Source organism: Streptosporangium nondiastaticum, assembly GCF_003011965.1.
Lineage (GTDB): Bacteria > Actinomycetota > Actinomycetes > Streptomycetales > Streptomycetaceae > Streptomyces > Streptomyces nondiastaticus.
Map to the genome: position 1 here is coordinate 1 of NZ_PXWG01000024.1, position 57,671 is coordinate 57,671.

General features: G+C 74.9%; 35 protein-coding genes (1 of these 35 running past the window's edge). 28 read left to right on the forward strand and 7 right to left on the reverse strand.

Features of this window, described 5'->3' with window-relative positions; genetic code table 11:
* From B7P34_RS12660 to B7P34_RS12675, 4 genes are all read right to left on the reverse strand, one after another.
* The gene (locus B7P34_RS12660) at positions 1–1,884 is read right to left on the reverse strand and encodes an ABC transporter ATP-binding protein (protein ID WP_106675959.1); all 1,884 of its coding nucleotides are present in this window, start codon (positions 1,882–1,884) and stop codon (positions 1–3) included.
* Positions 1,881–2,435, reverse strand: coding sequence for a TlpA family protein disulfide reductase (locus B7P34_RS12665; RefSeq protein WP_106675960.1), 555 nt, complete (start codon positions 2,433–2,435; stop codon positions 1,881–1,883). Before B7P34_RS12665 ends, B7P34_RS12660 begins: the two co-directional genes overlap by 4 nt.
* Before the next feature lie 122 nt (positions 2,436–2,557).
* Positions 2,558–3,172, reverse strand: coding sequence for a MauE/DoxX family redox-associated membrane protein (locus tag B7P34_RS12670; RefSeq protein ID WP_223267787.1), 615 nt, complete (start codon positions 3,170–3,172; stop codon positions 2,558–2,560).
* A gap of 72 nt (positions 3,173–3,244) precedes the next feature.
* On the reverse strand, positions 3,245–3,442 hold the full coding sequence (locus tag B7P34_RS12675) for a hypothetical protein (RefSeq protein ID WP_106675962.1): 198 nt from the start codon (positions 3,440–3,442) through the stop codon (positions 3,245–3,247).
* 940 nt (positions 3,443–4,382) lie between these two features.
* Between B7P34_RS12675 and B7P34_RS12680 the strand changes: the two genes are divergently transcribed.
* The 16 genes from B7P34_RS12680 (at position 4,383) to B7P34_RS12755 (ending at position 43,086) form a co-directional block, all read left to right on the forward strand.
* On the forward strand, positions 4,383–5,075 hold the full coding sequence (locus tag B7P34_RS12680; RefSeq protein WP_106675963.1) for a glycoside hydrolase: 693 nt from the start codon (positions 4,383–4,385) through the stop codon (positions 5,073–5,075).
* Positions 5,076–5,361: 286 nt separating this feature from the next.
* The gene (gene argC, locus B7P34_RS12685) at positions 5,362–6,387 is read left to right on the forward strand and encodes an N-acetyl-gamma-glutamyl-phosphate reductase (protein ID WP_106675964.1); all 1,026 of its coding nucleotides are present in this window, start codon (positions 5,362–5,364) and stop codon (positions 6,385–6,387) included.
* A 94-nt stretch (positions 6,388–6,481) separates the two neighbouring features.
* Positions 6,482–7,633, forward strand: a complete 1,152-nt coding sequence (gene argJ, locus B7P34_RS12690) for a bifunctional glutamate N-acetyltransferase/amino-acid acetyltransferase ArgJ (RefSeq protein WP_106675965.1) — start codon at positions 6,482–6,484, stop codon at positions 7,631–7,633.
* Complete coding sequence (argB, locus tag B7P34_RS12695) at positions 7,630–8,583, forward strand: acetylglutamate kinase (protein WP_106675966.1); 954 nt, start codon at positions 7,630–7,632, stop codon at positions 8,581–8,583. The genes argJ and argB overlap by 4 nt, the downstream gene beginning before the upstream one ends.
* On the forward strand, positions 8,580–9,797 hold the full coding sequence (locus tag B7P34_RS12700) for an acetylornithine transaminase (protein WP_106675967.1): 1,218 nt from the start codon (positions 8,580–8,582) through the stop codon (positions 9,795–9,797). Before argB ends, B7P34_RS12700 begins: the two co-directional genes overlap by 4 nt.
* 82 nt (positions 9,798–9,879) lie before the next feature.
* A complete protein-coding gene (locus tag B7P34_RS12705) occupies positions 9,880–11,301 on the forward strand; it encodes a lysine N(6)-hydroxylase/L-ornithine N(5)-oxygenase family protein (protein WP_106675968.1) in 1,422 nt (473 codons plus the stop codon).
* 597 nt (positions 11,302–11,898) lie between these two features.
* Complete coding sequence (locus tag B7P34_RS12710; protein ID WP_106675969.1) at positions 11,899–12,141, forward strand: phosphopantetheine-binding protein; 243 nt, start codon at positions 11,899–11,901, stop codon at positions 12,139–12,141.
* Between the two features lie 49 nt (positions 12,142–12,190).
* Entirely contained in the window at positions 12,191–13,177 is a 987-nt protein-coding gene (locus B7P34_RS12715; RefSeq protein WP_106675970.1) for an ABC transporter substrate-binding protein, read from the forward strand.
* Between the two features lie 75 nt (positions 13,178–13,252).
* Positions 13,253–25,780 carry a non-ribosomal peptide synthetase gene (locus B7P34_RS12720; RefSeq protein ID WP_189382723.1) on the forward strand — a complete coding sequence of 4,176 codons (12,528 nt, stop codon included), beginning with the start codon at positions 13,253–13,255 and terminating at the stop codon, positions 25,778–25,780.
* Between the two features lie 99 nt (positions 25,781–25,879).
* Positions 25,880–35,575 (forward strand): non-ribosomal peptide synthetase, encoded by a 9,696-nt coding sequence (locus B7P34_RS12725; protein ID WP_106675972.1) that lies wholly within the window; start codon positions 25,880–25,882, stop codon positions 35,573–35,575.
* A 19-nt stretch (positions 35,576–35,594) separates the two neighbouring features.
* A complete protein-coding gene (locus B7P34_RS12730; RefSeq protein ID WP_106675973.1) occupies positions 35,595–35,807 on the forward strand; it encodes an MbtH family protein in 213 nt (70 codons plus the stop codon).
* Between the two features lie 100 nt (positions 35,808–35,907).
* Positions 35,908–38,175, forward strand: coding sequence for an ATP-binding cassette domain-containing protein (locus B7P34_RS12735; protein ID WP_223267789.1), 2,268 nt, complete (start codon positions 35,908–35,910; stop codon positions 38,173–38,175).
* Positions 38,168–39,904, forward strand: coding sequence for an ABC transporter ATP-binding protein (locus B7P34_RS12740; RefSeq protein WP_106675974.1), 1,737 nt, complete (start codon positions 38,168–38,170; stop codon positions 39,902–39,904). The genes B7P34_RS12735 and B7P34_RS12740 overlap by 8 nt, the downstream gene beginning before the upstream one ends.
* Positions 39,905–40,049: 145 nt before the next feature.
* Positions 40,050–40,883, forward strand: coding sequence for a siderophore-interacting protein (locus B7P34_RS12745; RefSeq protein ID WP_189382726.1), 834 nt, complete (start codon positions 40,050–40,052; stop codon positions 40,881–40,883).
* On the forward strand, positions 40,880–41,968 hold the full coding sequence (locus tag B7P34_RS12750; RefSeq protein ID WP_106675976.1) for a FecCD family ABC transporter permease: 1,089 nt from the start codon (positions 40,880–40,882) through the stop codon (positions 41,966–41,968). The genes B7P34_RS12745 and B7P34_RS12750 overlap by 4 nt, the downstream gene beginning before the upstream one ends.
* Positions 41,965–43,086 carry a FecCD family ABC transporter permease gene (locus tag B7P34_RS12755; RefSeq protein WP_223267790.1) on the forward strand — a complete coding sequence of 374 codons (1,122 nt, stop codon included), beginning with the start codon at positions 41,965–41,967 and terminating at the stop codon, positions 43,084–43,086. The genes B7P34_RS12750 and B7P34_RS12755 overlap by 4 nt, the downstream gene beginning before the upstream one ends.
* Here B7P34_RS12755 and B7P34_RS12760 read toward each other — a convergent pair.
* Entirely contained in the window at positions 43,038–43,643 is a 606-nt protein-coding gene (locus tag B7P34_RS12760; protein WP_106675977.1) for a GNAT family N-acetyltransferase, read from the reverse strand. The two genes, B7P34_RS12755 and B7P34_RS12760, sit on opposite strands and share 49 nt — an antisense overlap.
* Before the next feature lie 155 nt (positions 43,644–43,798).
* On the opposite strand from B7P34_RS12760, the gene B7P34_RS12765 reads away from it, so the two are divergent.
* The 4 genes from B7P34_RS12765 to B7P34_RS12780 all read left to right on the forward strand — a co-directional run bounded on the left by B7P34_RS12765 (position 43,799) and on the right by B7P34_RS12780 (position 46,000).
* On the forward strand, positions 43,799–43,978 hold the full coding sequence (locus B7P34_RS12765; protein WP_106675978.1) for a hypothetical protein: 180 nt from the start codon (positions 43,799–43,801) through the stop codon (positions 43,976–43,978).
* 44 nt (positions 43,979–44,022) lie between these two features.
* A complete protein-coding gene (locus tag B7P34_RS12770) occupies positions 44,023–44,907 on the forward strand; it encodes a DUF2127 domain-containing protein (protein WP_106675979.1) in 885 nt (294 codons plus the stop codon).
* A complete protein-coding gene (locus B7P34_RS12775; RefSeq protein WP_106675980.1) occupies positions 44,904–45,713 on the forward strand; it encodes a maleylpyruvate isomerase family mycothiol-dependent enzyme in 810 nt (269 codons plus the stop codon). The genes B7P34_RS12770 and B7P34_RS12775 overlap by 4 nt, the downstream gene beginning before the upstream one ends.
* Before the next feature lie 119 nt (positions 45,714–45,832).
* Complete coding sequence (locus tag B7P34_RS12780; RefSeq protein ID WP_106675981.1) at positions 45,833–46,000, forward strand: CsbD family protein; 168 nt, start codon at positions 45,833–45,835, stop codon at positions 45,998–46,000.
* 336 nt (positions 46,001–46,336) lie between these two features.
* Here the strand turns inward: B7P34_RS12780 and B7P34_RS12785 are convergent, their stop codons facing one another.
* Positions 46,337–48,937: a SpoIIE family protein phosphatase gene (locus B7P34_RS12785; protein ID WP_223267791.1), complete on the reverse strand. Its 2,601-nt coding sequence runs from the start codon at positions 48,935–48,937 to the stop codon at positions 46,337–46,339.
* Positions 48,938–49,298: 361 nt separating this feature from the next.
* Between B7P34_RS12785 and B7P34_RS12790 the strand changes: the two genes are divergently transcribed.
* On the forward strand, positions 49,299–50,756 hold the full coding sequence (locus tag B7P34_RS12790) for an MFS transporter (protein WP_189382728.1): 1,458 nt from the start codon (positions 49,299–49,301) through the stop codon (positions 50,754–50,756).
* On the opposite strand, the gene B7P34_RS12795 is transcribed toward B7P34_RS12790, so the two are convergent.
* Positions 50,710–51,489 carry an enoyl-CoA hydratase/isomerase family protein gene (locus tag B7P34_RS12795; protein WP_223267792.1) on the reverse strand — a complete coding sequence of 260 codons (780 nt, stop codon included), beginning with the start codon at positions 51,487–51,489 and terminating at the stop codon, positions 50,710–50,712. The genes B7P34_RS12790 and B7P34_RS12795 overlap by 47 nt on opposite strands.
* A gap of 214 nt (positions 51,490–51,703) precedes the next feature.
* Here B7P34_RS12795 and fabG point away from each other — a divergent pair, with 214 nt between their 5' ends.
* The 7 genes from fabG to B7P34_RS12830 all read left to right on the forward strand — a co-directional run.
* On the forward strand, positions 51,704–52,525 hold the full coding sequence (gene fabG, locus B7P34_RS12800) for a 3-oxoacyl-ACP reductase FabG (protein WP_106675985.1): 822 nt from the start codon (positions 51,704–51,706) through the stop codon (positions 52,523–52,525).
* 102 nt (positions 52,526–52,627) lie between these two features.
* Complete coding sequence (locus B7P34_RS12805; protein WP_223267793.1) at positions 52,628–52,879, forward strand: acyl carrier protein; 252 nt, start codon at positions 52,628–52,630, stop codon at positions 52,877–52,879.
* Positions 52,879–54,102, forward strand: coding sequence for a beta-ketoacyl-[acyl-carrier-protein] synthase family protein (locus B7P34_RS12810; RefSeq protein WP_106675986.1), 1,224 nt, complete (start codon positions 52,879–52,881; stop codon positions 54,100–54,102). The genes B7P34_RS12805 and B7P34_RS12810 overlap by 1 nt, the downstream gene beginning before the upstream one ends.
* The gene (locus B7P34_RS12815; RefSeq protein WP_106675987.1) at positions 54,099–54,911 is read left to right on the forward strand and encodes an SDR family oxidoreductase; all 813 of its coding nucleotides are present in this window, start codon (positions 54,099–54,101) and stop codon (positions 54,909–54,911) included. Before B7P34_RS12810 ends, B7P34_RS12815 begins: the two co-directional genes overlap by 4 nt.
* The gene (locus tag B7P34_RS12820; RefSeq protein ID WP_106675988.1) at positions 54,908–55,954 is read left to right on the forward strand and encodes an AfsA-related hotdog domain-containing protein; all 1,047 of its coding nucleotides are present in this window, start codon (positions 54,908–54,910) and stop codon (positions 55,952–55,954) included. The genes B7P34_RS12815 and B7P34_RS12820 overlap by 4 nt, the downstream gene beginning before the upstream one ends.
* Positions 55,951–56,952 (forward strand): 3-oxoacyl-ACP synthase III family protein, encoded by a 1,002-nt coding sequence (locus B7P34_RS12825; RefSeq protein ID WP_106675989.1) that lies wholly within the window; start codon positions 55,951–55,953, stop codon positions 56,950–56,952. The genes B7P34_RS12820 and B7P34_RS12825 overlap by 4 nt, the downstream gene beginning before the upstream one ends.
* Positions 56,940–57,671: the beginning of a coproporphyrinogen-III oxidase family protein gene (locus B7P34_RS12830; RefSeq protein WP_106675990.1), read on the forward strand. The gene runs 774 nt beyond the window's last position; only the first 732 of its 1,506 coding nucleotides appear in the window; the start codon lies at positions 56,940–56,942; its stop codon lies beyond the right edge, outside the window. Before B7P34_RS12825 ends, B7P34_RS12830 begins: the two co-directional genes overlap by 13 nt.

Consider the following 57,671-nt stretch of genomic DNA (forward strand, 5'->3'; position numbering starts at 1 on the left):
TCACCGGGGCTCTCCCGTGAACGCGGGCGCGTCCGCGGGCCCGCCGGCGGGGCCGGCCGTGCCGGCCTCCCCGCCGGCCCGGTAGCCGGTGGCCTGGAGGGCGAACAGGCGGGCGTAGCGGCCGCCGGAGCCGATGAGCTCGGCGTGCGGGCCCTGTTCGACGACGCGGCCGTCCTCCAGGACGGCGATGACGTCCGCGTCGCGCACCGCTCCGAGCCGGTGGGAGATGAGGAGGCTGGTCCGCTCGCCGCGGTGCTGCCGCAGCGCGGTGTGGATCTCGTGTTCCGCCTCGGCGTCGAGCCCGGCCGAGGGCTCGTCGAGGATCATCAGGTCGCGCCGGTCCCGGAGGAAGGCGCGGGCGAGCGCGAGCCGCTGCCGCTGGCCGCCGGAGAGGACCACCCCGGTCTCCGGGTTGTCCTTGTCGGACTCCATGAAGAACCTCCGCGACAGCAGCGTGTCGTACCCGTGGGGCAGGGCGGCGACCTTGGCGTGGATGCCGGCGCGCTCGGCCGCCGCCTCGACGCGCGGGCGGTCGGTGAGCGCGCTGAGGTCGCCGAGGGCGATGTTCTCCGCGGCCGTCATGTCGTAGTGCATGTAGTCCTGGAAGACCGCGCCGATGCGCCGCCGCAGCGCGGCGACGTCGACGGTGCGGATGTCCACGCCGTCCCACAGGATCGCGCCGCGCTCGGGATCGTAGAAGCGGCACAGCAGCTTCACCAGGGTGGACTTGCCGGCGCCGTTCAGCCCGACCAGGGCGAGCGCCTGGCCGTGGTGCAGGCGCAGGCAGGCGCCGCGCAGCACCCACGGGTGCCCGGGGGAATAGCGGAACCACACGTCGCGCAGTTCGATGCCGCGGGCCAGCGGCGGCAGCGCGGCGGGCGCGGCGGGCACGGGCAGGTCCGGCCCGGCGCGCGTGACCGCGAGGTAGTGGTCGAACATCAGCAGGGCCTGGTGGGAGCGGGCCACCTCGCTCGCCAGCGTCGCCAGCGCGCCCTGGATGCCGGCGACCGCGGCCACGAACATGACGACGTCACCGGCCGACAGGGTGCCGGTGTGCGCGGCGCCCACCGCCCACAGCAGGCCGCCGCCCGAGACGAGCGCGGCCAGCAGCCCGAGCCCCGACTGGACGAGGGCCTCCCGCCGGTCGACCGCGCGCTTCGCCGCGTCGGCCGTGCGCCGGTCGGCCAGCATCCGCCCGCGCAGGAACGCGCCGGTGCCGAACAGCCGGATCTCCTTGGCCGCTTCGACGCTCGACAGCAGCTCGCTGTAGAACATCTGCCGCCGCTCCACGGGCCCGATGTCCCAGAGCGTGCGCGCCTTGCGGCGCGCCATGGCGACCTCGGACACCAGGGTCGGCACGGCGGCGCCCAGCACCAGGGCGGTCATCCACGGGCTGAGCAGCGACAGGGAGCCGAGGAAGCCGCCGATGGTGACGGCGCTGCGGGCGATGCCGACGGCGCCGTCGACGGCCTGGTTGGGCATGCCGCCGCCGGAGCTCTGCGCGAGCCGGAGCCGGTCCAGGAAGCGCGGGTCCTCGAAGCGCCCCAGGCCGTTGAAGCCCTCCACGGCCGTGAACAGCCGGTCGTCGGCGAGGAGCCCGACCCTGCGGTCGAGTTCGCGCCGCAGGTACTGGCTGCCCTGCGGCGCCACGGCGATGACGACCCCGGCCGCGGCGAGCCCGGCGCCCGGGCCGGCGAGCGCCCCGAAAGAGGCGCCCGAGCCCAGCCCGTCGAGCAGCAGCTTGGTCAGCCAGGCGGTGACCACGGGCAGGGCGCCGGCCACCAGGGTCAGTGCCAGGTAGCACCCGAGTGCCGCGGGCGCCGCGCTCGCGACCAGCGCCGCGGCCGCGGCGGTGCGCCGGGCGGTGGCCGGGAGCCCGCTCATGCCGCCACGACGGGCGCGTCCAGGTTCACGCTGTTGCGCGCGATCACGGGCCTGCCCGCGCCGTCCGTCGTGACCTGCAGCAGCGTTGGGAAGCCGAAGACCTGGAAGGCGTCGGTCAGGGCCAGGTCGGCGTCCTGCACCACGACGCGGGCGACGGAAGTCAGCCCCGCCACCTGACCCTTGGCCCGGTCGGGAGTGCCGACCACCACGGCCAGCACCTGCTTCCGGCCGCCGGGCACCGTCCGCGCGTATTCCGCGAACTTCGGCAGCATCTCGTGGCACGGGCCGCAGCTGGGGGAGAAGAACGCCACCAGGGTGTCGCCGGACAGCGACGCGCGGGTCAGCACCTCGCCGTCGACGGAGACGGCGCTGAACTCGCCGACCTCCTCGCCCACCTTGATGACGGGCGGTCTGCCGGGCGGCGAGCCCTCGGCCGCCTTGGCCAGCAGTGCGGTGTGGTCCCGCAACCGCTTGATCACCCCCAGGGTGAGGATCAGGTCCAGCGTGCAGAGCAGTCCCACCAGGACCACCGCCGCGATCAGGACGGGCATGGGAGTCGTCTCCTCCGGGTTTCGCTCGGGTTCACTGGGATTCGCTCGGATTTCACTCGGTTTCGTCCAGGTTTACTGGGATTAGCTGGCGTTCACTCGGGTTTGCTCGGGTCCGCGTTCGCTCAGGTTCCGTACGGGCGCGTGCCCGTCTCGACCGGCCGGAACAGGTCGAGGATGTCGTCGAGCGCGGCGACCAGCGCGCCCAGGAGCAGGCCGCCGAGCACGGCGACGGCCACCCCGCCCGGGGTGGCCGTGCCGCCGGCGGACACGGCCGCGGCGCCGGTGACCGCCGCGGCCGTGAGCACCAGGTTGCGGACGATGTGCCTCGGGCCGAGAGGGGCCTGCGAGGCGCCGAAACACCGGCACGGCGTCCGCACGCCGCGCCGCACGGAGAGCGCGATGCCGGCGGTGAAGACCGCCAGCAGGCCAGCCGCGATCGCCAGCCCGACGACCGTGGCGGCCGGCACGGGCACGGCGAGGCAGACGCACACCGCGCCTTCGGCCGCCACCACGGTCCGCGCCACCGACCGGGCCGAGCGGAAGGGCACGACCTGCATGCCCGCCACCGAGGACACGAACCGGTCGAAGGCTCTTCGCCCGGTCACCTTCCCGGCCGACGAGGCGAGGAACACCGCGCCGATCAGGCACTGGATTCCGATGGCCAGACAGCCCATCCGGTTCTCCTCCTCCAGCGGTCGCGTGACGTCCGGTGGTTGCGTGACGTCCGGCGGTTGCATGACGCGCCCGGTCGGGGCGTTCTTACGGGGTCGCTAGCTGGTGCGCTCAGTTCTCGTGATCACTGATGGTCACTAGCACTGGCAGACGATGGTCGGGCAGCCGTTGGAGTTGCAGCAGGCCCAACAGGGGGCGTTGTAGCCGCACTTACCGCTGCACTGCCAGCAGGCGGGGTAGTTGCCGCAGGACAGGAGCTCCGCGGCGGCCGCGTCGATCTCGGGCACGAACTTCCCGAGAAGGCGGCTGCCCAGCTCCGTGAACTTCGCGTACATCGGCACGCTCCTCACGTGGTCGGAACGGGTGGATCTGGTGAATCCGGTGAACCGGGCCGGCATCCGGTGCTCACGCCGGTCGAGTCTCACGGCGCCGCGGCGGCCCGGATAGCGCGGTTTCCGGTCGAGAGGGCGGACAGGAGGGGGCGCGGGGGCCGGTCCGCGGGTGGCGGGAAGCGGCCCTTGCGGGGTGCGGCGGGCGAGGGGTGCGGGAGTGCGGCCGTGGGGCGGGCGGCGGTGCGGGTCCCCGCCCGGCACTGCGCGGACCGGCGGATTCCTCAGCCGAAGGTGAACCCGTGCCTCCGTACGGTCGCGAGGCCCGCGCACTGGCCAGGCCGGGGGCCGTCGTGCTTCTCGCCACCGCTGCAGAACGGGTGGAGGAACGATGGAGGTGCTTTCCGGCCGGTGGTTCCCCGGCCGCGCGCAAGGGGCCGACGGCATGGTTCCGTTTCGGGGCGGAGCATGGTAAAGCCCTGCGCCCAGAGGCCGTTCAGGACTTCGTGGCCGCCCTCGTCGTGCGCGGGGCGTCCGGCGGCGGGCGGCATGTCGACGTCCGGCAGCCGTTCCTCGTAGGCCGTGCGGGTTTGTTGCGAGCATGTGGCGGCTGCGTTACGGACGCACGTGCCGTTGTCATGCCCTGGTGCGACGACTTCCGCCCGCGGGGCCGGATGCGCGTCGGCCGGTTCTGACCGCACCGCCGTAGCGGAGATCCACGTGCCGCGACACTGCAGTGCCGTATGGGCGAGAGGCGCACTCGTGTGTGAACCGGCTCGGCCGGGGTAGGAGTTGGCTCATGGGGAGAGCCTTCCGGAGAGTCACTCGTGCTGCTGCCGCACTCGCCCTCGCCTGCGCGGGAACCTTCGCTGCCGCATCGCCGGCGCCCGCAGCCCCGAGCGCGGTGACCGCCGCTCCGAGCGCGGTGGCCGCGGGCAGTTGCAGCATGGACACCGCCGCCCGTGGCGTCGCCACCGCCGCGGCGGGAAGCCCGGTCTCCGTGCCGCGCGCGGACGGCCGGGTCGATCAGTTCCAGGTGTTCTACGACTCCTCCGCGACGCAAGGGCTGCCGTTCGTGTGGCACCGGGCCCAGGCGGCGCCCGGCGGGTCCTACGGCGACTGGGAGCGCGTCAGCGCGGGCACGGTCGGCCCCAAAGCGAGCTTCGTGACCGCCGTGGAGAACGCCGCGGGCGGACTGGAGGTCTTCTGGCTCGACCACGGCGGCTTCTGCCGCTCCGTGCAGGGGCCGGCGGGCGGGGCCTGGTCAGCCCCGGAGGACTTCGGTCTCCAGCCGTCGCCGTACCACGGCTTCCTCGTCCTGTTCAAAAGGTCGAACGGGACCCTCATAGCCATGGCGTCGTCCAGCAAGCCGGACCGTTCCATGGAGTCGCGCACCCAGCTGAGCTCCGACGGCGTCTGGCGCCCCGCGGCCGCCATGGGCAAGGTTCCCGACCCGTACGCGGGCCTGAGTCAGCCGGCCACCGTGACCGAACTGCCCGACCGGCGGCTCAAGGTGACGGCCCGGGAGTGGAACCGCGACCGCTACTGGCAGATCACCGAGGCCGCGCCCGACGACGGCGTGCCGAGCGGCTGGTGGCCCGAGCAGTGGCAGCTGTGCGCGACGCCCCAGTGCGCGTGACGGGCCGGAAGTCTCCGTGACAGGCGGGAAGTGTCCCCGCCGCACCCTTGCGCGATCTCGTCCGGGAGACGAGTCGATCTTCTCACCCGAGGCAGGTTAGGTTAGCCTAAGCTAAGTCCCGCCTCGGGTGTCGTGACGCACTCCCCGTGACCGCCCTGCCCCCTGCAGGGCGGTGGTAGTGCTGCGCGGAATCCGACGCCGGCCTCGGCCTTTCTCCGGCGGACGGACGCGCGCGCTCTCGCGCCGGTCCGGCCTGCCCCGGCACGGAACGACGCAAGGACGGAACATGGTGCGCACAGCAGTGGCAGGCGCGAGTGGATACGCGGGCGGTGAGTTGCTGAGGCTGCTGCTGGGGCATCCCGGCGTCGAGATCGGCGCGGTGACCGCCGCCTCCAACGCCGGCCGGCCGGTGACCGCCCTCCAGCCCCACCTCGCCCCGCTGGCCGGACGGGTCTTCGAAGAGACCACCCCGCAGGTTCTCGCCGGGCATGACGTGGTGTTCCTGGCGTTGCCGCACGGTCAGTCGGCGGCGGTGGCTGCTGAGTTGGGTGAGGGCACGCTGGTGGTGGACTGTGGTGCGGATTTCCGGTTGAAGGACGCGGGGGAGTGGGAGCGGTTCTACGGGTCGGCGCATGCGGGGACGTGGCCGTACGGTCTGCCTGAGTTGCCGGGTGGCCGGGAGGCGTTGAAGGGTGCGCGGCGGATCGCCGTGCCCGGGTGCTATCCGACCGCGGTGTCCCTGGCGCTGGCCCCGGCTTATGGGGCGGGGCTGGCGGAGCCGGAGGCGGTGGTCGTGGCCGCGTCGGGGACGTCGGGCGCGGGCAAGGCGGCCAAGCCGCACCTGCTGGGCTCCGAGGTCATGGGCTCCGCCAGCGCTTACGGCGTGGGCGGCACCCACCGCCACACGCCCGAGATCGCCCAGAACCTCTCGGCCATCGCCGGCCGCCCCGTCAAGGTCTCGTTCACCCCCGTCCTCGTCCCGATGCCGCGCGGCATCCTCGCCACGTGCTCGGCCCCCGCCCTGCCCGGAGTGACCGCCGACGCGCTCCGCTCCGCCTACGAAAAGGCCTACGCGGACGAGCCCTTCGTCCAGCTCCTGCCCGCGGGGCAACAGCCTTCGACCGGCGCCGTGACGGGGTCGAACACTGTCCACGTACAGGTGGCGCTGGATGAGGTGGCCGGGCGGATCGTCGTGGTGAGTGCGATCGACAACCTCACCAAGGGCACGGCCGGTGGTGCGGTGCAGAGCATGAACATCGCCCTCGGGCTCCCAGAGGGCCTGGGGCTGGCGGTCACGGGGGTGGCGCCGTGAGCGTCCGCCGGGTCCTCGCGACCCTCCTGGCACGGCTGGTCCCGTGCGACACGCACGAGAAGACGATGAGTAAGCGGGCGAAGGAAGAGATGCAGTGAGCGTCACGGCAGCAAAAGGGTTCGAAGCGGCGGGAGTTGCTGCGGGAATCAAAGTGAGCGGGAGCGAAGACCTCGCCCTCGTCGTGAACCGCGGGCCGCGTCTGGCCGCTGCGGGCGTCTTCACCGCCAACCGCGTCAAGGCGGCCCCCGTCCAGTGGTCGGAGCAGGTGCTGAGAAGCGGCCGGGTGTCGGCCGTGGTCCTCAACTCCGGTGGTGCCAACGCCTGTACCGGTCCCGAGGGTTTTCAGGACACGCACGCGACCGCGGAGAAGGCGGCGGAGGTGCTGGGGCACAGTGCCGGGGAGATCGCGATCGCTTCTACCGGTCTGATCGGGGTGCGGTTGCCGATGGACAAGCTGCTTCCCGGTATTGAGAAGGCTGCGGCCGGGCTCTCCGCGCACGGGGGTGAGAAGGCGGCCATTGCGATCAAGACGACCGACACCGTTCACAAGACTGCTGTGGTTCAGGGCGACGGGTGGGCGGTGGGCGGGATGGCCAAGGGTGCGGGCATGCTCGCTCCGGGTCTGGCCACCATGCTCGTCGTCCTGACCACTGACGCCGACATCGACACCGCGGGCCTCGACAGCGCACTGCGCGCCGCCACCCGGTCGACGTTCGACCGGGTGGACTCCGACGGCTGCATGTCGACCAATGACACGGTCCTGCTGCTGGCCTCCGGCGCCTCCGGCATCACTCCCGGCCTGGAGGTTTTCGCGGAGGCGGTGCGGGAGGTGTGCGACGACCTGGCGCGTCAGCTGATCGGTGATGCCGAGGGGGCGAGCAAGGACATCCGGATCGAGGTGATCAACGCCGCCAGCGAGGACGACGCGGTGGAGGTCGGGCGCTCCATCGCCCGTAACAACCTCCTCAAGTGCGCCCTGCACGGTGAGGACCCGAACTGGGGCCGTGTGCTGTCGGCCATCGGCACCACGTCCGCGGCCTTCGACCCCGACAGGCTCAATGTGGCCATCAACGGTGTGTGGGTCTGCCGCAACGGCTCCGTCGGCGACGACCGCGACCTCGTCGACATGCGCTACCGCGACGTGCACATCGTCGCCGACCTCGCGGCCGGCACCCGGACGGCGACCGTCCGGACCAACGACCTCACCGCCGACTACGTCCACGAGAACAGCGCGTACTCCTCATGAACATCATGACCAGCAAAGCCCGTACCGTCATCGAAGCGCTGCCCTGGCTCCGGCGCTTCCACGGCAAGACCGTCGTCATCAAGTTCGGCGGCAACGCCATGGTCGACGAGGACCTCAAAGCCGCCTTCGCCCAGGACGTCGTCTCCCTGCGGTACGCGGGGCTGCGCCCCGTGGTCGTGCACGGCGGCGGCCCGCAGATCAGTGCCCAACTCGGCCGGATGGGCATCGCGTCGGAGTTCAAGGCCGGCCTGCGCGTCACCACGCCCGAGGCCATGGACGTCGTCCGCATGGTCCTCGCCGGGCAGGTGCAGCGCGAACTCGTGGGCCTGATCAACCGTCACGGGCCGTTCGCCGTCGGGCTGACGGGTGAGGACGCCCACACCATGACCGCCGTGCGGAGGACGGCCGAGGTGGACGGCGAACCCGTGGACATCGGGCTGGTCGGCGACATCGCGGAGGTGGACCCGGAGACCCTGGAGGCGCTGCTCGGCTGCGGCCGCATCCCCGTCGTCTCGCCCGTCGCGCGCGGCGCCGGCGGCGAGATCTACAACATCAACGCCGACCTGGCCGCGGCGGCCCTCGCCGTGGCCCTGCGCGCCGAGAAGCTGATCGTCCTCACTGACGTCGAGGGCCTCTACGCGGACTGGCCGCACAGCACGGACGTCATCCGCAGCCTGACCACGAGTCAGCTGCAGGCGCTGCTGCCCGGACTGGCGAGCGGCATGGTGCCGAAGATGGAGGGCTGCCTGCGGGCGGTCCGCGCGGGCGTGGGCACGGCGCACGTCCTGGACGGGCGGGTCCCGCACTCCCTGCTGCTGGAGGTCTTCACGGGCGAGGGCGTCGGCACGGCCGTCGTCCCGGACCCCGCTGTCGTCCCGGATCCCGCTGTCGTCCCGGACCCGGCCGGGTTCCCGGATCCGGCCGTCCTCCCCGAGCGGGTGCCCGCATGAGCGCACGACAGGACCCGGGAGCGGCCGGGCGCGGTGGCGCCGCCCTGAGGGAACGCTGGCGGGGCGCGCTGATGGACACGTACGGCACGCCACCGCTGGCGCTGGTGCGCGGCGAAGGGGCGACAGTCCAGGACGCGGACGGCCGCACGTACCTCGACCTCGTCGGCGGGATCGCCGTCAACGCCCTCGGCCACGCCCACCCCGCGGTCGTCCGGGCGGTCTCGGAGCAGGTCGCCACCCTCGGGCACGTGTCCAACCTCTACGCGGCCGAGCCGCCCGTACGGCTGGCCGAGCGGCTGCTGGAACTGTCCGGCCGCGACGGGCGGGTGTTCTTCTCCAACTCGGGCGCGGAGGCCGTCGAAGCGGCCTTCAAGATCGCGCGACGGACCGGGCGCACCCGCATGGTGGCCGCGGCCGGCGGCTTCCACGGCCGCACGATGGGCGCGCTCGCCCTCACCGGCCGGCCCGCCAAGCAGGACCCCTTCCTGCCGCTGCCCGGCGAGGTGACGCACGTGCCGTACGGGGACGTGGCGGCGCTGCGGGCCGCGGTGGACGGGCGGACGGCCGCGGTCGTCCTGGAACCCGTACAGGGCGAGAACGGGGTGGTGCCCGCGCCGCCGGGCTATCTGCGGGCGGCCCGGGAGATCACCGGGGCCGCCGGGGCGCTGCTCGTCCTGGACGAGGTCCAGACGGGCATCGGGCGGACCGGGCACTGGTTCGCCCACGAGGCCGCGGGGGTGGAACCGGACGTCGTGACCCTCGCGAAGGGGCTCGGCGGCGGACTGCCCATCGGGGCGACGGTCGCCTTCGGGCGTGCCGCCGGGCTGCTGACGCCCGGTCAGCACGGCTCCACGTTCGGCGGCAACCCGGTGGCGTGCGCGGCCGCGCTGGCCGTCCTCGCGACGATCGAGGCCGGCGGCCTGCTGGGGCACGTCCGGCGCGTGGGGGAGCGGCTGCGGGCCGGGATCGGCGCCACGGGTCATCCGCTGCTGCGCGAGGTGCGGGGAGCGGGGCTGCTGCTGGGCGTGGTCCTCGCCGCGCCGGTGGCCGCGCGTGCTCAGCAAGCCGCTCTGGAGGCGGGCTTCCTGGTGAACGCGGCGGCTCCGGACGTGCTGCGGCTCGCTCCTCCGCTCGTCCTGCGCGAGGAGCAAGCCGACGCGTTCGTACGGGAGTTGCCGCGGATCCTGGACGCCGCCGGAACTGAGGGAACTTGACAGTCCACCTGGCTGAAAAGTTAGGTTAGGCTAACCTAAGCATTCACGTTCTTGGGCTGTCCGCAGCCACGAAAGGATGAGCATGTCGGTACGGCGCGGGGACTCCGCACACACGGGGTGCGGCCCCATCGAGGACCTGGTCGGCATAGGCTTCGGCCCCGCCAACCTGGCCCTCGCCATCGCGATCGACGACCACAACCGCCGCAACCCCGGCAGCGAGATCCACGCGGGATTCCTGGAGCGCCAGGAGAGCTTCGGCTGGCACCGCGGCATGCTCATCGAGGGCGCCACCATGCAGGTGTCCTTCCTCAAGGACCTCGTCACCATGCGGGACCCCGGCAGCCGCTTCTCCTTCCTGCACTACCTGCAGGAGCACGGCCGGCTCGCCGACTTCATCAACCAGAAGACGTTCTTCCCCACACGGGTCGAGTTCCACGACTACTTCGACTGGTGCGCCGCCGAGTTCGCCTCCGCCGTGGACTACGGCCGGGCCGCCGTCGGCCTGCGGCCCGTACGGGACGACGACGGCGTCACCGAGTACCTGGACGTCGTCTCCCGCTCCGTGCGCGACCCGGCCGGCGAGAGCGTCCGCCGCACGCGCAACGTCGTCCTCGGCACGGGCCTCACCCCGCGCCTCCCCGACGGCGTCACCGCCGGGCCGCACGTGTGGCACAACCGCGACCTGCTCTTCCGCGCGGCCGGCCTCACCGGCACGCCGCACCGCCGCTTCGTCGTCGTCGGCGCCGGCCAGTCCGCCGCCGAGAGCGCCGAATACCTCCACCGCACCTTCCCCGACGCCGAGGTCTGCGCCGTCTTCTCGCGCTACGGCTACAGCCCCGCCGACGACAGCCCCTACGCCAACCGCATCTTCGACCCCGCCGCCGTCGACCACTTCTACGACGCCCCCGAGGACGTCAAGCAGGCCCTCCTCGGCTACCACGCCAACACCAACTACTCCGTGGTCGACGGAGAGCTCATCGAGCAGCTCTACCGCACCGCGTACCAGGAGAAGGTCCAGGGCCGCGAACGGCTGCGCATCCTCAACACCAGCCGGCTCACCGCCGTCGAGGGCGTTCCCGGCGGGGCCCGCGCCGTGATCCGCTCCCTCGCTACGGGCGAGGATCTCACTCTCGACTGCGACGCCGTCGTCCTCGCCACCGGCTACCGGCCCGCCGACCCGGGCGAACTCCTCGGCGACCTCGCCGGAGAATGTCTGACGGATGGTCAGGGGCGGCTCCGCATCGACCGCGACCACCGCGTGCTGACCACCGGGCGCGTCCGCGCCGGCATCTACCTCCAGGGCGGCGGCACCGAGCACACGCACGGCATCACCTCGACCCTGCTCTCCACGCTCGCGGTCCGTTCGGGGGAGATCTGCGACTCGCTGGTCCTCGGGCGCACGGAACGGGACGTCCTCGCGGACGGCGGTGCCGGTGTCCTGGCGGACGAGGGTTCCCGGGCGGCCGGGGCGTCCGCCGGCGAATTGGCGGTCCAACTCGGCTGAGGCGCGGGATCGGTGCGGCCCGTGGAGGCGGTGCGGCCCGGCAGTCGGGGCCGTCCCCTATCCGGCCCCGCCGGCCCGGGCGGCCCGGCCGCGGCATCCGACTCCGCCGCAACGCTGATCAGCCTGCGCTGCGCGGACCGGCGGTGCCGGACCGGCGAGGCCGGACGGCCGGTGCAGGCCGGGCACCGCCGGGATCCGCCGTCGTGGTCGCGCGCCGCTGCGGCGGAGGGAATGCCGGGGTGGCTCCGAATCACCTGTCCGCTCGCTTGCACTCGGGGGCGGCCGGGAGCCCCGGCGTCGACCGCGGCCACCGGGACGACCGCCCAGGGAATGCCGGTGCCGCGCCGAATCACCTGCCCGCCCGCCTGCCTGGGCCCGGGGCGCCCGGGAGTTCCCGGCGCCGACCGCGGCCGCCGGCCGACCGCCCTGCTCCACCCCCGCCGAACCCGTCCGCTCCCCCCACCCGCGCTGAACCGGCTGACGTCGCCCCGACCGCCCCGACCGCCCCGGCCCTCCCCAAGCCGTACCCCCTCCGCGAAGCCGCCCGTACGCCCGCCGTCCCTCCTCCTGCCTTCCTGTCTTCCCGAAGGGATCCCCATGCCGTCCCCCACCTCCTCCCTCACCCTCGACGCCGTCCTGCTGGACGTCGCCGCCGTGCTCGGCGAGGAGCCCGCCGACGTGTCCGTCGACGAGAACCTGCAGGACCTCGGCCTCGACTCCATCCGCGTCATGACCCTCGTCGAGCGGTGGCGCGCCGCCGGCAACCACGTCGAGTTCGCCGAGCTCATCGAGGCCACCCCCACCATCCGCGGCTGGCACGCGCACCTGACCGCCTCCTGAACCGCCCCCTCCCACCCCTTCACCCCCCCGCACCACCCCGAGGAGAGTCATGAACACCCGTGCCGCCCGCGGCCGTACCGCCGCCGCACTCGCCGGCGCCGCCGCCCTGCTGACCCTGACCGCGTGTGGCGGGAGCGGCTCGGGCGGCTCCGAGGCCGGGGGCGGCAAGGACGGGAAGGGCGCCGGGGGGCGGGTGATCGAGGCGAGCAACGGCAAGGTCGACGTGCCCGCCGGCGCCAAGCGCATCGTCAGCATCTCCTACGCCACGGGCGCGCTCCTCGACCTCGGTGTCGAGCCCGTCGGCACCAGCGCCCTCGACGAGAACAACCCCGTCGAGCTGCTGCCCTCGCAGACCGAGCGGGCCAAGAAGATCACCTCGATCGGCTCGGGCATCGAGACCAACATCGAGAAGGTCGCCTCCCTCAAGCCCGACCTGATCGTCGTCGAGGGCGCCGCCGCCTTCGACTGGAACGTCAAGAAGCTCGAAGGCATCGCGCCCACCCTCTACTTCGGCATCAAGACCCCCGCCGACCTGCTCGACGCGCAGGAGAAGATCGCCCGGGCCGTGGGCAAGGAGGACGTCTTCACCAAGCTGAAGACCGACTACCGGCAGAAGGCCGACCGGATCAGGAACACGTACGGCGACAAGCTCAAGAACGTGAACTGGGCCGTCGCCTCCTCCTACGGCAACGGCGAGTTCATCGTCGACACCCGCACCTCGTGGGTCGGCCGCGTCCTCGCCGACGCCGGCGCCAAGTTCGCCAAGGCGTCCGACGACGGCAAGGAGCACGAGGTGACGTACTCCCAGGAGAAGATCGACGCCCTGTCGGACGCCGACGTGATCCTCGTGCCGCGCACCTTCGCCACCGGCGAGGTGCCCAAGGAGGTCAAGGAGCTCCAGGACAAGCCCTCCTGGAAGCTGCTGAAGGCCTCCAAGGACAACCACGTCCTGCCGGTCACCTACGCCACCACCGACCGCTACGGCACGTCCATCGACGTCCTCGGCCAGATCGAGACGATCCTCAAGGGCCTGTAGCCCGGCCGCCCGCAGCCACTCCCCCCGCACTCCCTCCCCGTACCACGAACGACCCGGAAGGCCGGCATGTCAGAGGTGACCAGCGACGCAGGACGGATCCTGGAGCTCACGCGAGCCCAGGAGGGAGTGCTGGCGGCGCAGCGGATCGACCCCGGCAACCCCAGCTACAACGTCGGCCAGTACGTCGAGCTCCGGGGCGCGATCGACGTCGCCGCCCTGGAGGAGGCGCTGCGCCGCACCCTCGCCGAGGCCGACGGCCTGCACGTCCGGCTCGCCGAGCACGACGGGCGCACCGTGCTGCGCCCGGTCCCCTTCGACGCCGCGGCCTGGCACCTGCCCCGCCTCGACACCACCGGCGCCGCGTCGCCGGTCGACGCCGCGGTCGCCCTCGTCCGCGACCAGCTCGCCTGCCCGCCGCGCCTGGAGCCCGCCGACGGCTCCGGCGCGGCCCCGGCCCTGACCGGCTCCCTGCTGGTCACCGTGGCCCCCGGCCACCACCTGTGGTTCCAGTACTTCCACCACCTCGTCGTCGACGGCTACGGCGTCGCCCTCTTCACCCGCCGCGTCGCCGCCGTCTACACCGCCCTCGTCCGCGGCGAGGACGTGCCCGCCTCGCCGTTCGAACCCGCGGCCCGGCTCGCCGACGCCGACGCCGCCTACCTCGCCTCGGACAAGGCCGCCGCCGACCGCGCCTACTGGACCGCGCGGCACGCCGGCCGCCCCCGCGTCGCCGGTCTGACCGAGCAGACCGCGCAGGCCTCCGAGACCTCCTTGCGCCACCGCACGAGCCTCGGCGCCGAGCGCTCCGCCGCCGTCCTGGCCCGCGCGGCCGGCGTCCGCGGCACCTGGGCCGAGGCCGCCACCGCAGCCGTCGCCGGCTACCTGCACCGCATGACCGGCACCACCGACGCCGTCCTCGGCATGCACTTCATGGCCCGCAGCGCGCCCGGCACCATGCGCGTCCCCGGCATGGCCGTCAACGTGCTGCCCGTCCGCCTCTCCGTCCAGGGCACCGACACCTTCCCGGACCTCGTCCGGCGCGCCGCGGGCGAGCTGAAGGACGCCCGCCGCCACCAGCACTACCGCGGCGAGGACATCCGGCGCGACCTCGGCCTCGTCGGCAGCGACGACCGGCTCCACGGGCCGATGCTCAACCTCAAGCCCTTCGACCTCGACCTCGACTTCGCCGGCGTCCCCGGCCGCACCGTCAACCTCGCCTCCGGGCCCGTCGAGGACCTGTCCGTGTCGGTAAGCAAGAGCCCCGACGACGTCCTCCACCTCGAATTCGACGCCAACCCCGCCCTCTACGACGCCGCCGCGCTCGCCGCGCACGCCGAGCGGTGCACCGACCTCATGGGGCGGCTCGCCGCCGACCCGGAGCTCACCCTCGACCGGGCGCAGCTCCTCGCCGACGCCGAGCGCGAGGACGTCCTGCGCACCTGGAACGCCACCGCCCGCGACGTCGCCCCCGCCACCCTCCCCGGCCTCATCGCCGAGCGGGCCGCGGCCACGCCCGGCGCCACCGCCGTCGTCTTCGAGGACGAGCACCTCACCTACCGCGAACTCGACGCGCGGGCCGGGGCGCTGGCCCGTACGCTCACCGCCGCCGGCGCGGGCCGGGACACCGTCGTCGCCGTCGCCGTGCCGCGCTCCGCCGAGCTCATGGTCGCCCTCCTCGGCGTCCTCAAGTCCGGCGCCGCCTACCTGCCGCTGGACACCGGCTACCCGGCCGAGCGGCTCGCCGCCATGGTCGAGGACGCGGCTCCGGTACGGGTCGTCACCGTGCCCGCCGTCCTCGGCCGCCTGCCGCGGGCCGCCCGCGACGTGGCCCTGCTGCTCGACGACGCTACCGGTGACGCCGCCGGCGCCGAGGCCGCCGCCCCCGCCCCCGGCGACCCCGCCTACGTCATCTTCACCTCCGGCTCCACCGGCCGCCCCAAGGGCGTCGTCGTCACCCACCGCGCCATCGTCAACCGCCTCGCCTGGATGCAGCACGCCTACCGGCTGCGCCCCGACGACCGCGTCCTGCAGAAGACGCCCGCCGGCTTCGACGTCTCCGTATGGGAGTTCTTCTGGGCGCTGTGCGAGGGCGCCACCGTCGTCCTCGCCCGCCCCGAAGGCCACAAGGACGCCGCCTATCTGGCCGGGCTCGTCGCCGAACAGCGCATCACCACCCTCCACTTCGTGCCGTCCATGCTCCGCGCCTTCCTGGAGGAGCCCACGGCCGCCGGGGCCTGCGCCGGGCTGCGGCGGGTCTTCTGCTCCGGCGAGGCCCTGCCCGGCGACGTCGCCGACCGCTGGCACGCCGCGCTGCCGGACGTGCCCCTGCACAACCTGTACGGGCCGACCGAGGCCGCCGTCGACGTCACGTACCACCGGACCGAGCCCGGCGCGGGCGTCGTGCCGATCGGGCGGCCGGTGTGGAACACGCGCCTGTACGTGCTGGACGCGGCGCTGCGGCCGGTGCCGGTGGGCGTGCCCGGCGAGCTCTACCTGGCCGGTGACCAGCTCGCCCGCGGCTACCTCGGCCGCCCCGGCCTGACCGCCGCCCGCTTCGTCGCCAGCCCGTACGACGGCGACGGCGCGCGCATGTACCGCACCGGCGACCTCGTCCGGTGGGCACCCGGCGGAGTCCTCGAATACCTCGGCCGCACCGACGACCAGGTCAAGGTCCGCGGCTTCCGCATCGAACTCGGCGAGATCGAGGCCGCGCTGGAGGCCCTGCCCGGCGTCGCGCAGGCCGCCGTCACCGCCCGCGAGACCGCACCCGGCGGGCCGCGCCGCCTCGTCGGCTACGCCGTCCCCGCCGCGGGTGCCGCCCCCGACGCCGAGGCGCTGCGCACCGGGCTGGCCGCGACGCTGCCCGAGCACATGGTCCCGCCCGTGATCGTGCTCCTCGACGCCCTGCCGCTGAGCCTCAACGGCAAGCTCGACCGCAAGGCCCTGCCCGAACCCGCCCCCGCGGCGGCCTCGGCCTCGCGCGCGCCCCGCACGGAGGCCGAGCGGGTGCTCGCCGCGCTCGTCGCCGACGTCCTCGGCCTGGACGCCGCCGGCCCCGACGACAACTTCTTCTCCCTCGGCGGCGACAGCATCTCCGCCATCCAGCTCGGCAGCCGCGCCCGCCGGGCCGGCTGGGGCATCACGCCCCGCGTGGTCTTCGAACGCAAGACGATCGCCGCGGTGGCGGCCGTCGCCGAACGCCTCGGCGACGAGGCCGCCGCCGACCACCGCGAGGACGCGGAGGGCATGCTGCCGCCCACGCCCATCACGGAGTGGCTCCGCGAACGCGGCGGCCCGATCCGCCGCTTCGCCCAGACGACGGCCGTCACGGTCCCGGCGGACCTCGACCCGGAGCGTCTCACGGCGGCTTTCACCGTCCTGACGGAACGTCATGACGCGCTGCGGATGCGGTTGGTGTGGGGAAGTACCGACTCGGGCGGGTACGGCGGTTTCGACGGTGTCCCGGACTGGGCCACCGAGATCCTCCCCGCCGCCTCCGTCCCCGCCGTCACCCTCCACCGCGCCGACCTGACCCGTACGCCCGCCGACCGCATCGCCGCCGCCGTCGACCGCGAGCGCGACGCCGCCGCCGGCCGGCTCGACCCCGCCGCCGGGGCCGTTCTCGCCGCCACTTGGTGCGACCTGGGCCCGGACACCCCCGGCCGCCTCGTGCTGGCCGTGCACCACCTCGCCGTCGACGGCGTCTCGTGGCGCATCCTGCTGCCCGACCTGCGCGCCGCCTACGAAGGCCGCGAGCTCGCCCCCGCGAGCACCCCGCTGCGCCGCTGGGCCCGCGGCCTCCACGCCGCCGCCACCAGCGACGCCGTACGCGCCCAGCTGCCGCTCTGGCGGGAGATCCTCGCCCCGGGGGCCGGGCCCCTGCTCGGGGAGCGGGCCGTCGACCCGGCCCGGGACACCGCCGGCACGAGCCGCACCCTCCGCCTCACCCTGCCCGCCGACCGCACCGCGCCGCTCCTCGACCGCGTGCCCGCCACCCGGCGCGCGGGCGTCGACCACGTCCTGCTCACCGGGCTCGCCCTCGCCTTCGCCGGCCGCCGGCGCGACCTGCTGATCCGCATGGAGGGCCACGGCCGCCAGGACCACCTCGTGCCCGGCGCCGACACCGCCCGCACCGTCGGCTGGCTCACCAGCGAGTTCCCCGTACGCCTGGACCTCGAAGGCATCGACGGCGACCCGGTCGCGGCCCTCGCCCGCGTCAAGGAACAGCTGCGGTCGCTGCCCGACGACGGCACCGGCTACGGCCTGCTGCGCCACCTCGACCCCGAGGCGCGCGCCGAACTCGCGGCCGCCCCCGCCCCGCAGCTGCTCTTCAACTACCTCGGCCGGTTCGCGTCCGACGACAGCCTCTGGAGCGCCGCCGGCGACGCCATCACGGCGACAGCCGACCCCGCGATGCCGGCCCTCCACGCCCTGGAGATCGGCGCGTTCGTCCACGACCGCCCCGCGGGCCCCGAGCTCACCACGGTCCTGACCTGGCCCGAGGGCGTCCTCACCGAAGACGCCGTCCGCGACGTCGCGGACCGCTGGTTCCGCGCCCTCGACGCCCTCACCGCCGCCGCCTCGCGCCCGGACGCCGGCGGGCTCACCCCCTCCGACGTGCCGCTCGCCGGCCTCGGCCAGGACGCCCTCGACCGCCTCCAGGCCGCCCGCCCCGGCACCGAGGACGTCCTGCCGCTCTCCCCGCTCCAGGACGGGCTCCTCTTCCACTCCCTCTACGAGACCGCCGCCGACGACCTGTACACGTCCGTCACCGGCCTGGACCTCACCGGCCCGCTCGACGAGGCCGCCCTGCGCCGCGCCGTCGACGCCGTCGTGGCCCGCCACCCCGCCCTGCGCGCCGGATTCGACCACACGAGCACCGACCGCCCCCTGCAGACCATCGCGGGCCGCGCCACCGTCCCCTGGACCGTCCACGACCTCACCGGCACCCCGGCCGGCGCCGCCCTCGACACGGCCGTCGACGCCGTCGAGACCGCCGAGGCCACCGCGCCCTTCGACCTCACCCGGCCGCCCCTCCTGCGCTGCGCCCTGCTGCGCCTGGGCGACGAACGGCACCGCCTCGTCCTGACGCGCCACCACATCGTGATGGACGGCTGGTCCACGCCCGTCATGCTGCGCGAGATCATCAGCGCGTACGCGGCCGGCGGCGACGCCTCCGCCCTGCCGCCCGCCGCCTCGTACGCCGACCACCTCGCCTGGCTGGCCCGCCAGGACGAGACCGCGCATGCCGACGCCTGGGCCACGGCCCTGGACGGCCTGACGGCGCCCACCCTCCTCGCCGGGACCCTGGCCCACGAGGCCACGGCCGGGACGGGCGCCCGCGCCGGCGAGGTGGACCTGCCGCTGCCCGCGGACACCGCCGCCGCCCTGACCGGGCTCGCCCGCAGCCACGGCCTGACCCTCAACACCCTCGTGCAGGGCGCCTGGGCCGTCCTGCTGAGCCGCCTCACCGGCCGCACGGACGTCGTCTTCGGCGCGACCGTCTCCGGCCGCCCCGCCGACGTCCCCGGCGTCGAATCGATCGTCGGCCTGTTCAGCAACACCGTCCCCGTCCGCTTCGCACTGGACGAGGACGAGACCGTCGCCGCCGCACTGACCCGCCTCCAGGAACAGCAGGCGCGGCTCCTCGACCACCAGTACGCGGGCCTCGCCGGCATCCAGGCCCGGGCCGGGCTCGGCACGCTCTTCGACACGCTCCTCGTCTTCGAGAACTACCCCGTCGACCCCGACGAGCTCACCGCCCCGGACCCCGCGGGCCGCCCCGGCCGCCTGCGCGTCACCGGCATCGGCAACCGCGGCGCCACCCACTACCCGCTGACCGTCCTCACCCTCCCCGGCGACGCGCCCCGCATCACCGTCGAGTACCGCCCCGACACCTTCACCGCCGACCGCGCCGCCGACCTCGGACAGCGCCTCCTGCGCCTGCTCGCCGCCATGGCGGAGCGCCCCGAGGACACCGTCGGCTCCCTCGACGTCCTCGGCCCCGCCGAGCGCCGCACCCTCCTGCACACCTGGAACGCCACCGCACGCGACGTGCCCGACGGCACCGTCGTCGACGCCTTCGAAGCCCAGGCGGCCGCGACCCCCGGCGACACCGCCGTCGTCTGCGGCGCCACGCGCTGGAGCTACGCCGAACTCGACGCCCGCGCCGACGGGTTCGCCCGCCGCCTCGCCGCCCTCGGCGCGGGCCCCGACACCGTCGTCGCCCTGGCCCTGCCCCGCTCGGCCGACCTCGTCGCCGCCGTCCTCGGCACCCTGAAGGCCGGCGCCGCCTACCTGCCCGTGGACCTCGACCACCCGGCCGAGCGCGTCACCCTCATGCTGGAGGACGCCGCCCCCCTCGCCGTCCTGACGACCCGCCCGACCGCCGCACGCCTGCCGGCCCTGACCGGCGGCGGCCTCACCACGCTGTACGCGGAAGACGCGGAGGACGCGGAGGACGGCACGGCGGACGTCACACCGACGCGGCCCGCCCCCGGCGACCTCGCCTACGTCATCCACACCTCCGGCTCCACCGGCCGCCCCAAGGGCGTCCAGGTGCCCCACCGCGGCCTGGTCAACATGCTCGACCACCACCGCTCCACCGTCTTCGCCCGCGCCGTCGAAGCCGCCGGCGGCCGCCGCCTGCGCGCCGCGCACACCGCCTCGTTCTCCTTCGACTCCTCCTGGGAACAGCTCCTGTGGCTCATCTGCGGCCACGAACTCCACGTCTACGACGAGGAACTGCGCCGCGACCCGCAGGCCTTGGCCGCCCGGCTGCGCGCCGACCGCATCGACACCCTCGACGTCACCCCGTCCTTCGGCCGGCAGCTCGTCGAGTGCGGCCTGCTGGACGAGGGCGGCGACGGCCACCGCCCCGTCCTCTTCCTCCTCGGCGGCGAAGCCGTCGACGACGCCCTCTGGACGCGGATCCGCGAGACCGAAGGCGTCATCGGCCACAACTTCTACGGCCCCACCGAGTACACCGTCGACACCCTCGGCGCGGCCCTCGGCGACAGCCCAGCCCCGTCCGTGGGCCGGCCCATCGCCAACACCCGCGTCCACGTCCTCGACGCCCGCCTGCGGCCCGTGCCCGCCGGCGTGCCCGGCGAGCTGTACATCGCCGGCCCCGGCCTGGCCCGCGGCTACGGCAACCGCCCCGGCCTGACCGCCTCCCGCTTCGTCGCCGACCCCTTCTCCGGCAGCGGCGAGCGCATGTACCGCACCGGCGACGTCGTCCGGTGGCGCGCCGACGGCACCCTGGACTACCTCGGCCGCGACGACGACCAGGTCAAGATCCGCGGCTTCCGCGTCGAGACCGGCGAGGTCGAGGCGGCCCTCACCGCCCTGGACACCGTCACCGCCGCCGCCGTCCTGGCCCGCGCCACCGGCACGGGCGTCAAGCGCCTCGTCGCCTACGTCGTCCCCGCGCCCGGTGCCGCCGCCGACCCCGCCGCGCTGCGGGCCGCCCTCGCCGCGCGCCTTCCCGAGTACATGGTCCCGTCCGCCGTCGTCGTCCTCGGCGCCCTGCCCCTCAACGTCAACGGCAAGCTCGACCGGCAGGCCCTCCCCGAGCCCGGCGCCGCCGACTTCGCCGGCACCGGCGGGCGCGCCCCGCGCGACGAGCGCGAAGCCCTGGTGTGCGGCGCCTTCGCCGGCGTCCTCGGCCTGCCCGCCGTCGGCGCCGACGACGACTTCTTCGCCCTCGGCGGCCACTCCCTCCTCGCCACCCGCCTCACCGGCCGCATCCGCACCGCCCTCCAGGCCGACCTCACCGTGCGCGACCTGTTCGAGGCCCGCACCCCGGCCGCCCTCGCCCGACGGCTCCAGCACACCGGCCGCGGCCGCTCCGGCCCCACCGCCCGTCCGCGCCCGCAGCACCCGCAGGAGCTGCCGCTGTCGCCCGCGCAGGCCCGCCTCTGGTTCCTCCACCAGCTCGAAGGCCCCTCCATCGCCTACACCATCCCCTGCTCCCTGCGCATCGACGGCACCCTCGACACCGAGGCCCTGCGCGCCGCGTTCGCCGACGTCGTCGCCCGCCACGAGGCCCTGCGCACGGTCTTCCCCGACACCGACGGCCGCCCGTACCAGAAGATCCTCACTCCCGAGGACGCGCATGTGCCCTTCTCCGTACGGGAGGTGACGCCGGAACAGCTCGACGAGGCCGTCGCCGAGGCCGGTGCGTACGCCTTCGACCTCGCCGCCGAACCACCCGTCCGCGCCACCCTCCTGAGCAGCGGCCCCGCCACCCACGTCCTGTGCGTCGCCCTGCACCACATCGCCGGCGACGAGTGGTCCGAAGGCGTGCTCCTGCGCGACCTCGACACCGCCTACGCGGCCCGCCGCCGCGGCGAGGCACCCGCATGGGCGCCGCTGCCCCTGCAGTTCGCCGACCACACCCTCTGGCAGCGCGACATGCTCGGCGACCCCGCCGCCGGCGACCGCCTCACCGCGTACTGGACCGAACGCCTCGCCGGCCTGCCCGGCGAACTCCGCCTGCCCGCCGACCGGCCCCGCCCGGCCGAGCCGAGCGGCCGCGGCGGCGCCGTCCGCCTGCGCCTGCCCGGCGCCCTGCACGAGGCCCTGCGCGACTACGCCCACCGCACGGGCGCCACCCCCTTCATGGTCACCCAGGCCGCCGGCGCCCTCCTCCTCGGCGCCCTCGCCGGCACGGACGACGTGGCCCTCGGCACGCCGGTCGCCGGCCGCTCCGACGAGGCCGTCGAGAACGTCGTCGGCTTCTTCGTCAACACCCTCGTCCTGCGCCACGACCTGTCCGCGGCCGGCGGGGCCGGCGCACCGACCTTCGACCAGCTCGTGCAGCGCTCGCGGGAGACCGTCCTGGGCGCGCTCGCCCACCAGGACCTGCCGTTCGACCGCCTCGTCGAGATCGCCGCCCCCGAGCGCTCGCTCGGCCGCCACCCGCTGTTCCAGGTGATGGTCCAGCACCGCAAGGAGGCCGCGGGCCTGGACCGCCTCCTCGGCGCCCGCACCGCACTCCTGCCCGACCCGCTGCACGCCGCCCGCTTCGACCTCGCCTTCACCTTCGTGGAGTCCGCCGACGGCACGCACACCGACCTGACGGTCATCCACGCGGTGGACCTGTTCGACCACGGCACCGCCGAGCTGCTCGCCGACCGGCTGCTGCACGTCCTGGACCAGGTCCTCGCCGCGCCCGGCCGGACCGTCGACCGCGTCGACGTCATGAGCCCCGGTGAGAGCCGGGCCCTGGCGAGGGAGTGGAACGCCACGGACCACCCCGTGGCCGGAGGCACGCTCGTCACGCGGTTCGCGGAGCGGCTGGCCGCCGCGCCGGACACCACGGCCGTCGTCTACGAGAACCATGAGCTGACCTATCGTCAACTTGACGAACTTTCAGGAGCTTTGGCCGCCGAGTTGGTTGCGGCCGGTGCCGGGCCGGACCGGATCATTGCCGTGGCCGTGCCGCGGTCGGCCGAGTTGATGGTGTCGTTGCTGGCCGTGCTGAAGTCCGGTGCCGCCTACCTGCCGCTGGACCTCGACTACCCGGCCGAGCGTCTGACGATGATGGCCGAGGACGCATCGCCGGTGTGCGTGGTGACCGTCGAGGGCGAGCGTGGACGGCTCCCGCACCTGGAGGGCCTCCGGGTCGTCCTCGCCGACCGGCCCCGTACGGCGCAGGTCTCCGTACCGGTCGCGGCCGGGCCGCAGCACGCCGCGTACGTCATCTACACCTCCGGGTCCACCGGCCGTCCGAAGGGTGTCGTCGTCACCCATGAGGCGATCGTCAACCGTCTGGACTGGATGCGGGAGGCGTACGGGTTCGGGCCGGCGGACCGGATCCTGCAGAAGACTCCGGCGAGCTTCGACGTGTCGGTCTGGGAGTTCTTCCTGCCGCTGGTCAGCGGTGCGGCTGTTGTTCTCGCCCGGCCGGGCGGGCATCGCGAGCCGGACCACCTTGCCGATCTGGCCGCTCGCTCCGGGGTCACGACCGCGCACTTCGTCCCGTCCATGCTGACCGCCTTCACGGCGGCCGCGGAGGAGGACGAGGAGATCCGTAAGGGCTTCGCCGGCGTCCGTCGTGTCTTCTGCTCCGGCGAGGCGCTCCCCGCCGCGGCCGTGGACCGGTTCGCCGCGCTGTGGCCGGACATCGAGCTCCACAACCTCTACGGTCCGACCGAGGCTGCCGTCGACGTCACGTACCACCGTGCCGAACCCGGTTCCGGTGTCGTGCCGATCGGGCGGCCGGTGTGGAACACGCGCCTGCACGTGCTGGACGCGGCGCTGCGCCCCGTACCGGTAGGCGTGCCCGGCGAGCTGTACCTGGCTGGTGTCCAGCTGGCCCGGGGTTACCTGAACCGCCCGGGCCTGACCGCCGCCCGTTTCGTCGCCGACCCGTTCTCCGGCGGTGGCACGCGCATGTACTGCACCGGCGACCTCGTGCGCCGCCGCCCGGACGGCGCGGTCGAATACCTGGGCCGCACCGACGACCAGGTCAAGGTCCGCGGCTTTCGCATCGAGCTCGGCGAGATCGAGGGCGCGCTGACCGCCCTGACCGGCGTGGCCCAGGCCGCCGTCACCGCCCGTCCGCTCGCGCCCGGCGGTGCCCCGCAGCTCGTCGCCTACGCCGTCCCCGCCCCGGGTGCCGCCCCAGCCGCGCAAGAGCTGCGCGAGGCCCTGGCCGGGCGGCTGCCCGAGCACATGGTGCCCGCCGCCGTCACCCTCCTGGACGCGCTGCCGCTGAGCGTCAACGGCAAGCTCGACCGCAAGGCGCTCCCCGAGCCTGCTCGCCCCGCCGCCCGCCCCGCCGCCCCCGCCCCGGACCGGGGAGACAGCCCGGCCGCCGCCATGGCAGCCGTCTTCGCCGAGATCCTCGGCCTCCCGGACGTCGGCGAGGACGACAACTTCTTCGCCCTGGGCGGCGACAGCATCATCTCCATCCAGCTCGTCAGCACCGCCCGCAGGGCCGGCTTCACCATTGCCGCCAAGGACGTCTTCCAGCACCCCACCCCGGCCGCCCTGGCCGCCGCGGGCCGCCGCGAGGACCAGGAACCGGCCGAGCCCCTGCCTGTTCCCGCGGCCGGTGAGGACGGCGAGCTGCCGTCGCTGCCCGTCGTGCACTGGCTGCGCGAACGCGGGGGCCCGGTCGACCGGTTCAACCAGTCGGTCCTCCTCACCGTCCCCGCCGGACTGCGGCCCGAGCCGCTCCGCGCGGCCCTTGCCGACCTCGCCCGCAACCACCCCGCCCTGCGGCTGCGCCTGGACCGGACCGGCGGCCTGTGGACCCAGGAGATCCTGCCCGCCGCCGAGGCCCCGGCCGTCACCGACCCGGCGACCCTGCGCCGCGCCGACATCACCGGCCTGGACGCGGCCGCCCTGCACGACCTGCTCACCAAGGAGGCCGACGCCTCCGCCGCCGCCCTCGACCCCGGCGACGGCACCGTCCTGCGCGCCCTGTGGTGCGACGCGGGCCCCGGAGCCGACGGAAGGCTGCTCCTGACCGTCCACCACTTGGCCGTCGACGGCGTCTCCTGGCGCATCCTCGTCCCGGAGCTCGCAGAGGCCTACACCGCCCGGGCCGCGGGCCGCGCACCCGCCCTCGAACCCGAGGCGACCGGGCTGCGCGCCTGGGCCGTACAGCTGCTGCAGCACGCCCACACCCGTGCCCGTACCGCCGAAGCCGCCCACTGGCGCACCGCGCTGGCCGGGCCGCAGGCCCCGCTCTCCCGCACCGCCGCCGACCCGCGCCGCGACACCACGGCGACCCTGCGCACCCTGCGGATGACCCTGTCCGCCGACCGCACCGAGCCCCTGCTGACCGCCGTGCCGCAGGCCTTCTCCGCCGGCGTCGACGACGTCCTGCTGGCGGGCCTGGCGCTGGCCGCCGCCGACGTGCGCCGCACCCGGGAACCCGGCCTGCCCGCCGCGCACACCGGCGCCCTGCAGATCGACCTGGAGGGCCACGGGCGCGGCGGCAGCGACGCGGGCGGCCTCGCGCCGGACCTGTCGCGCACCGTCGGCTGGTTCACCACCGTCCACCCCGTCCGCCTGGACGTCAGCGGCGTGGACCTCGCCGACGCCCTGGCCGGCGGCGGGCAGGCCGGGGCGGCCCTCAAGCAGGTCAAGGAACAGCTCCGCGCCGTCCCCGACCGCGGCCTCGGACACGGCCTCCTGCGCCACCTCAACGCGCAGACCGCACCCGCCCTGGCCGCCCTCCCGAGCTCGCAACTGCTGTTCAACTACCGCGGCCGCACCGACCACGGCGCCGCCGCCGGGACCCGCCCCTGGTCCTTCGCCCCGGACGTGGAACGAGCCGCCGTCGCCGAAGGCGCCGCCCCCGACGCCGCCATGCCCGCCCCGTACCCGCTGGAGCTCGACGCCGTCGTCCGCGCGGGCGCCGCCGGGCGGCCCGAGCTGGCCGTCGAATGGAGCTGGCCGCAGGCCCTGTTCACCGAGGAGCAGGTCGCCACCCTGGCCACGCGCTGGTTCGACGCCCTCGATGCCCTCGCCCGGCACGCCGCCGCACCCGACGCGGGCGGCATCACCCCCTCCGACGTACGCCTCGTCACCCTCGACCAAGCCCGCATCGACCGCCTGGAATCCCGTCTGCGCAGGCGCCGATGACGCCCCATCACCCGGCGGCGGACAGCACGGCCGACCGCCGCCCCGCCCCGTCCTTCCCCCTCCCCGACCGAGAGCCGACCGAGAGCCGAGAGCGCCACCATGACTGACGTAACCGCCCTGACCCCGGCAGACGACCCCGGCGCAGGCTCCGCACTCGAGGACGTCTACCCCCTGTCCTCCCTCCAGGAAGGCCTGCTCTTCCACGCCGTCTACGACGACGGTTCCCGCGACGTCTACGTCGTCCAGTCCCACCTCGACCTCGCCGGCCCCCTCGCCACGGCCGACCTCGCCGCCGCGACCGACGCCCTGCTGCGCCGCCACGCCAACCTGCGCGCCGGCTTCTGGTACGACGACGGCGAGGACCCCGTCCAGTTCGTCCAGCGCCACGTGGACACCCCCCTGCGCGAACTCGACCTCACACCGCTCTCCGCCGACCCGGCGGCCCGCGACGAGGCCGTGCGCGCCGCGATGGACGAGGACCGGCACCACCGCTTCGACCTCGCCGAACCCCCGCTGCTCCGCCTGACCCTGCTGCGCCTCGGCCCGGACGCGGCCCGGCTCGTCGTGACCTGCCACCACCTGCTCCTCGACGGCTGGTCCATGCCGATCCTCGTGCGGGAGCTGCTCACCCTCGTCGGCTCCCGCGGCGACCTCGCCGCGCTGCCGCCCGTCCGCCCCTACCGCGACCACCTCGAACTGCTCGCGAGCCGGGACGCCGACGCCGCCCGGCGCGCCTGGGCCGCCGCCCTCGACGGCATCACCGAGGCCCACCCCGTCGCCCCCGGGGCCGCCCTCGGCACCGCGGCCGAACCCGCTGACGCCGAGGCCGAGGCCGGCCCGGAGCTGACCGCGGCCCTCACCGCCGCGGCCCGCGCCCGGGGCCTGACGCTCGGCAACGTCCTGCACACGCTGTGGGGCGTCCTCGTGGGCTCCCTCACCGGCGCCTCCGACGTCGTCAGCGGCACCACCGTCTCGGGCCGCCCCGCGGACCTGCCCGGCGCCGACACCATGGTCGGCCTGTTCATCAACACCCTCCCGGTCCGCGTCCGCCTCGCACCCGGCGCGACGCTCGCCGCCACCGCCTCCGCCGTCCAGGCCGAGCAGGCCGCCCTGATGGACCACCAGCACCTCGGCCTGGGCGCCGTCCAGCGCCTGACCCCCGTCGAAGGCCCCCTCTTCGACACCTTGCTGGTCGTGGAGAACTACGCCGGCAGCGACGACGTCTCCGGAACCCTCGGCGCGGCCGCGGCCACCGGCGGCCTGCGGGTCACCGGCCTCGGCGCCCGCGACGCCACCCACTACCCGCTGACCATGCGCGTCCTGCCCGGCGGCGACACCCTGCGCCTGGAGCTCGGCTACCGCACGGACGTCTTCGACCGCGCGGCCGCCGAGCGCATCACCGACCGCTTCCTGCACCTCCTCGCCCGCTTCGCCGAGGCCCCCGAGACGCCCCTGGCCCGCCTCGGCCTGCTGCTCCCGGACGAGAGCCGGGCGCTGGCGGGGGAGTGGAACGCCACGGACCGCCCCGTGCCCGGGGGCACGCTGGTGACGCGGTTCGCGGAGCGGCTGGCGGAGACGCCGGAGGCTACCGCCGTCGTCTACGAGGGCCGCGAGCTCACCTACCGTCAACTCGACGAACTTTCCGATGGTTTGGCGGCCGAGCTGTCCGCTGCCGGTGCCGGCCCGGACCGGATCGTGGCCGTGGCCGTGCCGCGGTCGGCCGAGTTGATGGTGTCTTTGCTGGCCGTGCTGAAGTCCGGTGCCGCCTACCTGCCGCTGGACCTCGACCACCCCGCCGAACGCCTCTCCGGGATGGTCGACGACGCCGCACCCGTGTGCGTGCTGACCGTGGAGGCCGAGCGCAACCGGCTCACGTGGCTCCCGGACGTGCCCGTCCTCCTCGCCGACGCCCCTCGCGCCGCCACGACGCCCGTACCGGCAGCCGCGGAGCCGCAGCACGCCGCATACGTCATCTACACCTCCGGGTCCACCGGCCGTCCGAAGGGTGTCGTCGTCACCCATGAGGCGATCGTCAACCGCCTCGACTGGATGCGGGAGGTGTACGGGATCGGGCCGGCGGACCGGATCCTGCAGAAGACTCCGGCCAGCTTCGACGTGTCGGTCTGGGAGTTCTTCCTGCCGCTGGTCAGCGGTGCGGCCGTCGTTCTCGCCCGGCCCGGTGGGCACCGTGAGCCGGACCACCTCGCGGACCTGGCCGCTCGCTCCGGGGTCACGACCGCGCACTTCGTCCCGTCCATGCTGACCGCGTTCACGGCGGCCGCGGAGGAGGACGAGGAGATCCGTACGGGCTTCGCCGGCGTCCGTCGTGTCTTCTGCTCCGGCGAGGCGCTCCCCGCCGCGGCCGTGGACCGGTTCGCCGCGCTGTGGCCGGACATCGAGCTCCACAACCTCTACGGTCCGACCGAGGCCGCCGTCGACGTCACGTACCACCACGCCGAGCCCGGTTCCGGTGTCGTGCCGATCGGGCGGCCGGTGTGGAACACGCGCCTGCACGTCCTGGACTCGGCCCTGCGGCCCGTACCGGTGGGCGTGCCCGGCGAGCTGTACCTGGCCGGTGTCCAGCTGGCCCGCGGTTACCTGAACCGCCCGGGCCTCACCGCCGCCCGCTTTGTCGCCGACCCGTACGGTCCCGCCGCCACGCGCATGTACCGCACCGGCGACCTCGTACGCCGTCGTGCCGACGGCACCGTGGAATACCTGGGCCGCACCGACGACCAGGTCAAGGTCCGCGGCTTCCGCATCGAGCTCGGCGAGATCGAGGCCGCCCTCGCCGCCCACCCGGCCGTCGGGCAGACCGCCGTCCTGGTCCGCACCACCCCCGCCGGCGCCCAGCACGTCGTCGCCTACGTCGTCCCCGCCCCCGGAGCCGCCCCGGACCCCCAGGCCCTGCGCGCCGCGTGCGCGGCCCGGCTGCCCGAGTACATGGTCCCGTCCGCCTTCGTGACTCTCGACGCCCTCCCGCTCGGCGTCAACGGCAAGCTCGACCGCAAGGCCCTGCCCGACGGTCTCCCCGACGGCGCCGCGCCCGCCGCCGGCCGCGAACCGGCTACCCCGGAAGAGGCCACGCTGTGCGCCCTCTTCGCCGAGGTCCTCGAACTCCCCGGCGCCGGCGTCCACGACGACTTCTTCCGCCTCGGCGGCGACAGCATCGTCTCCATCCGCCTCGTCGGCGCCGCACGCACCGCGGGCCTCGCCCTCAGCCCGCGCGACGTCTTCGAAGCCCGCACCCCCGCCGCCCTGGCCGAGCGAGCCGCAGGCCGCGCGCCCGCCGGCGACGCCACCGGCCCGGAGACCGCCGCCGAACTGCCCGCGCCCACCGGACAGGACCTGGCGGCCGTCCGCGCCGCAGCCCCCGGCACCACCGACATCTGGCCGCTCTCCCCGCTCCAGCAGGGCCTGCTCTTCGAAGCCCTCTACGACGAGGACGCCCTCGACGTCTACACCTCCCGCGACGTCGTCACCCTGCGCCGCCCCGTACCCCCGGACGTCCTGCGCACCGCGGTGACCGCCGTCCTCGACCGGCACCCCAACCTGCGCGCCGGCTTCCTCCACGAAGGGCTCGACCGCCCCGTCCAGTTCATCCCGGCCACAACGGCGGTTCCCGTCACCGAGACCGACCTGCGCGCCCTCACGCCCGAAGCCGCCGGCGCCGAACTGCGCCGCCTCCAGGACGCCGAGGCCCGCACCCGCTTCGACCTCGCCGCCCCGCCCCTGGTGCGCCTGGCCTCCGTCCTCACCCCCGACGGCCGCCAGCACGTCCTCGTCACCCACCACATGCTGCTGTGGGACGGCTGGTCCACCGGCCTGTTCCTCCAGGAGCTCCTGGCCTGCTGCCACGCCCTGGTGACCACCGGCGCCCTGCCGCAGCCGGGCGCGGACGAGAAGCGGCACCTGGCCTACCGCGACTTCCTGGCCTGGCTCCACACCCAGGACACCGCCGCCGGCGAAGAGGCCTGGCGCTCGGCCCTGGCGGGCGTCGAGGAGCCCACGCTCGTCGCCCCGCAGGCCCGCGAGCGGGCCGCCCTGCTGCCCGAGCAGCACGTCACGGAGCTGACCGCCGGCCTGACCTCCCGCCTCACCGGCTACGCGAGGACCCACGGCCTGACGCTCAACACCGTCCTCTCGGGCGTGTGGAGCCTGCTCCTCGCCGGCCTGACGGGCCGGCAGGACGTCGTCTTCGGCACCACCGTCTCCGGCCGCCCCGCGGAGCTGACGGGCATCGACCGGACCATCGGCATGTTCCTCAACACCGTCCCCGTCCGGGCCCGGCTCGACCGGAACGAGACGGTCGTCGCGTACCTGACCCGCCTCCAGGACGAGCAGGCGGCGCTCCTGCCGCACCACCAGCTCAGCCTGGGCGCCATCCAGCGCGCCGCCGGGGCGGGCCGCCTCTTCGACACGCTCCAGGTCCTGCGCAACACGCCCGTCGACCAGGACGAGCGGGACCGCGTCGGACAGGCCCTCGGCGTGGACGACGTCACCGACGTGGACGCCACCCACTTCCCGCTGATCTTTGCGGCCAACCCCGGCGAGGAGATCTCCTTCGAGTGGAAGTTCCGCCCCGACGCCTTCGACCGCGCGACGGTCGAGGAGCACGCGGGCCGCCTCGTCTCCCTCCTGGAGCAGATCACCGCCGACCCCGGCGTCCTCGTCCGCCGCCTCGACGTGCTGACGGAGCCGGAGCGCGGCGCGGTGCTGGGGGAGTGGGCGGACACGGCGCGCGAGCTGCCGGACGCCTCGGTCGCGGACCTGCTGGCGGAGCGGGCGGCCTCCGTGCCGGACGCGGTGGCGCTGGTGGCGGGCGAGCGCACGTGGACGTTCGCCGAGCTGGACGCCCAGGTGAACCGCCTGGCCCGGCTGTTCCTCGCCCGGGGCGCCGGCCCGGACCGGGTGGTGGCGCTGGGCCTGCCGCGTTCGCTGGAGATGGTGGCGGCGCTGTTCGCGGTCCTGCGGGCCGGGGCCGCCTATCTGCCGCTGGAGCTGGACTACCCGGTGGACCGGCTGGCCTACATGGTGGAGGAGACCGCACCGGTCGTCCTCATCACGGACTCCTCCGTACGTGACCGCATGCCGGACGTCGACGGCGTCCCCCGGGTGGAGCTCGACGACCCCGCGGTCGCCGCCGAGCTGGCCGGCCTGCCCGGCGGGCCGGTGGAGGCGCGGGTCGACCTCGACGCCGCCGCGTACGTCATCTTCACGTCCGGTTCGACCGGTCGCCCCAAGGGTGTCGTCACGCCCTACCGCGGCCTCACGAACATGCAGCTCAATCACCGCGAGGCGATCTTCAACCCCGTGGTGGAATCCGCCGGTGGCCGGCGGCTGCGGATCGCGCACACGGTGTCGTTCTCCTTCGACATGTCGTGGGAGGAACTGCTGTGGCTGGTGGAGGGGCATGAGGTCCACGTTCTGGACGAGGCCCTGCGCCGCGACGCCGAGGGCCTGGCCGCGTACTGCGCCGAGCAGGCCGTGGACGTCATCAACGTGACGCCGTCGTACGCCCAGGCCCTGGTGGAGTGCGGCCTGCTGGACGAGGGACGGCACCGCCCGGTGCTGGTCCTCCTCGGCGGCGAGGCCGTCCCCGAGGCCCTGTGGACGCGCTTGAAGGAGACGCCGGGACTCATCGGCTACAACCTCTACGGTCCCACCGAGTACACCATCAACACCCTCGGCGGCGGCACGCTCGACAGCGACACCGCGACCGTAGGCCGCCCCATCTGGAACACGCGGGCGCACGTCCTGGACGCGTGGCTGCGCCCGGTCCCGGTCGGTGTGCCTGGCGAGCTGTACGTGTCCGGTGTCGGCCTGGCGCGCGGCTATCTGAACCGGCCGGGCCTGTCGGCGGGCCGCTTCGTCGCGGACCCGTTCGGCGAGCCGGGCGGGCGGATGTACCGCACGGGCGACGTCGTGCGGTGGCGCCGGGACGGCCTGCTGGACTTCCTGGGCCGGGCCGACGACCAGGTGAAGATCCGTGGCTACCGCGTCGAGCCGGGTGAGATCGAGGACGCGCTGACGGGGCATCCGGCAGTCGCCCAGGCCGCGGTGATGGTCCGTGAGGACACCCCCGGCGTCAAGCGCCTCGCCGCCTACCTCGTGCCCGCCACCGCCGGAGACGTCGACGCCGCCGCCGTCCGCCGTTCCCTGGCGGAGACCCTGCCCGCATACATGGTCCCGTCGGCGTTCGTGGTGCTCGACGCGCTGCCGCTGACCGTCAACGGCAAGCTCGACCGCAAGGCCCTCCCCGCCCCGGACGCCGCCGGGACGGGAGCGGGCCGCGCGCCCGCGAACCCCCGCGAAGAGCAGCTGTGCGCCCTGTTCGGCGAAGTGCTCGGCACCGGCCCCGTCGGCCCCGACGACCACTTCCTCGACCTCGGCGGGCACTCGCTGCTGGCCACCCGCCTCGTCAGCCGCATCCGCACGGCCCTCGGCACCGGCCTCGCCGTCCGCGACCTCTTCGAGGCGCCGACCCCGGCCGCGCTCGCCGAGCGCACCGCGGGCGACGCGCACGAGCGGCCCACGCTCGAACGCCGCGAGCGCCCCGCCGAGCTGCCCCTCTCGCACGCCCAGCGCCGCATGTGGTTCCTGCAGAACCTCGACGGCTCGGGCGCCACCTACAACGTCCCCCTCGTCGTCCGCGTGAGCGGCCCGCTCGACCTGGACGCGCTGCGGCACGCCGTGGCCGACGTGACCGGCCGCCACGAGAGCCTGCGGACCGTCGTGGCCGAGCACGAGGGCCGCGCCGTCCAGCGCGTCCTCGACGCGCCGGACCCCGGCGCCGCGCTGCACGTCGCCGCCACCACGGAGGCGGAGCTGCAGGCCGACGTGGAGGCCGCCGTCCGCCACGGCTTCGACCTCGCCCGCGAACTGCCCCTGCGCGTCACCGTGCTGGAGATCGGCCCCCGGGACCACGTCCTGGTGCTGCTCTTCCACCACATCGCCGGCGACGAGTGGTCGATGCTGCCGTTCGTCGACGACATCACCACGGCGTACACCCGCCGCGCGGAAGGCGGCGATCCCGGCTGGGAGCCGCTGCCCGTGCAGTACGTGGACTACACGCTGTGGCAGCGCGACCTGCTGGGCGACCCCGCGGACGAGCACAGCCTGCACAGCCGCCAGGCCGCGTACTGGAAGCAGGCGCTGGCGGGCCTCCCGGAGGAGCTCGCCCTGCCCGCCGACCGCCCCCGCACGCCGGCGACCGGCACCGGGCTGCGGGGCGGAACCGTACGGGCCCAGGTGCCGCCGGCCGTCTACCGCGGGCTGCGCGACGCCGCCGCGGCCACCGGCACGACCACGTTCATGGTCCTGCAGGCGGCCGTCGCCACCCTGCTGCACCGGCTCGGCGCCGGCGACGACATCCCCCTCGGCGCGCCGGTCGCGGGGCGCGGGGACGCCGCCCTCGACGGGCTCGTCGGCTTCTTCGTCAACACCCTCGTGCTGCGCAACGACCTGTCCGGCGACCCCGCGTTCACCGAGCTCCTCGGCCGGGTACGGGAGCACGACCTGGCGGCCTTCGCCCACCAGGACCTGCCCTTCGACAGCCTCGTCGAGGCCGTCAACCCGCCCCGCGTCCCCGGCCGCCACCCGCTGTTCCAGGTGATGCTCGGCTACCGCAACAGCGACGGCGAGGCCCGCCGGCTCCTCGGGCTGGAGAGCCGCATCCTCCCCTTCGAGCTGGGGGCCGTGAAGTTCGAACTCGACTTCAACTTCGAGGAGACCCCCTCCGCCGACGAGCTCGACATCGCCTTCGAGTACGCGGCCGACCTGTACGACCGCTCCACCGCCGAGGCACTCGTCGAGCGCCTCCTCTCCCTCCTCGCCCAGGTGGCCGAGGACCCGGCCCGCCGCATCGGCTCCCTCGACGTGCTCACGCGGGAGGAGCGGGGCGCGGTGCTGGGGGAGTGGGCGGACACGGGGCACGAGCTGCCGGACGCCTCGGTCGCCGACCTGCTGGCCGACCAGGCCGCCCGTACGCCGGAGGCCGTGGCGCTGGTGGCGGGGGACCGGGTGTGGTCGTTCGCCGAGCTGGACGCACGGGTGAATCGTTTCGCCCGGTTGCTGCTCGCCCGGGGCGCCGGTCCGGAGCGCGTGGTTGCGCTGGGCCTGCCGCGTTCGCTGGACATGGTGGCCGCGCTCTTCGCCGTCCTGCGCACCGGGGCCGCTTATCTGCCGCTGGAGCTGGACTACCCGGTGGATCGCCTGGCCTACATGGTCGAGGAGACCCGGCCGGTCGTCCTGCTCACGGACTCCACGGCACGCGACCGCATGCCGGACGTCGACGGCGTTCCGCGCGTGGAGCTCGACGACCCCGCCGTGGTGGCCGAACTGGCCGGACTGTCCGACGCTCCGGCGGGCGCGCGGGTGGACCTCGACGCCGCCGCGTACGTCATCTTCACCTCGGGCTCGACGGGCCGCCCGAAGGGCGTGGTCACGCCCTACCGCGGCCTGACCAACATGCTCCTGAACCACCGCGAGGCGATCTTCAACCCCGTGGTGGAATCCGCCGGTGGCCGCCGGCTGCGGATCGCGCACACCGTCTCGTTCTCCTTCGACATGTCGTGGGAGGAACTGCTGTGGCTCGTGGAAGGACATGAGGTCCACGTCCTGGACGAGGCCCTGCGCCGCGACGCCGAGGGCCTGGCCGCGTACTGCGCCGAGCAGGCCGTGGACGTCATCAACGTGACGCCCTCGTACGCCCAGGCGCTCGTCGAGTGCGGCCTGCTGGACGAGGACCGCCACCGGCCCGTGCTGGTCCTCCTCGGCGGCGAGGCCGTCCCCGAATCGCTCTGGACGCGGCTCCGCGAGACACCCGGCCTCATGGGGTACAACCTCTACGGCCCGACCGAGTACACCATCAACACCCTCGGCGGCGGCACCCTCGACAGCGCCACGGCCACCGTCGGCCGCCCCATCTGGAACACCCGGGCCTACGTGCTCGACGCGCGGCTGCGCCCGGTGCCCGTCGGGGTCCCCGGCGAGCTGTACGTGTCCGGTGTCGGCCTGGCGCGCGGCTACCTGAACCGGCCGGGCTTGACGGCGGGCCGATTTGTCGCGGACCCGTTCGGCGAGCCGGGCGGGCGGATGTACCGCACAGGCGACGTCGTGCGGTGGCGCCGGCACGGCCTGCTGGACTTCCTGGGCCGGGCCGACGACCAGGTGAAGATCCGTGGCTACCGCGTCGAACCCGGGGAGGTCGAGGACGCGCTGACGGGGCATCCGTCGATCGCCCAGGCCGCCGTCGTCGTCCGCGAGGACACCCCCGGCGTCAAGCGCCTCGCCGCCTACCTCGTGCCCGCCACCGCCGGAGACGTCGACGCCGCCGCCGTCCGCCGTTCCCTGGCGGAGACCCTCCCCGAATACATGGTCCCGTCGGCGTTCGTGGTGCTCGACGCGCTGCCGCTGACCGTCAACGGCAAGCTCGACCGCAAGGCCCTCCCCGCCCCGACCGCGGCCGACATGGCCGCCGGCGGCACGGGCCGCGCCCCGCGCGACGTGGCGGAGAAGACGCTGTGCGACGTCTTCGCCGACGTGCTCGGGCTGCCCGAAGTCACGGTCGACGACGGCTTCTTCGACCTCGGCGGCCACTCGCTGCTGGCGATGACCCTCGTGCTGCGCATCCGCGAGGCCTTCGGCACCGGCGAGGCCGGCCCGGGCATCGCCGACCTGCTGGCGGGACCGACCGTCGCGGAACTCGCCGCCCGCCTCCGGGACGCCGCACCCGCGGCGACCCTCCCCATCCTGACCCCCTCTCATATCGCTGACGAACCTTCACATCGCTGACGAAAAGGAGCGCTTCACCATGAGCAACACCACCAACCCCTTCGAGGACAACGACGCCCGCTACCTCGTCCTCGTCAACGCCGAGAACCAGCACTCCCTGTGGCCCGCCTTCGCCGAGGTCCCCGGAGGCTGGACCACCGTCCACGGCGAGGACTCCCTGCAGGGCTGCACCGACTACGTCGACGCCCACTGGACCGACATGCGGCCGGCGAGCCTCGTCGCCCGGTCCTGACCGGACCCCTCCCGAACACCCGCCGCCGCGGGCCCGGACCGGGCACCCGCCCGGTCCGCCCGTGCGGCCGCCGACCTGCTGAGAGCGGATACCTGACGTCGTGAGCACCCAACACGCCAAGCCGGAGCACCACCCCGGCCCCGACGACGGGCCCCCGGGCCCGCCGCCCGCCGAGGACATCCTGGAGGAAACCGGGGCCGAGGACGCCGCCGAGGCGGCGGAGCCGGGCCCGCGGGACCTCTCGCCCGAGCGGCGCGCGCGGGCCCGCGCCCTGCTGCGCGGCGCCCTGCGGCCGCACTGGGCGACGGTCGGCGCGGCCATGGCCGCCGCCGGTGTCCGGCAGGTCGCCTTCCTCGCCGTGCCGTGGTGCGTCCAGAAGGCGCTGGACGACGGCGTCACGGCCAAGGACGGCAACGCGCTGCTGGGATGGGCCGCCGCCGCGCTCGTCGCCGCCGCCGTCCAGTTCGCCGGGCTCTACGGCTGGCAGTACTGGGCCGGCTCCGCCGACGCCGAGGTGGGCGCCGACCTGCGCTCCCGGCTCCTGCGGCACCTGGCCGGCCTCGACCGCGCCGCGCTCGCCTCGCGCGGCCACGGCGACCTGGCCATGCGGGCCGGCCGGGACACCGACCTGGTGCGCGAGTGGGTGCACGGCCTGGCGATCTGGGTCGTGCTCGCCACCACCTTCGCCGGCGTCCTGACCGGCATGGGCGTGCTCGACCTGTCGCTGCTGCTGGTGACGCTGGGAATGCTGCCGTTCCTGGTCTGGGTCAACCTGTACTTCCCGCGCCGCTTCGGCGCGGCCAGCGGCGCGCTGGCCGAGGCGCACGGCGTCCGCGCCGAAGCCGTCGCGGACCTGCTCCAGCTCGGCACCGGCCTGCGCGGCACGGGCGGCCACCGGCCGCTCGTGGACCGGCACGCCGCGGCCAGCGCCACGGTCACCGACCGGACGGTCAAGGCGGCCCGGATCGAGGCCTCCTGGGCGTCCGTCGCGCCCTTCGTGCCCCGCATGGCCGTGGCGATCGGCGTGGGCGTCGGCGGGCTCGCTGTCCTCGACGGCCGGCTGACCGTCGGCGGCCTCGTCGCCTTCACCTCCTGGATGGCGAGCATCACCCTCGCCACCCGGGTCCTCGTCGACCGGCTCCTCGCCCGCGGCCAGGCGGACGTGGCCGCCGCCCGCATCGACGAGGCGCTGTCCATCGAGGCCGGCCTCACCGACCCCGCCGAGCCGGTCGCCCTCACCGCGGGCGGCGACCTGGAGCTGTCGGGCGTGAGCGCGGTCCGCGACGGCGTCACGGTCCTCGCGCCCGTCGACCTGACCGTCCGCGCGGGCGAGTTCGTCGCCGTGGACGGCGCCACCGGCTCCGGCAAGAGCACGCTGCTGCGGCTGCCCGTCCGGCTCGACGACCCGGACACGGGCACCGTCCGCTACGGCGGCACCGACCTGCGCGACGCCGCCCTCGACGACATCCGCGGGCGGATCGCGTACGTCGCCCAGCGGCCGATGCTGCTGTCCGGCACGGTCGCCGAGAACCTGCGGCTCGGCCGCGACCTGCCGGACGACGCCCTGCGCGACGCCTGCGCGACCGCCGGCATCCACGAGCAGATCGCCGCCATGCCCGACGGCTACGACACCGAGCTCGGCGAGAGCGGTACCGCCCTGTCGGGCGGTCAGGTCCAGCGGCTGGCCATCGCCCGCGCGCTCCTCGGCGACCCGGAGGTCCTGATCCTGGACGACTCGACGTCGGCCCTGGACACGACGACGGAGAAGGCGGTCCTGGACCGCCTGCGCACGTGGGCCGCGGGCCGCACGATCGTCTTCGCCACGCACCGCACGGCGGTACTGGAGGCGGCGGACCGCGTGGTGACGCTGACGGCGGCGGGGCGTGGGGATGACGCCGGCGATGCCGGCGTCACCAGCAAGGACACCGCGCCGGCCGAGGCCGGCGCCCGGCCCGGCACCGATGCCGTCGCTCGGCCTCAGTCCGGCTCCGGCTCGGCCGATGCTGATGTGCTGCCCGGTACCGGCACGGGCATGCAGTCTCATGCCGATGCCGATGCCGACAGCGACTCCGGCCTGGCTGGCGCCCGCGCCCGGCCCGGCACCGTCGCCGTCGCGCGGTCTCACCCCGGAGCCGGCACCGATGCCCGTCTTGGCATCGAACCTGGCACGGACGCCCGGCCCGGCGCCGGTACTTGCGCCGGCGCCCGTCCGGCAGGCGCCGGCACGGACAGCGGCGCCCGCGCGGCCGGTCCCGAGGCCCGGCCCGGCAGGGGCGACGTCACCGGCCCGGCCGGCGACGGCCCCGCCGCCTCCCAGGCGGTACCCGTACCCACCCCCGTCACCACCCCGGAGGGCGACCGTGGCTGAGCCGGCCCTGCTCGACGAACAGCCCGACGAGCGGCGCGTGCTGCGCCGGGCCGCTCCCCATCTGCGCCCGCACCGGCGGGCCCTCGCCGTCGCCGTCGTGGTGGGGCTCGCCGACTCGGCCGCGCTCGTGGCCGTCGCCCCGCTGATCGGGCGGGCGACGGACGCGCTGCTCGCCGGCGACCGCGGCGGACTGCTGGCCGCCGCCGCGGTCCTCGTCCTCCTCGCCGTGCTCCAGCTGGGCCTGGCCCGCGCCGGCGAGCTGCTGCTGGCGAAGGCCGGCGAGAACGTGGTGCGCAGCCTGCGCGAGAAGTGCGTGGAGAACCTGGCCTCGGCGCCGCTGCGGTTCCTGGAGTCGCACCGCACAGGCGATCTGCTGCGCCGCACGACGGGCGAGGTGGCCGCGCTGGCCTCGTTCGTGCGGATGCACCTGCGCAACCTGGTGTCGGCGACGGCGACGCTCCTGTTCACCCTCGTCGTGCTGTTCGGCTACTCGTGGCAGCTGGCGCTGGTGCAGCTCGCCGTGTTCGTGCCGCTGACGCTGCTGGTGATGCGCTGGTTCCAGCGGTCCGCGCCGCGCGCGTTCGGCGGGAAGGCGGCGGCGGAGGCGACGGTCGCGGCGACGTTCACGGAGACCCTGAACGTGCGGGAGGCGCTGCAGAGCGCCCGCGGCCTGCCCGGGTGGCTGCGCCGCTTCGACCGGGAGAACGCCGCGGCCGTCGGCGCGGCGCGGCGTGCGATCCGGGTGGAGAACCGCATCGACCTGGTGGGCCTGATCGAGGGGCTCGCGCTGGTCGTGCTGCTGCTGGTGGGCGGCTGGTCCGTCTCGCGCGGGGCGATGGGCGTGGGCACGGTCGTGGTGTTCGTCCTGGCGAGCCGTAACCTCTTCGACTCGTTCTCGGACATCTCGCAGCTCGTGGGCGAGGTGCAGACGGCGCGCACGGGCCTGGCCCGGCTGCTGGACCTGCTGGCGGCCACCGACCGGCCTGCGGACGAGGCGCCCCGGAAGGAGGGCTCAGCCGAGGGCTCTGCCGAGGGCTCCGCCGCGGAGCTGCCCCTGCGCGGCGAACTCGCCTGCGAGGGCCTGGGTTACGCCTACCGCGACGGTACGGAGGTGCTGCGCGGCGTCTCGCTGAGCTTCCCGGTGGGCGACCGCAGCGGCGTGGTCGGCGAGACCGGCTCGGGCAAGACGACGCTGTCGAAGCTGCTGTGCGGCCTCTACGCGCCCGACCGGGGCGTGGTGCGGTTCGCCGGCGTCGACCTGCGGGACATCCCGGAGGCGGAGCTGCGCCGGCGCGTGGTGCTGGTGCCGCAGGAGGTCCGCATGGTGACCGGCACGGTGGCGGCCAACCTGGAGCTGGTGCACAGCGCTCCGGGCCGCGCCGCGATGGAGCGGGCCGTGGCCGAACTGGGCCTGGAGGACTGGCTGCGCGACCTCGGCGGCCTGGACGCCGAGGTGGGCGTGCGGGGTTCCCGGCTGTCGGCGGGGGAGCGGCAGATCGTCGGGCTGCTGCGGGCCGCGCTGGCCGACCCGGCGGTGCTCGTCCTGGACGAGGCGACCGCGGACATCGACCCGGTGACGGCGGGCCGGCTGGAGCACGCGCTGGACGGGATGCGCGGCGACCGGACGATCGTCGTCGTCGCGCACCGGCCGGCGACCATCGCCCGGCTGCCGCGGGTGATCGCGCTGGACGGGGGCCGGGTGGCCGGAACGATGGCCAATACACAATGAGTTAGGTTAGGGTTGCCTAAGTTCGGCCCGGAGGGGTGTTCTCCGGCCGTACACGTGAAGCCCGGTGGCCCCCGCGCGCCCGCGCGGGGGCCACCGCAACGCGGTGCCGGTCCCGCGGCACGCCCCGGCCAGATTGGGATGATCGATGACCATTGAGACGCTCCCGCCGCGCATGCGCATCGTCCGCCACCCCCTCAAGTACCGCCTGCTGGAGGTGCGCAGGGTCGACCGCATCACGCCGTCCACGGTCCGGGTGACGTTCGCCGGCCCGGCGCTGGAGGGGTTCTGCGAACAGGCGCCCACCGACCACGTGAAGCTCTGCTTCGCCGAGTCCGGCGCCGAGCTGCCCGTCGAGCCGGTCATCCGCGACGACACCTGGATGGACGCCCCCGTGGAGCCCATCACCCGCGACTACACCGTCCGTCACTACCGCCCCGAAGCGCAGGAGCTGGACGTCGACATGGTCCTGCACGGCGACGGCGTGGGATCCGCGTGGGCCGCGCGCGCGGAGCCGGGCATGCGGCTGGGCGTCCTCGGCCCGCGCGGCTCCGAGATCCTCCCGATGGTCCACGACTGGTACCTGCTGGCCGCCGAGGAGACCGCCCTGCCCGCGCTCGGCCGCTGGCTGGAGATGCTGCCCGCCGGCGCCCGCGTCCTCGCCTTCGCCGAGGTGCCCGGCCCGGAGGACGAGCAGGAGTTCACCACCGCCGCCGACTGCACCCTGACCTGGCTGCACCGCGGGGACACCCCGCCCGGCACGAGCGACCTGCTGGAGCGGGCCGTCCGCGCCGCCGAACTGCCCGCCGCCGGGCTCGGCTACGCCTGGATCGCGGGTGAGGCGACCACCCTCAAGCCCATCCGCCGCTACCTGCGCCGCGAGCTCGGCATGGCCAAGGAGCAGGTCGACATCGACGGCTACTGGAAGCGCGGCGTGGAGAACCACGACCACCACGCGGACGACGAGCACGAGCACGCGTGAGCACCACCGCCGCTCCCGCCACCACCGGCGGTTCCCGCCCCGCGCGGCACGCCGGAGGCGAGGGGCCGGCCCCGGCCCGCCGCGCTCAGCACGCGCGGCGGGCCGCCGGGCTGCTCGCCTGCACCGCACTCGTCGCCGTCCTCGCCGTGCTGAGCATCGGCGTCGGCGCCAAGACGATCCCGCCCGGCGACGTCCTGCACGCCCTCCTGCACCACGACCCCGGCAACGACGACTGGATCGTCGTCCGCACCTCCCGGCTGCCCCGCAGCCTGCTGGCCATCGGCGTCGGCATCGCCCTCGGCCTGTCCGGCGCACTCATGCAGGCCCTCACCCGGAACCCGCTCGCCGACCCCGGCCTGCTCGGCGTCAACGCCGGTGCCGCGGCCGCCGTCGCGGGCGCCACGGCCCTCCTCGACCTCGGCGCGTTCACCTCCTACGTGTGGTGCGCGCTGCTGGGCGCGGCCGTCGCCGCGGCGGCCGTCCACCTGCTCGGCACCCGCGGCCGGTCCCGGGCCACGCCCGTCCGGCTCGCGCTCGCGGGCACGGCCGTCACCGCCGTCCTCACGGCGGTCGTCAACGGCCTGATCCTGCTCGACCCGCTCGCCCTCAACCGCTTCCGGTTCTGGCAGATCGGCACCCTCGGCGCCGCCGACGGCGCCCTCGCCCGCCAGGTGCTGCCGTTCCTGGCCGCCGGCACCCTGCTGGCCGCCCTGCTGGCCCGGCCGCTCAACGCGCTGGCCCTCGGCGACGACGCCGCCCGCGCGCTGGGCGCCCACCCGGGCCGTACGCAGTTCGCGACCATGGCGGCGATCACCCTGCTGTGCGGGGCCGCCACCGCCGCCGTCGGCCCGATCGCCTTCGTCGGCCTGGCCGTTCCGCACGTGGCCCGTCTGATCGCCGGCCCCGACCAGCGCTGGGTCCTGCCGTACAGCGCCGTGCTCGCGGCGGCCCTGCTGCTGGCCTCCGACATCCTCGGCCGCGTCGTGCTGCGCCCGCAGGAGCTGGAGGCGGGCGTCGTCACCGCGTTCCTCGGAGCGCCCCTGTTCATCGCACTCGTCCGCCGCAAGAGGATCAGCGAACTGTGACCAGCCGTAACCCTGCCCAGCGCCCGGGCCGGGCCGGGCGGCCGGACGGGTCCCCGCGGGCCACGCGCCTGCGCACCCTGCGCCTCGCCCTGCCCGGCCGCCCCGGCCGGCCCGCCTTGTCCCTGCGCTGGGACCCGCGCGCCGCCGCCGTCTGCGCCGCCCTGCTCCTGGCCGCGGCCGTGACCGGCGTGTGGACGCTGACCACCGGCGACTTCCGCATTCCCGTCCCCGACGTGCTGCGCGTCCTCGCCGGCGACGGCAACCCCGCGTACAGCTACATCGTCGAAGAGCTGCGGCTGCCCCGGTTGCTGACGGCCCTGCTGACGGGCGCCGCGCTCGGCCTGTCCGGAGCCCTCTTCCAGAGCGTCGCCCGCAACCCGCTCGGCAGCCCCGACGTCATCGGCTTCACCGTCGGCTCCGCCACCGGCGCCCTCGTCGCCATCCTCGTGCTGAGCGCGGGCGCCGCCTCGGTCGCCGTGGGGTCGGTCGCCGGCTGCGCGGTCACCAGCGCGGCCGTCTACCTGCTGGCCTGGCGCCGCGGCGCGGCCGCGTTCCGGCTCGTCCTCGTCGGCATCGGGGTGAGCGCCCTGCTCTCCTCGGCCAACGCCTACCTGATCGCCAAGGCGTCGTTCACCGACGCGCAGAGCGCGCAGGTCTGGCTCACGGGCAGCCTCAACGGCCGCGGCTGGGAGCACGTGGGGACGATGGGGGCCGCACTCGCCGTCCTCGCCCCCGCCGCCCTGCTCCTCGCCCGGCCGCTGCGCATGCTGGAGATGGGCGAGGACACGGCGTCGGCGCTGGGCGTCCGGACCGAGCGGGCCAAGGCCTGGGCGCTCGTCACGGGCGTGGGGCTGACGGCGCTCGCCACCGCGGTCGCGGGCCCCGTGCCGTTCGTGGCCCTGGTGGCCCCGCAGGTCGCGCGCCGGCTGACGCGCTCCCCGGGCCCGGGCCTCCTGCCGTCCGCGGCGCTCGGCGCGCTGGTGCTCGCCGTCAGCGACATCACCGCACAGCGGATGCTGGCCCCCACGCAGCTTCCCGTGGGGGTTCTGACCGGTGTCGTCGGGGGCTGCTACCTGGTGTGGGTGCTCGCCCGGCAGTGGCGCGCCGGCCAGGGCTGAGCGGGGGCGCTCCCCTCGGGGCGCGAAGCCCCGGGCAGGGGGCGCGAGAAGACGCGGGAGCCGCGGGCGGGATCCAGGGCCGCCACCCAGGTGCGCGGCGCCCGCGAGGAGTCGGTCTCGCGGAAGCCGCTGCGGAGGAAGGCCTCGCCGCCGCCGGTCGTCGCCGCGAACACTTCGCTCACCGACCGGTCGGAGGCGTGCAGGAGCAGCGCCGTCAGCAGCCGCGAGCCGACGCCGAGGCGCTGGCGGTCGGGCCGGACGCAGAAGTTGTGCAGCACGCCCGCCGTCCCGCCGGCCGTCAGGCGGTCACCGGGGAAGGTCCGCAGGGCCACGCACCCTTCGAGGGTGCCGTGGGCGTCCTCCGCCACGAAGAACTCGGCGAACCGGGCGGCGTAGACGTGCGGCGTGCGGCGGCGCAGCGCACCCGTCCGCATGAAGGGTTCCGACAGGGCGTGGAGCGCGGGTGCGTCGGCGGCCCGTGCTCTTCGTACGCCGCCCGGCGCCGGGAGGGCCGGACGGCCCTCTTCCGTACGGACCGCCAGCGGACCCAGCCTCATAAGGGCTCCCGGTTCTCACGTTCACCTGCAGAAAGTGAGGTAAGCCTAACCTAACTAAATTGTGGTCTCCGGGGAGGGTGGCGGCCGGTTTAGCCGCGAGAAGTCCGGGCACCCGACGGGTTCCAGCCACGCTGACTCATCAGGAGGCACGCACGATGGACCGGGGAAGCAGCAAGCACGGCGCCAAGCGGGACGACGAGCTGAAGAGGGAAGTGCAGGAGCTGACCCGCTCGGGCCGGCCCACCCGGACCGAGGAGTGGCGCGACGCCGAACCCCTGACGCCCGAGGAGCCGGCGGCGGAACCCGGCGCGCAGCCGCGCCGGGAGCGCCCGTAGGCGCCGCAGGCGGCCGAGCCGGACGCCGGAGGGGCGGTGGACGCGTGAGCGACGAGCCGGGACTGACGGCCGCTCCGGGCGCGCGCCCCGAACGCCGCCGCATCCGGTACGAACTCCTCGAATGCGCCCTGCACGGCCACCGCCTGGCCGGCACGGACGCCGCAGCCGTGCGCCCCGCCGACGCCCTGCTCGTCCGCGAGGACGCCGGCGGCCTGCGCTGGCACCGCTGCCTGCGCTGCGACGCCTGGCTGCCCCTGCCGCCGCCCGCCCGGCCCGCGCGGGACACGCTCCCGGACCGTGAGTCCATCGAGCTGCCCCTGCGCGGCCGCCCGTTGCGCGACCGCTACGTCCTGCGCCTGATCGCCCTCGACCGCATGCTGCACTGCGTGGTCCTGGCCGTCCTCGCCGTCGCCGTCTTCGCCTTCGCCCACGAGCGGGAACGGCTCAGGGGCCCCTTCTACCGCTTCGCCGACGCCCTCCAGAACGGCGTCGGCGGCCCCACCGGCGCGCACGGCCGGGGACTGCTCGGCGAAGCCGAACGGGCCTTCGCCGCCCACGGCCGCACCCTGTGGGTCATCGGCGCCGTCATCACCGCGTACGCGGTCCTCGAGGGCGTGGAGGCCGTCGGCCTGTGGCGGGCGCGCCGGTGGGCCGAGTACCTCACCTTCGTCGCCACCTCCGTGCTCCTGGTCCCCGAGATCTACGAACTCACCGGCCACGTCAGCGCCTTGAAGGTCCTCACCCTCGTCATCAACCTCGCCGTCGTGGCGTACCTGCTCGTCGCCAAGCGCCTGTTCGGGCTGCGCGGGGGCGGCCGGGCCGAGGCCGCCGTCCGCGCGCACGACAGCGGCTGGGAGGCCCTGGAGCGCGTCCACCCCGGCCCCGGCGGCGGCAGCGCTCCCGCCCCCGGCCGTACCGTGGCCCCATGAGTACCCTGAGCTTCGACCGCTGCTGCGCCGAAATCACCGCGCAGACAGACCTGTTGAGGTCGCACGTCAAGGGCGCCGACATGCGGGCCCGCGTGCCCTCCTGCCCCGGCTGGAACCTCGGTCAGCTCCTGCGCCACATCGGCGGCACCCACCGCTGGGCCGAGGAGACCGTCCGCACCCGGGCCGGCGGGCCCGTCCCCGACGACCCCGTCGGCGACGCCGCCCTCGCCCGCTGCACCGACGAGGACGGCGCCTTCCTGGACGAATGGCTCGCCGAGGGCGCCGCCCAGCTCGCCCGCACGCTGCGCGAGGCCGGACCCGGCTCGGAGGTCTGGTCCCCCTCCGAGGAGCGCTCGGCGGCCTTCTGGGCCCGCCGCATGACGCACGAGACGGCCGTCCACCGGGCCGACGCCGCACTGACCACCCGCGCGGACTACCGGCTGGACGAGGAGGTCGCCCTCGACGCGCTCGACGAATGGATGACGTTCGCCTCGTACGCCGAGGCCGCCGAGACCCCGCCGGACGGTCCCGCGCTGCTCGGGCCCGGCCGCACGCTGCACTTCCACGCCACCGGCCCCGCGCCGGGCACGACCGCGGGGGAGTGGCTGGTCGACCTCACCGGCGACACCGCCCGCTGGAGCCGCGCCCACGCCAAGGCTTCCGTGGCCGTGCGCGGCCCGCTGACCGACCTCGTGCTGTTCGTCTACAGGCGCCCCACGCCCAGCGGCACCGGCGGCGTCGAGATCCTCGGCGACGAGCCCCTGCTCGACCTGTGGCTGGAGCGCTCGGGGTTCTGGCTGAAATGAGGGTCTCGGCCGTGTGCGAAGGGCGCGCGTCCGGTTCTGCGGTTGCGGGCCCGGGGGAGCGGCCGGAGGGTGGATTCCGGCAGAACCCCCTTTACCGCACACGCAAGGGAGACCCCGTCATGGGCAAGGGCAAGGCGAAGGCGAAGCAGATCAAGGGCAAGCTGAAGGAGAGCGCGGGCAGCGCGACCGGCGACCGGCGGATGGAGGCGGAGGGCCGGGCCGAGAAGCTGACCGGCAAGGTGCAGGAGTCCGCGGAGAAGGCCAGGAAGAACCTGGGCGGGCGCTAGCCCCCTCCCGCGTCAGGCCGGCGCCGGGCCCCGTGCGGGGATCCGGCGCCGGCCTCGCTGCGCCGCCGGGCGCCGCCCCCGGCGCGCGGACGCGGGTGGCCCGCGCAACATCCAACTCGCGCCCGCCCTGCGGAACTTGGGTTCCCCGCATTCCCCGATCGGCTGAACCGGGCCCCGCGCCGCGCATGCCCCGCCCGCGGGGGGTAGTCACGACGCCATGTGGAAGCGTCTCAGTGTCCGTGTGTCCGGCGTCGTGGCCGGAGTGTTCCTCGCCTTCTTCCCCGCCGGGACGGCCCATCCGGTCGAACCCGCCCGGGCCGGCCTGTTCCCGCCGCATCACGGCAACGGCTGTTCCGCCCAGATCACCTTGCCCTCCGGGGTGTACCGCGTGCCCCACCGCTCGGCCAGCTGAGCGACGAGGAACAGGCCCCGGCCGCCCTCGTCCTCCGCCGCCGCGTAGCGCAGGTGGGGCGAGGTGCTGCTGCCGTCGGCGACCTCGCAGATCAGGGCGCGGTCGCGCAGCAGGCGGACGCGGACCGGCCCCGAGGCGTGGCGGATGGCGTTGGTGATGAGCTCGCTGAGGATCAGCTCGGTGGTGAACGCGGCCTCGTCCATGCCCCAGTCGGACAGCTGCTGCGTGACGTCGGCGCGGGCGCGCGAGACGACCGCGGGATCGGAGGGCAGCTCCCACTCGGCCGACCGGTCGGCCGGGAGGAGGCGGGTGCGGGCGACGAGGAGGGCGATGTCGTCGCGCTGCCGGGCCGGGAGCAGCGCGCTGATCACCGCGTCGCAGGTCTCCTCGGGCGTCCGCCCGGCACGGGACAGCGTGTCGCGGAGGATCGCGAGGCCGGCGTCGATGTCCCGCTTGCGGTCCTCGACGAGGCCGTCGGTGTAGAGCACGAGGCTGCTGCCCTCGGCCAGCTGCAGCTCCCCGGCCTCGAAGGGCAGCCCGCCGAGGCCGAGCGGCGGCCCGGCGGGCAGCTCGGGGAACTCGACCGAGCCGTCGGGGTGCACGAGCGCCGGCAGGGGGTGCCCGGCCCGGGCCATGGCGCACACGCCCGTGGCCGGGTCGTAGATCGCGTACAGGCAGGTGGCGCCGGCGATCGCGGCCTCCTCGTCCGTGCCCGCGGACTCCTGGTCGATGCGGCCGACGAGCTCGTCGAGGTGACCGAGGAGCTCGTCCGGCGGCAGGTCCAGGGCGGAGAAGTTCTGCACGGCCGTACGGAGCCGGCCCATCGTGGCGGCGGCGTGCAGGCCGTGGCCGACGACGTCGCCGACGACCATCGCGACGCGCGCCCCGGGCAGCGGGATGACGTCGAACCAGTCGCCGCCGACCCCCGCCTGGGCCGGCAGGTAGCGGTAGGCGATGTCGAGGGCGTTCTGCTCGGGCAGGCCGCGCGGCAGCAGGCTGTGCTGCAGCGTGACCGCCATGGCGTGCTCGCGCGTGAACCGCCGGGCGTTGTCGATGCACACCGCGGCCCGCGCCGCCAGCTCCTCCGCCAGGGACAGGTCGTCCTCCTCGAAGGTGTCGCTGCCCTCCGTCCGCCAGAAGTTGGCGATGCCCATGAGCACGCCGCGCGCCTTGAGCGGCACGGTGATCAGGGAGTGGAAGCCGTAGTCCAGTATTTCCTGCGTCCGCTCGATGTCCTGGGTGCGCCAGCCCGCGGAGGCCGAGAGGTCCGGCACGAGGATGGCCTTCCCGCTGACGAAGCCGGTGGCCTGGGGCGTGGGCGCGGCGAACCGGTGCACCTCGCCCGCCCGGTACAGGGGGTGGTCGTCGCGGGCCCCGCTGAGCGCCACCCGGCGCAGCTCGGGCGCCTCGCTGCCCGCCCCCACCATGCGGGGCTCGTCGCCGCGCAGGACCGGCTCCGCCAGGTCGACGGTGGCGTAGTCGGTGAACCGGGGGGAGGCCACCTGGGTGAGCTCCTCGGCGGTGCGCTGGACGTCGAGCGTCGTGCCGATGGCCACGCTCGCGTCGTACAGCAGCTTGAGCCGTTCGCGGGCCGCCTCCGCCCGTCCCGCGAGCGCGCGCAGCTCGGTGGAGTCGCGCAGGGTGGCCACGCTGCCGGGCGGGCCGCCGCGGCGGTCCGTGGGCCGGTTGTTCACCGCGAGCAGCCGGTCCCCGACGGGCAGCACCTCGTCGTTGGCGACGCGCCGGGAGGCCAGCAGCTCCGCCATCCGGGGGTCGATGCCGAGCCCGGTGACCGGCTGCCCCTCCACGTCCGGCGGCAGGTCCAGGAGCCGGCGCGCCTCGTCGTTGGCGAGCAGGATCCGGCCGTCGCCGCCGACGATGACGACGCCCTCGCGCACCGCGTGCAGGACCGCGTCGTGATGTTCGTACATCCGGGTCATCTCGGACGGGCCGAGGCCGTGCGTCTGGCGGCGCAGCCGCCTGCTGACGAGGGCCGCGCCGCCCGTGGCCAGGGCGAGCGCGGCGCCGCCGGCGGCGAGGACGAGCGGCAGCTGCCGGTCGACGGCGCTGCTCACCGAGCTGACCTTCAGCCCGGACGAGACGAGGCCGACGACGTTGCTGTGGTCGTCCTCCACGGGGACCACGGCCTGCACCTCCTCGCCGAGGGGGCCGTGGACGCTCTCGATGGTGACGTGCCCGGCCTGCGAGGGCGCGATGGTGCCGATGAAGTGCTTGCCGATGAGCTCGGGCCGGGGGTGGGTGTAGCGGATGCCGTCCCGGTTCATCACGACGATGAAGTCGACGCCGGCCTCCTTGCGGGCGGCCTCGGTCAGCGGCTGGAGCACCTTGCTGGGGTCCGGGCCGTGCAGCGTCGCGACCAGGCCGGGGCTGTGGGCGAACGTCTGTGCGGCGGCGAGCGATCGGTCGCGCGCCGCCTGGAACCTGTCACTCCGCGCCTGGAGCACCAGCGTGACCACCGCGGCGACGACGAGCAGCAGGACGATCAGCAGCTGCAGCAGGAACATCTGACCGGCAACACTGCGGCTGCGCGCCATCGACCGGAGACGTCCGGCCGACGGCACCCGCGAGCCGGGGTGCGACTGTCCCGGCTCACGCCTGCTGTCTCGGCGCCGACCGGTGAACCAGCGGCCCGAGGGCCCCGAGGAGCGGTCCCGGATTCGGGCCATATCCCATGTCTACCCCGCCCCCTTCCGCGGCGCGAACGGGAAGAACCAGCCGTCACGCTCGGTAGCGGGCCCGCGCCCGGTGATCCGCGGGCGGCGCGCGCGTCCTTGTCCGGCCCGCCCGGAGCGGCATACAGTGTCCGGGCTCCACCAGGGGGCTATGTCCCCGGCCTGTGCCCGACGCCCCGTTGGTGAGGTCCTCGTGAGCAGCCCGCCGCCGTTACGCCGCAGGTCCGTCACCGCCGTCACCCTGGTCGGGGCGTTCATGGCGTTCCTCGACGCGACGATCGTCAACATCGCGGTCCCCGACATGGAGACCTCCTTCCCGCGCAACTCCCTGGGCGACCTCTCCTGGGTCCTCAACGGCTACAACATCGCCTTCGCCGCCTTCCTCGTCCCCTTCGGGCGGCTCGCCGACCGCTGGGGCCGCAAGCGCTCCTTCCTGCTCGGCCTCGCCGTGTTCACCGCGGCCTCGGGGCTGTGCGCCCTGGCCGGGAACGTGCCGCTGCTCGTGGGGGCCCGCGTCCTGCAGGCCATGGGCGGCGCCCTCCTCGTCCCGACCTCGCTGGCGCTGCTCCTGGAGGTCTTCCCCGCCGCCCGCCGGGCCGCGGCCGTCGCCGCGTACGGGGCGGCCTCGGCGGTCGCCGCCGGCATCGGCCCGTCCGTGGGCGGGGTGCTGGTCGCCCTCCGGGGCTGGGAGCTGGTGTTCCTGGTCAACCTGCCGCTGGGCGCCGTGACCGCCGCCGCCGGATGGCGGGTGCTGACCGAGAGCCGGGAGCCCCGCGGCCTGCCCCTGCCCGACCTGCCCGGCGCCGGCGTCCTCGGCGTCGCCGTCGGGGCCCTGGCCCTCGCCGCGGTCAAGGGCCAGGACTGGGGCTGGGGAGCGCCCGCCACGCTCGGCTTCCTGGCGCTCGCCGCCGCGGCGCTGCTCGTGGTGGCCCTGCGCTCCGCGCGCCACGCCGCCCCGGTCGTCGACCCCGCCCTGCTGCGGCTGCGGTCCTTCTCCGTGGCCAACGCGGCGTCCCTGCTCTTCGCCATCGCCTTCTTCGCAACACTGCTGTGCAACGTCCTCTACCTGACGGCGGTGTGGGACTACTCCACGCTGCGGGCGGGCCTCGCCGTCACGCCCGCCCCGATCGCCGCGTCCCTGGTGGCCCTCCCCGCCGAGCGGCTGGCCCGCCGCTTCGGGGCCCGCACCGTGTGCGTCGCCGGGATGCTGGTGTTCGCGGCCGGCGCCTGCCTGTACGGGACGTGGATCGGGCCGCACCCCGACTTCGCGGGCGCGTGGCTGCCCGTCAGCGCGCTCACCGGGATCGGCGCGGGGGCGAGCCTGCCCGGCCTGGGCGCGGCGGCGCTCGCCGACGTCCCTCCGGCCCGGTTCGCCGTGGGCACCGCCGCCAACTCGGCGGCCCGCCAGACCGGCGCCGTGCTCGGGGTCGCGCTGCTGGTCGCGGCCGTCGGCACGCCCGCGCCGGACGCCCTGCGCCACGCCCTGCAGCGGGGCTGGCTCCTCGCCGCCGCGAGCACGGTGCCGGCGATCCTCCTCACCCTCTTCCTCACGGGCGGCACCGGCCGGGACGGCCGCGCTCCCGCCGTCGCCGCGGAGGAGGAGGTCAGCGCCCCTGGAAGCGCGGCCACTCCCCGTCGAGCAGAGCCGTGACCCCGTGCCGCATGTCCTGCGAGGCGACGCCCTCCGCGAAGTCCCGGCGCTCCAGCTCCAGATGCTCGGCCAGGTCCGTCGACAGACTCCGGTCCAGCAGCCGCTTGGCGCTGCGGACGGCGTGCGGCGCGGCGTCCGCCAGCTCCCGCAGGCGCGCCAGGCCCGCCCCGACCAGCTCCTCCGGCTCCACCACCGCACTCACCAGGCCCTCGCGCCGCGCCTGAGCGGCCCGTAGCACCGGCTGCTCCAGCAGCAGCTCCAGCGCGCGCGGATAGCCGACCACCCGGGGCAGGAACCACGCCATCCCCGCGTCGGTGGACGCGCCGATCGCCCCGTACGCGAAGTGGAACGACGCGCGCCGCGAGGCCAGCCGGAGGTCGCAGGCGAGGGCCAGCGAGAAACCGGCCCCCGCCGCCTGGCCGTTCACGGCGGCCAGCACCGGAGCGCCGATGGACCGTACGGTGAGCACGACCTCCGAGAGCAGCGACGTCAGACGATCGCCGTAGGCGGCGGCGTCGAAGGAGTCGCTCGACAGGGCCCGGTGGTACGCGCGGACGTCCCCGCCGAGCGAGAACGCCTTCCCGGCCCCGGTGATCAGCACCCCGCGCAGCCCGGTTTGCGCCGCCAACTCGCGCAATGCGGAACGCAGCTCCATCAGCAGCCCGGCATTCATGGAATTACCCGTCGCGGGGCGGTTCAGGGTCAGCAGGGCGATCCCGTCCTGCGTTTGCACTTGCACGCACGGTGATTCCACTCGTCCCGTACATGTCGAATCCACCGGCTCGGCGGCCGAATTCTCCTTCATGGAGGCGAGGTTAGACACGACACCTGTAACCGACAACCAGTCAAGAACGACTAGTGACTTTCCAAGATCACCGTTCTAAGGTCCAGACAGCAGCGACCGCGAGGTCCTTGCCGAACAGCGCTGCCCGCTACGGGGGAAATGCATGTCGCGCAACGCTCAGTCCTGTCCGGAAACACCGGCCGAGCACCACCCCGCTTCCCGCCCCGCCGGATCGGCCCTGGTGACGGGGGCCTCCCGCGGCATCGGCGCCGCGATCGCCCGCGCCCTCGCCGCCGACGGCTGGCCCGTCACCCTCTGCTACCGGCAGGACGAGGCGGCGGCCGGGGAGGTCGTGGCGGCGATCGAGCGGGCGGGCGGCACGGCCCTCGCCGTCCGGGCCGACGTCACCGACCCCACGGCCGTCGAAGCGCTCTTCGCGGCGGCCGAGGCCCGCCACGGCCCGGTCCTCGTCCTCGTCAACAACGCGGGCATCCGGGCCGACCAGGTCTTCGCGGCCATGGAGGAGGCCGACTGGCAGCCGGTGCTCGACACCAACCTCGGCGCCGTCTACCGCACCACGCGCCGGGCCCTGCCCGGCATGACGACGGCGCGCTTCGGGCGCATCGTCAACATCGGCTCCGTGCTCGGCCGGCAGTCCCTGCCCGGCGTGGCCAACTACGCCGCCGCCAAAGCGGGGCTCGAAGGGCTCACCCGGTCCGTCGCCATCGAGACCGCACGGCGCGGCATCACCGTCAACGCCGTCGCACCCGGCCTCGTCGACACCGGCCTCGTCCGCGACGTCGAGTACCTCAGACGCTCCGCGCGCACCGCGATCCCCCTGCGGAGGGCCGCCCGGCCCGCCGAAATCGCGGCCTGCGTCCGCTTCCTGGCCTCGCCCGAGGCCGGATACGTCACCGGCACCACCCTGACGGCCGACGGCGGGCTCTCCGCGGCGGCGTTCGTCCCGCAACTGCCCCACGGCTGATTCCGCCGTTCCGTTCTCTTCCCGTCACCGCAATTCCCCACCCCTTTTCCTTTGGCCGCCCGGCCTTACCGGCCCGTGCGACAGCGAATCGGAGAGTTCCGCATGACCACTGTGCCCGACCGCGCATCCCTCACGGCATTCGTCACCGACTCACTGGCCGAATTCGGCGCGGAACCCGGCCTCATCACCCCGGACGCCACTTTCGAGGATCTGGAGATCGACTCCCTCGACCTCGTCGAACTCGGCCAGGCCGTGAAACGGCGTTACGGCATACAGGTGCGCCCCAAGGACATGGACGGCGTCAAGACCGTCGGAGAGGCCCTCGACGTCATCTGCCGCACCGCGGGGATCTGATGGCCGCTCGCGCTGTGGCCGTCACGGGGGCGGGCGCGGTCACCTCCCTCGGCACCGGCACCGGCCCGCTCCACCGGCGGGCCGTGGCCGGCGAGAGCGCCTTCGCCGGCGGCGAGGGCCGCTGCACGGACTTCGACCCCACCCCCGCCCTGTCACGGCGCGAGGCGCGCCGGACCGACCGGTTCTGCCAGTTCGCCCTGGTCGCCGCCGCGGAAGCGCTGACCGGGGCCGGCTGGGACGGCCGGCTCCCGTACGCGCCCGAGCGCGTGGCCTGCCTCGTCGGCTCGGGCGTCGGCGGCCTGGAGACCTTCGAAACGCAAGCGACCGTGCTGGCCGCCGACGGCCCCGAGGCCGTCTCCCCGCTCATGGTCCCGATGATGATGGCCAACGCCGCGGCCGCCCAGATCGCCCTGCGCCACGGCCTGCGCGGCGAGAGCCACTGCGTGATCTCCGCCTGCTCCGCCGGCGCCCAGGCCATCGGCGCCGGGCTGCGCCTGATCCGGTCCGGCGAGGCCGACGCGGCCGTGGTCGGCGGCGCCGAAGCCGCCACGTCGCCCATCGTCCGCGCCGCGTTCCTCAACGCCGGCGCCCTCTCGCCGACCGGCACCTCCGTGCCCTTCGACCGCGGCCGCGACGGCTTCCGGCTCGGCGAAGGCGCCGGCATCCTCGTCCTGGAGGACGCCGATGCGGCCCGCGAGCGCGGCGCGCCGGTCCTCGCCGAACTCGCCGGCTACGCGGCCGGCACCGACGCCCACCACCTCACGGCACCCGACCCGGCCGGCGAGAGCGCCGCGCGGGCCGTCCGCGGCGCCCTCGCCGACGCCGGCATCACCCCCGAGGACCTGCACTACATCAACGCCCACGGCACCGGCACCGTCCTCAACGACCGCGCGGAGGCGGCCGCGCTCCGGCGCAGCCTCGGCGACGCCCTCGCGAGCATCCCGCTCTCCTCCACCAAGTCGTCCGTCGGGCACCTGCTGGGCGCGGCCGGTGCCGTGGAGGCGGTCGCCACCGTCATGGCCCTGCACCACCGGACCGCACCACCGACCGTCGGCCTGCGCGACCCCGACCCGGAGCTCGGCGCCCTCGACCACGTCACCACCGCCCGCCCCCTCACGGCGAACGGGCACGGCCCGCTCACCGCGCTGTCCACCTCCTTCGGGTTCGGCGGCCACAACGCCGTCCTCGTCCTGCGGGCGGCCCCCGACGGGAGGGCCGCGTGATCCAGCTCCCCGGCCGGCGCTACGTGGTCACCGGCGTCCTCACCAGCGACTCCATCGCCTGGCACATCGCCAGGGAACTCCAGCTGGCCGGCGCCGACGTGCTGCTGACGGGCCACGGCCGCAGCCGGCGGATCACCGAACTCGCCGCCGCCGACCTCCCCAAGCCGGCCGAGGTCCTGGAGCTCGACGCGACCCGGCCCGGCGACTTCGCCGCCCTCGCCGCGACGGTCGAGGAGCGCTGGCCCGTGCTCGACGGGGCCGTCCACGCCATCGCGGCCGCCCCGACCGGCGCGCTCGGCGGCGCCTTCCTCACCACGCAGCCCGAGAGCGCCGAACTCGCCTTCCGCACCAGCGCGGTCTCCCTCCAGGCCCTGGTCACCGCACTCGCCCCGCTCCTGCAGCGCGGAGCCGGGGGCGGCAGCGTCGTCGGCGTCGACTTCGACGGCTCCCGGGCCTGGCCCGGCTACGACTGGATGGGCGTGGCCAAGGCCGCCCTGGAGTCCGTGTGCCGCTACCTCGCCCTCTACCTCGGCCCGCAGGGAATCCGCGTCAACCTCGTGGCGACCGGGCCCGTCGACACCGTCTCCGGGCGCGGCGTCACCACCTTCGACGCGCTCGACACCCACTGGGCCCGCAACGCGCCCCTGGGCTGGGACAGCGCCACGGCCGCGGCCGAGGTGGTGCCCGGCCCGGTGCTCTTCCTGCTCTCCGGCCTGGCCCGCGGCATCACCGGCGAAGTCCTCCACGCCGACGGCGGGATGCGCACCGCCGGCATGGGCCTGCCCGCCGGCGGACGGAGGCGGCCGTGAACACCGGCACGACGAGCCCCGCCGAAGCCCCCGCCCTGACCGCCGACCGCACCGTCCACCGCCGCCTCGTCCACAAGCGCGCCGTGGAACAGGTCCTGACCACGGCCGTGGCGGAGAGCGGCGGGCGCCTGCTCGGCACGGCCCAGCTGCCCCGGCTGCACCGCCACTACAACGACACCCGCGCCCCGTACCACGACCTCCTCCTCGTCGGAGAGGCCGCGCGCCAGACCGTCGAGGCCATCGTCCACGAACTGCTGCACGTCCCCCTCGACCGCCGCTTCGTGCTCGGCGACCTCGGCATCGCCTTCACCACCCTGGAAGCGGTGCGCACCGGCCCCGAACCCGCCGACCTCCTGGTGGAGCTCGACATCGACCGGCTGCGCCGCCGCCGCGACGGCTCGGTGCGCAGCCTGCGCGGCGCCGCGACCTGCCGCATCGGCGGCCGCGACGCGGCCCGCTTCACCGGAACCCTGCTGTTCCTGGAAGGGGACTCCTACGACGACCTGCGCGCCGGCAGCAGCGGGCCGCGGGCCCCCGGCACGGGCGAAGCGCCGCCGCGCTGCGAGCCCTCCGCGGTCGGCCGCACCGACCCCCGCAACGTCGTCATCGGCGGCCTGCGCACCGAACACCCCGAAGCCGGCGGTGAGCCCGGGGAGACCGTGGCCGACATCGTGGCCGACCCGCAGGACCCCGTCTTCTACGACCACGCCCTCGACCACCTGCCCGGCATGCTCCTGATGGAGGCGGCCCGGCAGACCGCCCTGGCCGCCCGGGCGCGCACCCGTGCCGTACCGGCCGGCGCCCTCCTCGCGACCGGCTGCCGGGCCCGGTTCCTGGCCTTCGCAGAGCAGTCCGCACCCGCCCGCTGCCGGGCCCGGCCCCTGGAGAACACCGGCACGGAAACCTTTGCCGTCACGGTGGAACAGCGCGGAGAAGCCGTGGCCGAACTGGAGATCACGGTCGAGGCCGTACCGGAGGCCGACCACCCCGGCCGCGCGGCCCGCGCGCCCACGCCCACCGCGCCGCCCCGGAGCGCACGATGACCACCGCAACGATCGCCGGCGTCGGCGCGGCCCTGCCCGCCACCGTCCTCGGCAACGACCACTTCATCCCCTTGGGCACCTCGCACGAGTGGATCGTCAAACGCACCGGCATCCACACCCGCCACTGGCTGGGCCCGGGCGAATCGCTGGCCGGCCTCGCCGAGCAGGCCTGCCGCGAGGCGCTCGCCGACGCCGGGCGCGACGCCCGCGAGGTCGACCACGTGGTGGTCTCCACCGTCACCCCCGACCGCATCACCCCGGGCATCGCTCCCGGGCTCGCCACCCGGCTCGGCGCCCCCCACCCGCCCGCGATGGACCTCAACGCCGCCTGCGCCGGCTTCCTCTACGCCCTCGACCACGCCTGCGCGCAGATCGAGTCCGGCCGGGCCCGCTGCGTCCTGGTGTGCGCGGCCGAGGCGCTCTCCCGCATCACCGACACCACCGACCGCTCCACCGCCGTCCTCTTCGGCGACGCCGCCGGCGCCGTCGTCGTCACCCCCGCCGGGCCGGGCGACGGCGAGCGGCCCAGCTTCCGCCTCGGCTCGGACGGCCGCCACGAGGACCTGCTGTACGCGGACCCGGCCGACCGGCTGCTGCGCATGAGCGGCCGCGAGGTCTACGAGTTCGCCGTCGCCACCATGGTCGAGCAGACTCGCGCCGTCCTCACCGGCTGCGGCCTCTCCCTCGCCGACGTCGGCCTCTTCATCGGCCACCAGGCGAACGCCCGGATCCTGCGGGCCGTCGCCGCGGAGCTCGGCGTCCCGCCGTCCCGCACCGAGATCAGCATCGAGAACGTGGGCAACACCTCGTCGGCGTCCATCCCCTTCGCCCTGCGGCAGGCCAGGAACCGCGGCCGCCTGCACCCCGGCGACCGGATCGCGATGGCGGCGTTCGGCGCCGGCTTCGTCTGGGGAGCGGGCGTCATCCGCTGGCGGGCGGCAGCCCGAGCACACCCCGAGCACGCACTCCACGAGCAGGAGGAACCATGTCACCGGTGACCGCGCACCCGGAGCCGTACTACCTGGGAGACAGCCCCTCGCGGCCCGTCCCCTTCGACGGCGTCATGACCGTCTCGCACTACATCATGCCCAACTTCGCCACCATGGACTGGCACCAGGTCCCGCGCGAGAAGGTCGTCGAGAACATCCGCAGCCTGAGCGACCCGGGCGGCAACCTCAACGACCGCATCATGATGTACATCCACGTGCCCTACTGCAAGTCGTTCTGCCACTACTGCAACTTCAACCGCTACCACTACCCGAAGCAGGACTCCGAGCGGCTGGAGCGCTACACCGACTACCTCATCAAGGAGATCGACTGGTACATGCGCCAGCCCTACGTGCAGGCGCGCGAGTTCACCGCGATCTACATAGGCGGCGGCAGCCCCTCCACCCTCCCCGTCTCCGCCGTCGAGCGGCTGAGCGCCCACCTCCGCAAGGTCGTCCCGAACTTCGACACCATCGAGAAGTCCTTCACCGGCGAACCCCGCACCCTGCGCCGCCCCGGGCTCCTCGACGTCCTCAAGGACCACGGCTGGGACCGCGTCACCTTCGGCATCGAGACCCTCGACGCCAAGATCCACCGCAAGATCGGCCGCCTGGACACCCGCGACGACGTCGACGCCGTCTTCAACCGCATGCGCGACCTGGACTACCGGGCCGACACCTGCGTCGACATGATGTACGACCTGCCCGGCCAGACCCTGGAGGGCTTCCAG

What these genes read in the sequence shown, in the direction of transcription:
- B7P34_RS12760 (WP_106675977.1), bottom strand. Translation starts at nt 43,643, where the DNA reads ATGAGGCTGGGTCCGCTGGCGGTCCGTACGGAAGAGGGCCGTCCGGCC.
- B7P34_RS12730 (WP_106675973.1), top strand. Translation starts at nt 35,595, where the DNA reads ATGAGCAACACCACCAACCCCTTCGAGGACAACGACGCCCGCTACCTC.
- B7P34_RS12705 (WP_106675968.1), top strand. Translation starts at nt 9,880, where the DNA reads ATGTCGGTACGGCGCGGGGACTCCGCACACACGGGGTGCGGCCCCATC.
- fabG (WP_106675985.1), top strand. Translation starts at nt 51,704, where the DNA reads ATGTCGCGCAACGCTCAGTCCTGTCCGGAAACACCGGCCGAGCACCAC.
- B7P34_RS12710 (WP_106675969.1), top strand. Translation starts at nt 11,899, where the DNA reads ATGCCGTCCCCCACCTCCTCCCTCACCCTCGACGCCGTCCTGCTGGAC.
- B7P34_RS12765 (WP_106675978.1), top strand. Translation starts at nt 43,799, where the DNA reads ATGGACCGGGGAAGCAGCAAGCACGGCGCCAAGCGGGACGACGAGCTG.
- argC (WP_106675964.1), top strand. Translation starts at nt 5,362, where the DNA reads ATGGTGCGCACAGCAGTGGCAGGCGCGAGTGGATACGCGGGCGGTGAG.
- B7P34_RS12675 (WP_106675962.1), bottom strand. Translation starts at nt 3,442, where the DNA reads ATGTACGCGAAGTTCACGGAGCTGGGCAGCCGCCTTCTCGGGAAGTTC.
- B7P34_RS12665 (WP_106675960.1), bottom strand. Translation starts at nt 2,435, where the DNA reads ATGCCCGTCCTGATCGCGGCGGTGGTCCTGGTGGGACTGCTCTGCACG.
- B7P34_RS12825 (WP_106675989.1), top strand. Translation starts at nt 55,951, where the DNA reads ATGACCACCGCAACGATCGCCGGCGTCGGCGCGGCCCTGCCCGCCACC.
- B7P34_RS12670 (WP_223267787.1), bottom strand. Translation starts at nt 3,172, where the DNA reads ATGCAACCGCCGGACGTCACGCAACCACCGGACGTCACGCGACCGCTG.
- B7P34_RS12725 (WP_106675972.1), top strand. Translation starts at nt 25,880, where the DNA reads ATGACTGACGTAACCGCCCTGACCCCGGCAGACGACCCCGGCGCAGGC.
- B7P34_RS12660 (WP_106675959.1), bottom strand. Translation starts at nt 1,884, where the DNA reads ATGAGCGGGCTCCCGGCCACCGCCCGGCGCACCGCCGCGGCCGCGGCG.
- B7P34_RS12680 (WP_106675963.1), top strand. Translation starts at nt 4,383, where the DNA reads ATGGACACCGCCGCCCGTGGCGTCGCCACCGCCGCGGCGGGAAGCCCG.
- B7P34_RS12700 (WP_106675967.1), top strand. Translation starts at nt 8,580, where the DNA reads ATGAGCGCACGACAGGACCCGGGAGCGGCCGGGCGCGGTGGCGCCGCC.
- B7P34_RS12745 (WP_189382726.1), top strand. Translation starts at nt 40,050, where the DNA reads ATGACCATTGAGACGCTCCCGCCGCGCATGCGCATCGTCCGCCACCCC.
- B7P34_RS12805 (WP_223267793.1), top strand. Translation starts at nt 52,628, where the DNA reads ATGACCACTGTGCCCGACCGCGCATCCCTCACGGCATTCGTCACCGAC.
- B7P34_RS12775 (WP_106675980.1), top strand. Translation starts at nt 44,904, where the DNA reads ATGAGTACCCTGAGCTTCGACCGCTGCTGCGCCGAAATCACCGCGCAG.
- B7P34_RS12715 (WP_106675970.1), top strand. Translation starts at nt 12,191, where the DNA reads ATGAACACCCGTGCCGCCCGCGGCCGTACCGCCGCCGCACTCGCCGGC.
- B7P34_RS12785 (WP_223267791.1), bottom strand. Translation starts at nt 48,937, where the DNA reads ATGTTCCTGCTGCAGCTGCTGATCGTCCTGCTGCTCGTCGTCGCCGCG.
- B7P34_RS12810 (WP_106675986.1), top strand. Translation starts at nt 52,879, where the DNA reads ATGGCCGCTCGCGCTGTGGCCGTCACGGGGGCGGGCGCGGTCACCTCC.
- argB (WP_106675966.1), top strand. Translation starts at nt 7,630, where the DNA reads ATGAACATCATGACCAGCAAAGCCCGTACCGTCATCGAAGCGCTGCCC.
- B7P34_RS12780 (WP_106675981.1), top strand. Translation starts at nt 45,833, where the DNA reads ATGGGCAAGGGCAAGGCGAAGGCGAAGCAGATCAAGGGCAAGCTGAAG.